General features: G+C 41.2%; 49 protein-coding genes and 6 tRNA genes (2 of these 55 only partly in view). 10 read left to right on the top strand and 45 right to left on the bottom strand.

Features of this window, described 5'->3' with window-relative positions:
* From ppiD to AAEU31_RS01610, 11 genes are all read right to left on the bottom strand, one after another.
* Nucleotides 1-1,604, bottom strand: partial view of a peptidylprolyl isomerase gene (gene ppiD / locus AAEU31_RS01660; RefSeq protein ID WP_235382029.1) — the 5' portion only. Its footprint begins 298 nt before the window's first position; only the first 1,604 of its 1,902 coding nucleotides appear in the window; the start codon lies at nucleotides 1,602-1,604; the stop codon falls past the left edge of the window.
* A gap of 197 nt (nucleotides 1,605-1,801) precedes the next feature.
* The gene (locus AAEU31_RS01655; protein ID WP_175580427.1) at nucleotides 1,802-2,092 is read right to left on the bottom strand and encodes an HU family DNA-binding protein; all 291 of its coding nucleotides are present in this window, start codon (nucleotides 2,090-2,092) and stop codon (nucleotides 1,802-1,804) included.
* Between the two features lie 196 nt (nucleotides 2,093-2,288).
* A complete protein-coding gene (gene lon / locus AAEU31_RS01650; protein WP_421966225.1) occupies nucleotides 2,289-4,649 on the bottom strand; it encodes an endopeptidase La in 2,361 nt (786 codons plus the stop codon).
* A gap of 143 nt (nucleotides 4,650-4,792) precedes the next feature.
* Entirely contained in the window at nucleotides 4,793-6,076 is a 1,284-nt protein-coding gene (gene clpX, locus AAEU31_RS01645) for an ATP-dependent protease ATP-binding subunit ClpX (protein ID WP_135923984.1), read from the bottom strand.
* A 135-nt stretch (nucleotides 6,077-6,211) separates the two neighbouring features.
* A complete protein-coding gene (gene clpP / locus AAEU31_RS01640) occupies nucleotides 6,212-6,829 on the bottom strand; it encodes an ATP-dependent Clp endopeptidase proteolytic subunit ClpP (RefSeq protein WP_135923983.1) in 618 nt (205 codons plus the stop codon).
* A 275-nt stretch (nucleotides 6,830-7,104) separates the two neighbouring features.
* A complete protein-coding gene (tig, locus tag AAEU31_RS01635) occupies nucleotides 7,105-8,409 on the bottom strand; it encodes a trigger factor (RefSeq protein ID WP_135923982.1) in 1,305 nt (434 codons plus the stop codon).
* 492 nt (nucleotides 8,410-8,901) lie between these two features.
* Nucleotides 8,902-8,978, bottom strand: a tRNA-Pro gene (locus AAEU31_RS01630).
* Nucleotides 8,979-9,020: 42 nt separating this feature from the next.
* Nucleotides 9,021-9,097 (bottom strand) — tRNA-Pro (locus AAEU31_RS01625).
* Between the two features lie 15 nt (nucleotides 9,098-9,112).
* Nucleotides 9,113-9,188, bottom strand: a tRNA-His gene (locus tag AAEU31_RS01620).
* A 23-nt stretch (nucleotides 9,189-9,211) separates the two neighbouring features.
* A tRNA-Arg gene (locus tag AAEU31_RS01615) sits at nucleotides 9,212-9,288 on the bottom strand.
* A gap of 50 nt (nucleotides 9,289-9,338) precedes the next feature.
* Nucleotides 9,339-9,415 (bottom strand) — tRNA-Pro (locus AAEU31_RS01610).
* 341 nt (nucleotides 9,416-9,756) lie between these two features.
* Here AAEU31_RS01610 and folD point away from each other — a divergent pair.
* The gene (gene folD, locus AAEU31_RS01605; protein ID WP_135923981.1) at nucleotides 9,757-10,611 is read left to right on the top strand and encodes a bifunctional methylenetetrahydrofolate dehydrogenase/methenyltetrahydrofolate cyclohydrolase FolD; all 855 of its coding nucleotides are present in this window, start codon (nucleotides 9,757-9,759) and stop codon (nucleotides 10,609-10,611) included.
* A 215-nt stretch (nucleotides 10,612-10,826) separates the two neighbouring features.
* Here folD and AAEU31_RS01600 read toward each other — a convergent pair whose 3' ends face one another.
* Together AAEU31_RS01600 and cysS are read right to left on the bottom strand one after the other, a co-directional pair.
* Nucleotides 10,827-11,711 carry a DMT family transporter gene (locus tag AAEU31_RS01600; RefSeq protein ID WP_421966224.1) on the bottom strand — a complete coding sequence of 295 codons (885 nt, stop codon included), beginning with the start codon at nucleotides 11,709-11,711 and terminating at the stop codon, nucleotides 10,827-10,829.
* Between the two features lie 135 nt (nucleotides 11,712-11,846).
* Nucleotides 11,847-13,226: a cysteine--tRNA ligase gene (gene cysS, locus AAEU31_RS01595; protein WP_135923979.1), complete on the bottom strand. Its 1,380-nt coding sequence runs from the start codon at nucleotides 13,224-13,226 to the stop codon at nucleotides 11,847-11,849.
* A gap of 177 nt (nucleotides 13,227-13,403) precedes the next feature.
* Between cysS and ppiB the strand changes: the two genes are divergently transcribed.
* Genes ppiB through AAEU31_RS01580 form a run of 3 tightly spaced genes read left to right on the top strand, consistent with a single transcriptional unit; the run spans nucleotide 13,404 to nucleotide 15,526 of the window.
* A complete protein-coding gene (ppiB, locus tag AAEU31_RS01590) occupies nucleotides 13,404-13,895 on the top strand; it encodes a peptidylprolyl isomerase B (protein ID WP_135923978.1) in 492 nt (163 codons plus the stop codon).
* Nucleotides 13,896-13,951: 56 nt separating this feature from the next.
* Nucleotides 13,952-14,683: a UDP-2,3-diacylglucosamine diphosphatase gene (locus AAEU31_RS01585; protein ID WP_421966223.1), complete on the top strand. Its 732-nt coding sequence runs from the start codon at nucleotides 13,952-13,954 to the stop codon at nucleotides 14,681-14,683.
* Nucleotides 14,684-14,740: 57 nt separating this feature from the next.
* Nucleotides 14,741-15,526, top strand: coding sequence for a substrate-binding periplasmic protein (locus tag AAEU31_RS01580; RefSeq protein WP_421966222.1), 786 nt, complete (start codon nucleotides 14,741-14,743; stop codon nucleotides 15,524-15,526).
* Here the strand turns inward: AAEU31_RS01580 and AAEU31_RS01575 are convergent, their stop codons facing one another.
* The 3 genes from AAEU31_RS01575 to miaE all read right to left on the bottom strand — a co-directional run bounded on the left by AAEU31_RS01575 (nucleotide 15,527) and on the right by miaE (nucleotide 20,679).
* Nucleotides 15,527-17,455 carry a sensor histidine kinase gene (locus AAEU31_RS01575; protein WP_421966221.1) on the bottom strand — a complete coding sequence of 643 codons (1,929 nt, stop codon included), beginning with the start codon at nucleotides 17,453-17,455 and terminating at the stop codon, nucleotides 15,527-15,529.
* Nucleotides 17,455-19,674: an EAL domain-containing response regulator gene (locus tag AAEU31_RS01570; protein WP_421966220.1), complete on the bottom strand. Its 2,220-nt coding sequence runs from the start codon at nucleotides 19,672-19,674 to the stop codon at nucleotides 17,455-17,457. The genes AAEU31_RS01575 and AAEU31_RS01570 overlap by 1 nt, the downstream gene beginning before the upstream one ends.
* 246 nt (nucleotides 19,675-19,920) lie before the next feature.
* A complete protein-coding gene (gene miaE, locus AAEU31_RS01565; protein ID WP_421966307.1) occupies nucleotides 19,921-20,679 on the bottom strand; it encodes a tRNA isopentenyl-2-thiomethyl-A-37 hydroxylase MiaE in 759 nt (252 codons plus the stop codon).
* 230 nt (nucleotides 20,680-20,909) lie between these two features.
* Between miaE and AAEU31_RS01560 the strand changes: the two genes are divergently transcribed.
* The gene (locus AAEU31_RS01560) at nucleotides 20,910-21,509 is read left to right on the top strand and encodes a Yip1 family protein (protein WP_135923973.1); all 600 of its coding nucleotides are present in this window, start codon (nucleotides 20,910-20,912) and stop codon (nucleotides 21,507-21,509) included.
* Nucleotides 21,510-21,586: 77 nt separating this feature from the next.
* On the opposite strand, the gene purF is transcribed toward AAEU31_RS01560, so the two are convergent.
* From purF to AAEU31_RS01450, 22 genes are all read right to left on the bottom strand, one after another.
* Nucleotides 21,587-23,113 carry an amidophosphoribosyltransferase gene (gene purF, locus AAEU31_RS01555; RefSeq protein WP_135923972.1) on the bottom strand — a complete coding sequence of 509 codons (1,527 nt, stop codon included), beginning with the start codon at nucleotides 23,111-23,113 and terminating at the stop codon, nucleotides 21,587-21,589.
* An 18-nt stretch (nucleotides 23,114-23,131) separates the two neighbouring features.
* Nucleotides 23,132-23,626: a CvpA family protein gene (locus AAEU31_RS01550; protein ID WP_135923971.1), complete on the bottom strand. Its 495-nt coding sequence runs from the start codon at nucleotides 23,624-23,626 to the stop codon at nucleotides 23,132-23,134.
* A 572-nt stretch (nucleotides 23,627-24,198) separates the two neighbouring features.
* Complete coding sequence (locus AAEU31_RS01545; RefSeq protein ID WP_135923970.1) at nucleotides 24,199-24,852, bottom strand: SPOR domain-containing protein; 654 nt, start codon at nucleotides 24,850-24,852, stop codon at nucleotides 24,199-24,201.
* 11 nt (nucleotides 24,853-24,863) lie between these two features.
* Nucleotides 24,864-26,129 (bottom strand): bifunctional tetrahydrofolate synthase/dihydrofolate synthase, encoded by a 1,266-nt coding sequence (gene folC / locus AAEU31_RS01540; RefSeq protein ID WP_421966219.1) that lies wholly within the window; start codon nucleotides 26,127-26,129, stop codon nucleotides 24,864-24,866.
* A 25-nt stretch (nucleotides 26,130-26,154) separates the two neighbouring features.
* Nucleotides 26,155-27,030 (bottom strand): acetyl-CoA carboxylase, carboxyltransferase subunit beta, encoded by an 876-nt coding sequence (gene accD / locus AAEU31_RS01535; protein ID WP_135923968.1) that lies wholly within the window; start codon nucleotides 27,028-27,030, stop codon nucleotides 26,155-26,157.
* A 158-nt stretch (nucleotides 27,031-27,188) separates the two neighbouring features.
* Nucleotides 27,189-27,983: a tRNA pseudouridine(38-40) synthase TruA gene (gene truA, locus AAEU31_RS01530; protein ID WP_135923967.1), complete on the bottom strand. Its 795-nt coding sequence runs from the start codon at nucleotides 27,981-27,983 to the stop codon at nucleotides 27,189-27,191.
* 102 nt (nucleotides 27,984-28,085) lie between these two features.
* Nucleotides 28,086-28,418, bottom strand: coding sequence for a Na+/H+ antiporter subunit G (locus tag AAEU31_RS01525; protein ID WP_421966306.1), 333 nt, complete (start codon nucleotides 28,416-28,418; stop codon nucleotides 28,086-28,088).
* An 8-nt stretch (nucleotides 28,419-28,426) separates the two neighbouring features.
* Nucleotides 28,427-28,696 carry a K+/H+ antiporter subunit F gene (locus AAEU31_RS01520; RefSeq protein ID WP_135923965.1) on the bottom strand — a complete coding sequence of 90 codons (270 nt, stop codon included), beginning with the start codon at nucleotides 28,694-28,696 and terminating at the stop codon, nucleotides 28,427-28,429.
* Complete coding sequence (locus AAEU31_RS01515) at nucleotides 28,690-29,226, bottom strand: Na+/H+ antiporter subunit E (RefSeq protein WP_135923964.1); 537 nt, start codon at nucleotides 29,224-29,226, stop codon at nucleotides 28,690-28,692. The genes AAEU31_RS01520 and AAEU31_RS01515 overlap by 7 nt, the downstream gene beginning before the upstream one ends.
* On the bottom strand, nucleotides 29,226-30,743 hold the full coding sequence (locus tag AAEU31_RS01510; protein ID WP_421966218.1) for a monovalent cation/H+ antiporter subunit D: 1,518 nt from the start codon (nucleotides 30,741-30,743) through the stop codon (nucleotides 29,226-29,228). Before AAEU31_RS01510 ends, AAEU31_RS01515 begins: the two co-directional genes overlap by 1 nt.
* Nucleotides 30,740-31,084: a Na+/H+ antiporter subunit C gene (locus AAEU31_RS01505; RefSeq protein ID WP_135923962.1), complete on the bottom strand. Its 345-nt coding sequence runs from the start codon at nucleotides 31,082-31,084 to the stop codon at nucleotides 30,740-30,742. The genes AAEU31_RS01510 and AAEU31_RS01505 overlap by 4 nt, the downstream gene beginning before the upstream one ends.
* The gene (locus AAEU31_RS01500) at nucleotides 31,084-33,876 is read right to left on the bottom strand and encodes a monovalent cation/H+ antiporter subunit A (RefSeq protein ID WP_295507678.1); all 2,793 of its coding nucleotides are present in this window, start codon (nucleotides 33,874-33,876) and stop codon (nucleotides 31,084-31,086) included. The genes AAEU31_RS01505 and AAEU31_RS01500 overlap by 1 nt, the downstream gene beginning before the upstream one ends.
* Before the next feature lie 212 nt (nucleotides 33,877-34,088).
* Complete coding sequence (locus AAEU31_RS01495; RefSeq protein ID WP_421966217.1) at nucleotides 34,089-35,123, bottom strand: hypothetical protein; 1,035 nt, start codon at nucleotides 35,121-35,123, stop codon at nucleotides 34,089-34,091.
* Between the two features lie 151 nt (nucleotides 35,124-35,274).
* On the bottom strand, nucleotides 35,275-36,153 hold the full coding sequence (gene nlpI, locus AAEU31_RS01490) for a lipoprotein NlpI (RefSeq protein ID WP_421966216.1): 879 nt from the start codon (nucleotides 36,151-36,153) through the stop codon (nucleotides 35,275-35,277).
* 128 nt (nucleotides 36,154-36,281) lie between these two features.
* On the bottom strand, nucleotides 36,282-38,411 hold the full coding sequence (pnp, locus tag AAEU31_RS01485; protein WP_138557813.1) for a polyribonucleotide nucleotidyltransferase: 2,130 nt from the start codon (nucleotides 38,409-38,411) through the stop codon (nucleotides 36,282-36,284).
* Nucleotides 38,412-38,654: 243 nt separating this feature from the next.
* Nucleotides 38,655-38,924: a 30S ribosomal protein S15 gene (gene rpsO, locus AAEU31_RS01480; protein WP_036969894.1), complete on the bottom strand. Its 270-nt coding sequence runs from the start codon at nucleotides 38,922-38,924 to the stop codon at nucleotides 38,655-38,657.
* A 108-nt stretch (nucleotides 38,925-39,032) separates the two neighbouring features.
* On the bottom strand, nucleotides 39,033-39,977 hold the full coding sequence (truB, locus tag AAEU31_RS01475) for a tRNA pseudouridine(55) synthase TruB (protein WP_135923957.1): 945 nt from the start codon (nucleotides 39,975-39,977) through the stop codon (nucleotides 39,033-39,035).
* Complete coding sequence (gene rbfA / locus AAEU31_RS01470; protein WP_036969898.1) at nucleotides 39,977-40,381, bottom strand: 30S ribosome-binding factor RbfA; 405 nt, start codon at nucleotides 40,379-40,381, stop codon at nucleotides 39,977-39,979. The genes truB and rbfA overlap by 1 nt, the downstream gene beginning before the upstream one ends.
* Nucleotides 40,382-40,491: 110 nt before the next feature.
* Nucleotides 40,492-43,149 carry a translation initiation factor IF-2 gene (gene infB, locus AAEU31_RS01465; RefSeq protein ID WP_421966215.1) on the bottom strand — a complete coding sequence of 886 codons (2,658 nt, stop codon included), beginning with the start codon at nucleotides 43,147-43,149 and terminating at the stop codon, nucleotides 40,492-40,494.
* Nucleotides 43,150-43,174: 25 nt separating this feature from the next.
* The gene (gene nusA / locus AAEU31_RS01460; protein ID WP_135923955.1) at nucleotides 43,175-44,674 is read right to left on the bottom strand and encodes a transcription termination factor NusA; all 1,500 of its coding nucleotides are present in this window, start codon (nucleotides 44,672-44,674) and stop codon (nucleotides 43,175-43,177) included.
* A gap of 38 nt (nucleotides 44,675-44,712) precedes the next feature.
* Entirely contained in the window at nucleotides 44,713-45,168 is a 456-nt protein-coding gene (rimP, locus tag AAEU31_RS01455) for a ribosome maturation factor RimP (protein ID WP_062569821.1), read from the bottom strand.
* A 295-nt stretch (nucleotides 45,169-45,463) separates the two neighbouring features.
* Nucleotides 45,464-45,540 (bottom strand) — tRNA-Met (locus AAEU31_RS01450).
* A 245-nt stretch (nucleotides 45,541-45,785) separates the two neighbouring features.
* Here AAEU31_RS01450 and AAEU31_RS01445 point away from each other — a divergent pair.
* Nucleotides 45,786-46,247 (top strand): globin, encoded by a 462-nt coding sequence (locus tag AAEU31_RS01445; protein WP_135923954.1) that lies wholly within the window; start codon nucleotides 45,786-45,788, stop codon nucleotides 46,245-46,247.
* On the opposite strand, the gene AAEU31_RS01440 is transcribed toward AAEU31_RS01445, so the two are convergent.
* Nucleotides 46,242-47,021: a DUF4124 domain-containing protein gene (locus AAEU31_RS01440; RefSeq protein WP_421966214.1), complete on the bottom strand. Its 780-nt coding sequence runs from the start codon at nucleotides 47,019-47,021 to the stop codon at nucleotides 46,242-46,244. The genes AAEU31_RS01445 and AAEU31_RS01440 overlap by 6 nt on opposite strands.
* A 129-nt stretch (nucleotides 47,022-47,150) precedes the next feature.
* Here AAEU31_RS01440 and AAEU31_RS01435 point away from each other — a divergent pair, with 129 nt between their 5' ends.
* Nucleotides 47,151-48,707 carry a cryptochrome/photolyase family protein gene (locus AAEU31_RS01435; protein WP_421966213.1) on the top strand — a complete coding sequence of 519 codons (1,557 nt, stop codon included), beginning with the start codon at nucleotides 47,151-47,153 and terminating at the stop codon, nucleotides 48,705-48,707.
* A 78-nt stretch (nucleotides 48,708-48,785) separates the two neighbouring features.
* Here AAEU31_RS01435 and AAEU31_RS01430 read toward each other — a convergent pair whose 3' ends face one another.
* Nucleotides 48,786-49,232, bottom strand: a complete 447-nt coding sequence (locus AAEU31_RS01430) for an Hsp20 family protein (RefSeq protein ID WP_135923951.1) — start codon at nucleotides 49,230-49,232, stop codon at nucleotides 48,786-48,788.
* A gap of 329 nt (nucleotides 49,233-49,561) precedes the next feature.
* Between AAEU31_RS01430 and AAEU31_RS01425 the strand changes: the two genes are divergently transcribed.
* From AAEU31_RS01425 to AAEU31_RS01415, 3 genes are all read left to right on the top strand, one after another.
* Entirely contained in the window at nucleotides 49,562-50,020 is a 459-nt protein-coding gene (locus tag AAEU31_RS01425; protein ID WP_421966212.1) for a TlpA family protein disulfide reductase, read from the top strand.
* 111 nt (nucleotides 50,021-50,131) lie between these two features.
* Nucleotides 50,132-50,395 (top strand): GrxA family glutaredoxin, encoded by a 264-nt coding sequence (locus AAEU31_RS01420; protein WP_054553185.1) that lies wholly within the window; start codon nucleotides 50,132-50,134, stop codon nucleotides 50,393-50,395.
* Between the two features lie 147 nt (nucleotides 50,396-50,542).
* Nucleotides 50,543-52,369 (top strand): DEAD/DEAH box helicase, encoded by a 1,827-nt coding sequence (locus AAEU31_RS01415; RefSeq protein WP_199527854.1) that lies wholly within the window; start codon nucleotides 50,543-50,545, stop codon nucleotides 52,367-52,369.
* A gap of 135 nt (nucleotides 52,370-52,504) precedes the next feature.
* Here the strand turns inward: AAEU31_RS01415 and AAEU31_RS01410 are convergent, their stop codons facing one another.
* The 5 genes from AAEU31_RS01410 to AAEU31_RS01390 form a co-directional block, all read right to left on the bottom strand.
* Entirely contained in the window at nucleotides 52,505-54,064 is a 1,560-nt protein-coding gene (locus AAEU31_RS01410; protein ID WP_135923948.1) for an AbgT family transporter, read from the bottom strand.
* 149 nt (nucleotides 54,065-54,213) lie between these two features.
* On the bottom strand, nucleotides 54,214-54,492 hold the full coding sequence (locus AAEU31_RS01405) for a YfcL family protein (protein ID WP_135923947.1): 279 nt from the start codon (nucleotides 54,490-54,492) through the stop codon (nucleotides 54,214-54,216).
* A gap of 2 nt (nucleotides 54,493-54,494) precedes the next feature.
* Nucleotides 54,495-55,637, bottom strand: a complete 1,143-nt coding sequence (locus AAEU31_RS01400) for an ATP-NAD kinase family protein (RefSeq protein ID WP_421966211.1) — start codon at nucleotides 55,635-55,637, stop codon at nucleotides 54,495-54,497.
* Nucleotides 55,627-56,196, bottom strand: coding sequence for an elongation factor P hydroxylase (locus tag AAEU31_RS01395; protein ID WP_135923945.1), 570 nt, complete (start codon nucleotides 56,194-56,196; stop codon nucleotides 55,627-55,629). Before AAEU31_RS01395 ends, AAEU31_RS01400 begins: the two co-directional genes overlap by 11 nt.
* Nucleotides 56,197-56,286: 90 nt before the next feature.
* Nucleotides 56,287-57,671: the 3' portion of an HD domain-containing phosphohydrolase gene (locus tag AAEU31_RS01390; protein WP_421966210.1), read on the bottom strand. Its footprint extends 1,792 nt past the window's final position; 1,385 of the gene's 3,177 nt are visible here — the last part of the coding sequence; its start codon lies beyond the right edge, outside the window; it ends in the stop codon at nucleotides 56,287-56,289.

Here is a 57,671-nt window from a genome sequence, read left to right as displayed (position 1 = left end):
CGCACTTCAATACCTTCGGCAGTAGCAACATCATTTAAGCTCTTACCTGCTTCGATATCTGCAAATAAACTACGTGCTTTTTCTTTAGCAAGTTCAGAGGCTTTCTGTGCAACCAGTGTTGCTTTAATTTGCTCTGATACGTCTTCAAGTGGCTTAGTCGTTGCTGGTTTATGGTCGTTTACACGAACAACAACAGCGTGCTCATCACCCACTTCAATAACCTCTGAGTTCATACGATCTTCTAACACTTCAGGAGAGAAAATTGCAGTAACAACTTGCGGGTTATTTAAAGGCTCTGGTAATGAGTTACGTGTCACAAGTTCTGTTTTCTGTACTTCAACACCGGCTGCGTCTGCAGCGTCTGTTAATGTATCAGAAATTTCAAAAGCAATTTCTCCCATTTGAGTTTGCTTTTCATAAAACGCATTCACTTTCTTAGTACGTTCAAGTTCAGCACGAAGCTCATCTTTTACGTCAGCATACGGTTTAACTTGCTGTTTTTGAATATCAGTGAGCTTGATGATGTGATAGCCGAATTCTGATTCAACAACGTCAGAAATGTCACCTTTGTTCTCAAGTGCATACGTTGCATCTTCAAAAGCTGGGTCCATCATGTCACGTTCGATCCAATCAAGATCACCGCCCATTTCAGCACTCACAACGTCATCAGAAGATGATTCAGCTAGCTCAGCAAAATCAGCACCGTTTTGCAGTTGTGCTAATAACTCTTCAGCTTTCGCTTTTGCTGCATCATCGTCTTCACTGTTATCAATTAAGATGTGTGATACACGACGCTTTTCAGGCTCAATATATTGTGCGCTGTTTTGATCGTAGTATGCTTTGATATCTTCTTCTGAAACACTTGAATCCAGCGTTAAGTTTGCAGCATTTAAATCAATATAGCTGACAGATACTTGTTCAGGCGCTAAAAATTGCGGTTGATTTAATTCATAGTAATCTGCAATTTCTTGCTCTGTTACTTCAATACCCGCTTGTAATGATTCTTTTGACACAACTAAATAGTCAATACTACGAGTTTGCTGTTGAAGCGCTACGGTATTATTTAATTCGTTTTCAAGAATAAAGTCAGTACCAGCAACTGCACCAACAAGTTGGCTGCGAGTCATGTCTTTACGTAAGTACTCTCGGAAAGCGTCTGGCTGGAAGTTCATCTGACGAATAACTTGTAAGTAACGATCGTTGCTAAATTGGCCGCCAACTTGGAAGTAAGGCATTTCTAAAATAGCTTTACGAACACTCTCATCACTTACACGAAGGCCTAACTCTGCCGCTAGTTGAGTTTGCAATTCTTGTTGTACTAAGCGGTCAATCACGCCTTGGCGAATTTGTGCCATGTAATTTGGATCAGCTGCGATTTGTGCAAAGTATTCACCAAACTGTTGCTCTAAACGATTGCGTTCATTTTGGTAAGCACGGCTGAACTCGGTTTGGCTAATTTTAACTCCATTTACTTCTGCAACGGGTTGCTCTGTGGTTTGTCCTAAATAACCACCAATCCCAGCTAAAGCAAAAGATAAAATCACCGCGCCTAAAATAATTTTGGCTGCAGGTCCCTGCGAACCTTCTCTGATTTTCTCAAGCATTTATCTATCTCTATTCTGATCAGGTACAAAATATACCAATTAGCATAATCAAGGATGATTGCTGATTGATATCAACCCTGCTCATGTAAAAAAAGCGTATCTTACCAGATACGCTTTTTCACTTGAAGTAACTGGTGATAAGTTACCTAAATTCTATTTAAGTGTCCTTAGGTATCCTCACCAACTAATCTTATTGATTAGTTTACTGCGTCTTTCAGCGCTTTACCTGCTTTGAAAGAAGGGATATTTGCCGCAGCAATCTGGATAGTCTCACCAGTTTGCGGGTTACGACCTGAACGTGCTGCACGCTCACGTACTGAGAAAGTACCAAAGCCAACAAGCGCCACTGAGTCGCCATCTTTAAGAGCGCCTGAAACAGCCTCGATGAATGAATCTAGTGCACGACCTGCAGCCGCTTTAGAAATGTCAGCGTCAGCTGCGATTTGATCGATTAATTGAGATTTATTCACAATATCATCCTCTTTCATTGTTATTATCAAGAGCGATTATTTTTTAAAAAATAACATCACTGTTTTGAAAATTTATAAGCAAATTAAATTTATGCTCAGTTTATTATATTTTTCTCAACCCTAGGCCACATAAGGCCTAGGCTTGAAAACTAGTGCTTAACTTATCATACCCTTAGTATTTGAAAAGCCCCTAAATGCACTTTTTTGCGGTTTTTTACTGGTTTTTTTCAGTTTCGACAGAAAAACTCTCAACTGGGTGCTTTAAAGCCAGTTTTAAAACGTCATCAATCCATGTAACTGGGTGAATTTCAAGGCCCTCTAATACATTGTCTGGGATCTCTTTTAAGTCACGTTCGTTAATTTTTGGAATAATAACGGTTTTAATACCACCACGATGAGCCGCTAGTAACTTTTCTTTTAAGCCACCAATCGGTAACACTTCACCACGTAGGGTGATTTCACCTGTCATAGCAACATCAGAACGTACCGGGTTACCTGTTAAGCTCGAGACTAAACCAGTTACCATTGCAATACCCGCACTTGGGCCATCTTTTGGTGTTGCTCCTTCTGGTACGTGAACATGGATATCACGTTTTTCATGGAAGTCGCTATTAATACGTAATTTTTCAGCACGATTACGAACAACCGTCATGGCCGCTTGAATCGACTCTTGCATTACATCACCAAGTGAACCGGTGAAAGTAAGTTTACCTTTACCTGGAACAGCAGCTGATTCGATAGTCAGTAAATCACCACCTACTTCAGTCCACGCTAATCCGGTTACTTGACCAATGCGGTCACCATCTTCAGCTTTCCCATAGTCAAAGCGTTGTACACCTAAAAACTCTTCTAGATTATCTTCATCGATAGTCACTTTTTTAGTGCCTTTATCTAGCAAGATATTCTTAACAGCTTTACGGCAAAGTTTAGATACTTCGCGCTCTAGGTTACGCACACCGGCTTCGCGAGTGTAGTAGCGAATAATACCAATAATTGCACTATCAGCTATTTCAACTTCACCCTCTTTTAGGCCATTACGCTTCACTTGCTTTGGAATTAAATGCTGCTTAGCAATATTCAGCTTCTCGTCTTCGGTGTAACCCGATAGACGAATAACCTCCATACGGTCTAGTAATGGGCCAGGAATGTTGAAGCTATTTGATGTTGCAACGAACATTACGTCTGATAAATCGTAATCAACTTCTAGGTAATGATCAGCAAAATGACTATTTTGCTCAGGATCAAGCACCTCAAGTAATGCTGATGCTGGGTCACCACGCATATCAGAAGACATCTTATCGATTTCATCTAATAAGAATAATGGGTTTTTCACGCCGACTTTGGTCATATTCTGGATTAACTTACCAGGCATAGAACCAATGTAAGTACGACGATGACCACGAATTTCAGCTTCATCACGAACGCCACCAAGTGCCATACGAACATATTTACGACCAGTAGAACGTGCAATTGACTGACCTAATGAGGTTTTACCCACACCAGGAGGGCCGACTAAACATAAAATTGGGCCTTTGAGTTTATTAGTACGTTGTTGTACCGCAAGATACTCAATAATGCGTTCTTTTACTTTATCTAGACCATGATGATCGCTGTCTAAAATCTTTTGTGCGCCAGCTAAGTCTTTTTTCACCTTAGAGCGTTTTTTCCAAGGCACATTGATAAGCGTATCAATGTACGAGCGCACTACGGTTGCTTCAGCCGACATAGGCGACATCATTTTTAATTTAGATAACTCTGCATTCGCTTTTTCTTGCGCTTCTTTAGGCATACCTGACTCTTCGATGCGTTTTTTAATTGCTTCGAATTCATCGGGTACATCATCAAGTTCGCCAAGCTCTTTTTGAATCGCTTTCATTTGCTCGTTGAGGTAATACTCTCGCTGCGATTTTTCCATCTGCTTTTTAACGCGAGTACGGATTTTCTTCTCAACTTGCAGTAAGTCAATTTCACCTTCCATCAGCGCCATTAGGTATTCAAGACGCTCAGTGACATCAGCTATCTCAAGTACTTTTTGCTTTTCAGGCACTTTCAGTGGCATATGAGCTGCCATAGTATCTGCAAGACGTGCGGCTTCATCAATACCTGATACAGAAGTGAGTACTTCTGGTGGAATCTTCTTATTAAGCTTTACATAGCCTTCAAATTGGCTAATTGCGCTGCGTATGAAGACATCCTGCTCTTGTTCATCAATATGGTTTGACTCAATAAACTGCGCTTCAGCTACAAAGAAATCATCATTGTCTAGAAATGTTTCTACTTTCGCGCGTTGAGTGCCTTCAACCAACACTTTAACGGTGCCATCAGGTAGTTTTAATAACTGAAGTACTGTGGCAATCGTGCCAACACGGTAGATATCGTCTTGCTGCGGATCATCAACAGAGGCGTCTTTTTGCGCCACTAGGAAAATTTGTTTGTCCTTGTCCATCGCCGCTTCTAGGCATTTTATTGATTTTTCACGACCAACAAATAGCGGGATCACCATGTGCGGGTATACCACAACATCGCGCAGTGCCAACACGGGGATTTCGACTCGATCGGTTCTCTCAAGCGTCATTATATTCTCTTCGCACTTCATTTATTTTAAAGATTACTCAAGTATATGGGGATATGTAAGGGAAAGTTCAACATATTTGTAAAAAAAGGAGCCTTTGGCTCCTTTTTTATACTTAACTGATTAAATAATAACCTATTAAAGCTTTATTCTGATGCAGCTTTGTCTTGATTACCACTTTGGTAAATTAAGATTGGGTCTGATTCACCTTTAATAACGGTTTCATCAATAACCACTTTGCTTACATCATCCATTGAAGGCAACTCATACATAGTATCAAGTAACACACCCTCAACAATTGAACGCAAGCCACGTGCACCTGTTTTACGCTCCATTGCTTTGTGAGCAATCGCACTGAGCGCATCTTCACGGAACTCAAGCTCAACATCTTCCATTGCAAATAATGCAGAGAATTGCTTAGTTAGAGCATTCTTTGGTTCGCTAAGAATTTGAATAAGTGCCGCTTCATCTAGTTCTGTCAGTGTAGCGACAACAGGAAGACGACCAATAAATTCTGGTATTAAACCGTATTTAACAAGATCTTCTGGCTCTACATCTTTAAACGTTTCGCTTAAACTACGGCTACTTGCCGATTGCTTAACTTGAGCGCCAAAACCAATACCTGTATTTTTGTGGCTACGCTGTTCGATCACTTTATCAAGGCCAGCAAATGCACCGCCACAAATAAATAGAATCTTCGATGTATCAACTTGCAAGAATTCTTGCTGCGGATGCTTACGTCCACCTTGTGGTGGTACAGAAGCAACCGTACCTTCAATCAGTTTAAGTAACGCTTGTTGCACACCTTCGCCCGATACGTCACGAGTGATCGATGGGTTATCAGACTTACGAGAAATCTTGTCAATTTCATCAATGTAAACAATACCACGCTGCGCTTTCTCAACGTCGTAGTCACATTTTTGCAGTAGCTTTTGAATGATGTTTTCAACATCTTCACCAACATAACCTGCTTCTGTTAGCGTAGTCGCATCAGCCATAGTGAAAGGTACATCGAGCAAACGAGCCATGGTTTCAGCAAGTAATGTTTTACCACTACCAGTAGGACCAATTAATAGGATGTTACTCTTACCTAGCTCAATTTCTGCATTAATACTTTGATTGCGAAGGCGTTTGTAGTGATTGTATACCGCTACCGACAGCACTTTTTTTGCATGATCTTGGCCAATAACATAATCATCTAAGTGATTACGAATTTCTTTTGGAACAGGCAATTTATCAGACGCATTATGCTTAGGCGCAATGTCTTTGATTTCTTCCCTGATGATATCATTACACAGCTCAACACATTCATCACAAATGTATACTGAAGGGCCTGCAATAAGTTTACGAACTTCATGCTGGCTTTTGCCACAAAAAGAGCAGTATAACAATTTATTACTTTTGTCGCCGTCTGTAGGAGTGTCAGACATTCAGCTACCTCATTTATTACGTTGGCAGCAGCACTGGGCTACTGCTAATTCACTATGTTTAACTATATCAAAGAATATCAGTTTTCGCATAGTAAAGGGTGATAGCTAACAATACGTTATTATTAGCTATTCAGATTACTTCGTTTCGCGGCTAGAGAATACAGAGTCAACTAGGCCGTATTCAACCGCTTCGCTTGCGGTCATAAAGTTATCACGGTCAGTATCGCGTGATACGACCTCTAATGGTTGACCTGTGTGCTCTGCCATCAAACGGTTTAACTTATCTTTAATCGATAAGATTTCGCGCGCATGAATTTCGAAGTCAGATGCTTGACCTTGGAAACCACCTAATGGTTGGTGGATCATCACGCGTGAGTTAGGTAAACAAAAACGCTTACCTTTAGCGCCACCTGATAACAAAAAAGCACCCATACTAGCTGCTTGACCCACACAAATAGTGCTTACATCAGGTTTAATGAAATTCATTGTATCGTAGATTGCCATACCAGCAGTTACAGAGCCACCTGGCGAATTGATATAAAGATAAATATCTTTTTCTGGGTTTTCTGATTCTAAAAACAGCATTTGTGCAAGAATCAGGTTTGCCATGTTATCTTCAACTTGGCCTGTTAAGAAAATAATGCGCTCTTTTAAAAGACGTGAGTAAATATCATATGAGCGCTCCCCTTTTGCTGTTTGCTCAACAACCATAGGGACTAATGCGTTTAGAGGGTCTATCATACCGCTATTCATTCTTATTTAATTCCTTATCCGCTGCGACTCATCCTTACTATAAGGAAAGCACATTAATACTAATGTTAATTAAAGTAACTGTTCAATCTTTTTAACTATATGTGAACGGTTCGGCACTATTTCAATCTTTACTGAAAAATGTTCTGAAATAACATCTAGTATTGTCGGTTTTTGTGAAACTTGCTACCACAAACTAAAATGGCCCGGGTACGCTGTAAATATACAGAGTAACACGAGCCATTTAATCGCTAGCGAGAGCTTAAGTCAATGACTTATTAAGCACCTTGCTGTGGATTCATGATGTCGTCGAATGCTTTTTCAACTTCAGTCACGTTTGCTTTAGCTAGGATAGCTTCAACTGCTTGCTCTTCCATCGCTACGTTACGCATTTGTTGCATAAGTTGATCATTTGACTTGTAGTATTCTACAACTTCAGTTGGATCTTCATATGCAGAAGCTACAGTTGCGATTAACTCTTCAACTTTAGCGTCGTCAACTTTAAGCTCGTTCGCCTTGATAACTTCACCTAGTAATAGGCCAGTCTTAACGCGAGTTACAGCTTGCTCGTGGAATAATTCAGCTGGAAGCTCAGGCATGTTTTTAGCATCGCCACCAAAACGTTGTGCAGCTTGCTGACGTAGTGCATCAATTTCTTGATCAACTAGCGCTTTAGGCACTTCGATTTCGTTGTTAGCTAAAAGACCTTTGATAGCTTGGTCTTTAACGTTAGCTTTAACCGCTTGGTCAAGCTCACGTGTCATGTTCTTTTTAACTTCTTCTTTAAGAGCGTCAACACCGCCTTCAGCTACACCGAATTTAGTTGCGAACTCATCGTTAAGCTCAGGAAGCTCTTGAGTTTCAACTTTCTTAACAGTGATTGCGAAAGAAGCAGCTTTACCTTTAAGGTTTTCAGCATGGTACTCTTCAGGGAAAGTTACTTCAGCAACAACTTCTTCGCCCGCTTTTTTACCAACGATGTTGTCTTCAAAACCTGGGATCATACGACCTTGACCAAGTTCTAGTGGGAAGTCTTCAGCTTTACCGCCTTCGAACTCTTCACCGTCGATAGAACCAACGAAGTCGATAGTTACGCGATCGTTCTCGCCTGCAGCTGCATCAACTTCAGCCCAAGAAGCGTGTTGCTTACGTAAAGTTTCTAGCATGTTAGCTAGGTCTTCGTCAGTTACAGATACTGCTGGTTTTTCAACAGCAATTTTATCTAAACCTTGGATTTCAACTTCTGGGTAAACTTCAAACGTTGCATCGAATTCTAAATCTTTACCAGCTTCTAATGCTTTAGGTGCGAAAGTTGGAGCACCCGCTGGGTTAATTTTTTCTGAAACGATTGCTTCGATGTAGTTGCGTTGCATTAATTCGCCAGCAACTTCTTGACGCACTGCTGCACCGTAACGCTTGTTGATGATAGACGCAGGTACTTTACCTGGGCGGAAACCATCGATACGCTGGGTTTTAGACAGTTGTTGTAAGCGTTTTTTAACTTCAGTCTCAACGTTCTCTGCAGGAACGGTGATGGTCAGACGGCGCTCAAGGCCTTGAGTCGTCTCAACAGAAACTTGCATGATTTACCTCAATCTTCAATTTTGGCGACTGTTCGCCTTCCTTACAAACAAGGTGATCTCCATGAGTGATAGCAAGTTTTAATGCTGAAAAATTCAACTTAAAACGGCGCATTGTAACCATGAGATACCATTGCTGCTTTGCCTCTATGGGCACTATGTTAAACAATAGACGCGGCATTATAACCTAATATTTATGATAGTCGAGTCTAGGGGGCAATTATTTGGCGTATATAGCAGCATTCAGCGTTTAAGTGCTGAAAAAACGAACGCAGTAAAATAACAAAATTAAATTAGGCTGATTTAAAGGAGGTATTTAGATATTAAGAAGTGGTCGGCGATGCAGGATTTGAACCTGCGACTGAATTGGATATACCCAAACCAATCGTTCTTTGACCATAAATCTTTAAAAGTGGTCGGCGATGCAGGATTTGAACCTGCGACTGAATTGGACATACCCAAACCAATCGTTCTTTGACCATAAATCTTTAAAAGTGGTCGGCGATGCAGGATTTGAACCTGCGACCCCTTGGACCCAAACCAAGTGCGCTACCAAACTGCGCTAATCGCCGATACAGAGAGAAGCTTTGAAAATTAAGACCACTTTAGAAAAGTGGTCGGCGATGCAGGATTTGAACCTGCGACCCCTTGGACCCAAACCAAGTGCGCTACCAAACTGCGCTAATCGCCGATATCTTAAGTAAATTGGGGTGACTGATGGGGCTCGAACCCACGACAACCGGAATCACAATCCGGGGCTCTACCAACTGAGCTACAATCACCACGGCATTTACATATTTTCAAATGGCGCACCCGGAAGGATTCGAACCTTCGACCAACGCCTTAGAAGGGCGTTGCTCTATCCAGCTGAGCTACGGGCGCATCGAAAACTTCAAAAGTTTGCCTGTAAGCACCGCTTCTTAAAGAAGAAGTGGTCGGCGATGCAGGATTTGAACCTGCGACCCCTTGGACCCAAACCAAGTGCGCTACCAAACTGCGCTAATCGCCGATGCTTACTGTTGTTTGCGAGTGACCTCGTTAACAACGGGGTGCATAATAGTGATTTGGCCGTGTTAGGTCAAACTTTTTTTTAAGAAAATAATTCAATCGGTCACTTTTAGTTCATAATGGTTAAATATTGCAAATATAAGCTAAAATTTGAACTCTTTTTTATAAAGTATCGCTTTATATACAATTGCATCTTGGCGCTATGATGCTTTTCTGCGAAAATACACAACATTAATAAATATGATCAAACAAACATGATTTGTGTATCCACGCCCCCTTTATTGGATGATCATATTTTGATGTATCAGTATCAAGTTAACTAACCCCAATGAAAGGTCACCCATGACGGCAAACATCATCGATGGTAAAGCAATAGCTAAACAAGTACGCAGTAATGTAGCTGAACGTGTTGCAGAGCGTGTAGCAAACGGTTTACGTGCACCAGGACTAGCAGTAGTGTTAGTTGGTCAAGACCCAGCAAGCCAAGTCTATGTTGGCTCTAAGCGTAAAGCATGTGAAGAAGTCGGCTTTGTATCTAAGTCTTACGATTTACCTGGCGACACCACAGAACACGACTTACTTGCTTTAATTGACCAACTTAATGAAGACAAAGAAGTAGACGGTATCTTAGTGCAACTGCCTTTACCACAAGGCCTTGATGCTGAAAAAATTCTTGAGCGTATTACTCCTCATAAAGATGTTGATGGTTTCCACCCTTACAATATTGGTCGTTTAGCACAGCGTATGCCGGCACTTCGTCCTTGTACGCCAAAGGGGATCATCACCCTACTCGACTCTACAGGTGTTCGCTATAAAGGGATGCATGCAGTCGTTGTTGGTGCTTCTAACATTGTTGGTCGTCCTATGTCGCTTGAGCTTTTACTTGCTGGCTGTACAACAACGGTATGTCACAAGTTTACACAAGATTTAGAAACACATGTTCGCCGCGCTGATTTATTAGTGGTTGCGGTTGGTAAACCTGAATTCATTCCGGGTGACTGGGTGAAAGAAGGCGCTATTGTGATTGATGTGGGTATTAACCGTCTTGAATCAGGTAAACTTGTTGGTGATGTTCAATATGATGTTGCTGAACAAAAAGCGCATTTCATTACACCTGTACCAGGTGGTGTTGGCCCGATGACTGTGGCAAGCTTAATTGAAAATACGCTTGAAGCATGTGAAAAATATCACAGCTAAGAAGAGCTAAATTATTGCAAAAGGCTGCCAATGGGCAGCCTTTTTTTTGGTTTTATACCAATCCGCTTAATTAAGTAGTCTATTTTGAGGCAATAAAACCTCGTTGATAACAAGGCAAAAATTTCGTTATTTAGTTGTTCTAAATGAGAAATTTTTAACGCAGTTAGCGACAGGTTTTATCCCTCAAAATGATTAAGTATTATTGCGGGTTGGTATTAAGAGCGTTGTAGTTTTAACTGCTTAAGCTTTAGCATCTGAGGTAGCACTGAAAATACAATCATCATAAACATCAATAGGTATTGCCAGTCTTGGTATTGTTCGTTTATGAGCAAAACAGCGCATACTATTCCCGCGATTGGGTTGGCAATGGTGCCAAATGAAAACTCAGCCACACTCATGCGCCCTAATAACCAAACATACAGAGTATAGGCAATGGCAGTATTGGGCACGATTAACCAAAATAGCGCAGAGTATTGCAGCGCTGAAATTGGCTCAAATACCACTTGGTATTGCTCTGGGTTTAGCAAACTTCCATCGATAAAAGCAGCTAGCAATAATATGCTGCCACCAATGATTAATTGCCAAGTAAGCACAACCCACCAATGTATATGCACCGACAAACTTTGTACTAAGGTGCTACCAATCACAATAGTAAGTAAGGCACCCAATAAAGCCGCCACTCCCAATACATTTAATGTGACGTAAGCTGGATCAAACAATAACCACGCCAGTACAACCAAGGCTATGGCGCAAAATGCTTGAACTCTTGCTGGACGCTGTCCTTTTACAATCCATGCATACAGCAAAGCGACAACCGGCACTGACACCATCCCCACCCCAGCAATAGCTGCAGGAAGATTCACCGCCATGATAAAAATAAACGCAAAAAACAGCGCTATATTCACAGCACCTAAAGTCAATAAACTTGGCCACTGTGAACGAGTTGGTAAACTAGGCTTAAGTAATAAAAGTAATAATCCTGCAGGCAATGCGCGCAATGCACCTAATAATAATGGCGGCCAATCTGGAGTGGCATATTTAGTCACAGCATAGGTAGTACCCCATAAAAAAGCAGGGATCATGGCAAGTAAGATATTCAATGTAAGTCCTTGTTAGTGAAAAGTAGCGTAAAAATAAAACCTCAAGTAAGGTTTAGGTCAATAGCTATGTCCAGTTAAAAACAAAAAAGGTTGCCTCTTGGCAACCTTTTCAATTTGTAATATCTCGGTGGATACTTAAGCTTTACGCCATGTTGTTTTACCCGCAGAATCTTCGAGTACAACACCGAGTGCATTAAGTGCATCACGGGCTTCATCAGCTGCTGCCCAATCTTTGCTGGCACGAGCTTCGTTACGTTTTGCAATCAAGGCTTCGATGTGTGCGACTTCGTCATCAGCTTGGCCACCTTGTAGGAAGGCTTCTGGGTCTTGTTGTGCAACGCCTAATACCTCTGCAACACTGCGAAGTACATAAGCCAACTTACCAGCTTGTTCTGCATCGCTGTCTTTAACACGGTTTAGTTCTTTCGCAAGCTCAAATAACACAGGTAGTGCTTCTGGCGTATTAAAGTCATCATCCATCGCTTTTCTGAATTTAGCCACGTATTCATTGCTGGCTAAATCACATTCGATTGGTGTTACCCCGCGCAGTGCGGTGTAAATACGCTCAAGTGACGAACGTGCTTGCTCTAAATTTTCTTGCGAATAGTTAAGCTGGCTACGGTAATGACCTGAAATTAAGAAGTAACGAACTGACTCAGCATCGTACTCTTTCAATACGTCACGCACGGTAAAGAAGTTGTTTAATGACTTAGACATCTTCTCTTTATTAACCTGTACCATACCTGTGTGGATCCACGTATTAACGTACTTGCCGTTATTTGCACAGCATGACTGAGCAATTTCGTTTTCATGGTGTGGGAATTGTAAATCTGAACCACCACCGTGAATATCAAAATGCTCACCTAAATGCTTAGAGCTCATTGCCGAACATTCGATGTGCCATCCTGGACGACCCTCACCCCATGGTGATGACCACGAAGGCTCACCTGGCTTGGCTTTTTTCCATAGCACGAAATCAAGTGGATCTTGCTTATCTTGAGCAACTTCAACGCGTGAACCTGCTTGTAGCATGGTTAAGTCTTGTTGTGATAAAGCACCGTATTGCTCAAATGTAGAGACATCAAACAATACATCACCATCAGCTGCAATGTAGGCATGGCCTTTCGCAATTAAACGTTCAACCATAGCGATGATTTCATCCATATGGTTTGTTACGGTTGGCTCAACATCAGGACGCAACATATTTAAGCTGTCGAAGTCTTCATGCATTGCTTTAGTCATGCGAGTCGTTAAATCATTGATAGACTCGCCGTTTTCGTTAGCACGTTTGATAATTTTGTCGTCAACATCGGTGATGTTACGTACATATTTTAAATCGTAGCCGATGTGACGAAGGTAACGAACAATTACGTCAAACCCTACAAATGTACGTGCATGACCGATATGGCAGTAATCATAAATGGTGATACCACACACATACATGTCGATTTTGCCATCAACAAGGGGTTTAAACTGCTCTTTTTGTCGCGTAAGTGTGTTGTAAATTTGTACCATTTATAAAATGTCCTTAACGGTGTTTCGAGATTCTCTATGTTAACACTTGCAAAGCCGCTGCTCTAGCGCTTTATCAATTGAATAAGCACTTTGTTAATCGTTTTAAACAAGCTCTTTGTTAATCAAAGACAACTACTATAAAATAGCCCCATTATTAAACCAGATATAGGAAACCTCATGGTTGTACTACACACAAACTTTGGTGACATCACCATCAAAATGCACGAAAACGATGCACCAAACACAGTTAAAAACTTCTTAGAGTATGCAAACTCTGGCTTTTACAACGGCACTATCTTTCACCGTGTAATTGATGGTTTTATGGTACAAGGCGGTGGCTTTGAGCCAGGTATGGTTCAAAAAGAAGTAAACAACCCTATCGAAAATGAAGCAAACAATGGCCTTGCGAATAAAGTAGGCACATTAGCAATGGCGCGCACGCCGGATCCACATTCAGCAACTGCGCAGTTTTTCATTAACGTTAACGACAATGACTTCTTAAACTTCAGCAGTGAAACTTCACAAGGCTGGGGCTACTGCGTGTTTGCAGAAGTTGTTGAAGGTATGGACGTGGTAAACAAAATCAAAGGTGTTGCAACTGGCAGCGCAGGTTTCCACCAAGACGTACCACTTGAAGATGTAATTATCGAAAAAGTAACGGTTAGCTAATTTAATCGTTTAGTACTTTTTTAAGCGGGCCTTTGCCCGCTTTTTTGCGAGTAACCATGAAACAAAGTTATTTTATTGCCGATCTCCACTTAACAGAAAACCGCCCAGACATCACTGCGGCATTTTTTGATTTTCTTGATAGCAAGATTATTAATGATGACGTTGATGCCTTGTATATTTTAGGTGACTTTTTTGAAGTATGGGTAGGTGATGACTATCAAACTGACCTTTCAGTGAGCGTTGCCACACGTTTAAGCCAGGTAAGTGAAAGTGGTACTAAGGTGTTTTTTATTCATGGTAACCGCGATTTCATTATGCGTGAAGGCTATGCCAAAAGCGCGAGTATGACTTTATTACCCGAACAAGTTGTTATTGATTTATACGGCACCCCAACGGTTATCCTGCATGGTGATGAAATGTGCACCCAAGATGTTGAATATCAAAAGTTTCGCAAAAAAAGCCGTGGTTGGTGGTGGCCAAAATTAATGCTTGCTATGCCGCTTTGGTATCGCAAGAAGATTGCTCGCAACGCCCGCGAAAAATCAAAACAAAGCCAAGCTGGTAAAGCATTAGAAATTCTTGATGTTACAGAAGATGCGGTATTAACCATGTTTAAAAAACATCAGGTTAAGAATATGATCCATGGTCATACCCACCGCCCTAATGTTCACTACTATAATGTTAATGGCGAGACCCATACTCGCACCGTGCTGGGTGATTGGTATGAACAAGGGTCATACCTAAGAGTAACTCCAGATAAACAAGAGCTAATTTACACTCCGCTTTAAATCATCAGTTTATTAGCTATGCTTTAGTTGTGTATCAAATAAAAACGGGCATGTTAGGTGAACCGATTTATATACTTGTGTAGCTGTTTAGTACTTAGCTTTTCGATTAATAGCCAAACCTGGCAGTTGGTCACTGAGCCTTTTCCTCCCTATTTTATTGGTGATCAGAGTAAGCCTGGTTGGTTACATGAAGTTATTGTTGCCGCATTAAAAACTCAAGGGCAAAAAGCCAGCATAGAATATACACATTGGGCTCGTGCACTGAAACTTGCTAAAAGAAATAAGCGTGTTGCGGTACTCGGCGCATTTCATAATCATGCCAGAGCAGCTGATTATTATTATTCACACCCTTTAGCCGTTGCCAATACGGTATTATTTAAACGTGCCGATACTGACATTCTCTATACGGGATCTTTATATTCGCTTGCTCCTTATACAATTAGTAAAGGGGAAGATTATGTAGTGAGTGATAGCTTTGAAAGCCATCCTCAGCTAACGATTGTTACCGCAGATAGCCTTGCTGACAGCTTACTGCTTTTACTTAATGGGCGAGTTGATCTTGTTGCTGGCAGCAAAGAAGTCGGCCAATATTGGTTAGATAATAATGAGCGTTTGCGTGCATTCAAAGAAAAGCAAGTTAGTGTGCTTAAGCCTTATTTAGCCAGCCAGTATTTACATGTAATAAGCGCCAAAAGCCATCCTCAAGCACTCCACTTTCAAAATAGCCTACGAATTGGCGTAGAAGAATTACTTGCCAGTGGTGGACTTGAGAAAATTTTACGTCACTATGAATTCAGTGATATCGAGATCAACAAAATTAAACGCTTGCTAAGTAAAATTTGACTATTTAACCACTGTCTCTTGGGCTTTCAAGGGAATAGTTATTTTAAATTGTGTGGCAATATTAGCAGGTAAATCGTGACGACTAATTAAGCTTATTCGCCCCTCTAATATCTCTGTTACCCATTGATAAACTAAGTACAGCCCAAGACCTGTATGGCCATGTTTTCTTGAGGTTGTTACAAAGGGCTCAAATAGATTGCTGCGTAATGAATCATCAATACCAACACCATTATCAGATAAAGTGATACACAAGCTATTATATTTTTCTTCGAACACCCGTAAAACTATCAATTTATTGTCTTGCTCTGTGAATGCATGTGAGATGGCATTAACAATTAAGCTCTCAATAATTTGGGAAATGACACCTGGCCGAGTAACGATCTCTCTGTTAATTTCTATATCAGTTTGCACTGTCACATTGAAGGTCTTCAATCGTGACTTTAATCCGAGTAATAAGTCTTCAATGACTTTATTTATATCACATTTTATATGGTTATCATTTGTTCTGTCGTGCGCCATTTCTTTAAAGCTTTTAACATGACAAATAGCTTTATCTAAATTTACTTTAGACAATTTTAAGTTAACATCGATCCCCTCGATACTCGTTTCTAAAAACTCTTTAGTTAGCCCCTGCTCAATTTGCTTTTGTAATTTTTGGTTTATCATTTCGGCATTAGACAGTGAAATCGCAGCCCCGCCTAGAGGAGTATTCATTTCATGGGCAACACCCGCAACCATTAAACCAAGCGATGAAAGCCTTTTTGCCTCAATCAATTCTCCCTGTAATTCGTGTTGCTGTTTTATATACCGCTGTAATTTAGTGTTAGCCGTTAGTAATTCTTGCTGCTCAATTTCCAAGTTGATTGAGGTTTGAATAATCTTGCTCTGATAACGAAAACTACGCAGTTGATAATATATTGATAAAGCAACAAGAAGTAAGCCAAAAACTAAAGCGGTTACTAAAGACTGAATATATACCGCATCAACAACCCCGTCACTGGCACTCACTAACATGAAAATATCGTTTTCAACGAGTTGGCTATTAGCGTTACCCAAGTTCATTTTTAAGAAACTAGCCGACATGCTCTTTGAAATAACGAGCTGTTTTGAACTCGCTGCGCTAATCATTGTGTTCCACAGCGCTGGGTCATTTTTTTTCAGGCTTAAATCGGGCTGCGCTAACATAAAGCCCCATTCCATTGCTTTATTAGGATGAAGTAACCAATATCCTTCACCATTAATTAATTGCACCTGAGCCTTCGCAGAACCAAGCTCCTTGATATGATTTAATGTCGACGATAAATCAAAATTAACCACAATTAACCCATCTAAAAGATAATCATCGGGCAAGGTTCGAAAGGAAGCTCTTAAGGTTGGCTGAAAAGGTGTCACTACCTCACCAAACTCAACATTTAGATCAATAGGAGAGATGTAGATATTATTATTTTTTAGCTGCATTCCCTCAGTAAAATAATATCGGTTTCGTTTATTTTGTAACTGTTGCTCAGGTACAACCTCTGCAATCCCAGCTTTGAAATTAACTCGCAGTCGCTCCTGCCCTTGTGTATCTAACCAGCGGATCTGTGAAATTGTGCCTGCAGCCAAGCCAAAATCAGTAAAATGATTTAGTACGTTATTTAAATAACGAATTTGTTCTGCTGATACCGTTGACACGTCATTGCGCTTTAAAGACTGATCTGCAACTAATAACTTTACTACTTTTCTAACATCACCGAGCTCCCGGCTAAAAATACTATGTGTCGCATGCAAAGTGTTATCTTGCAAAAGACCTACATTAGTTTTTTTTATTTGATAAAAAAGTAAAAACACAAGTAAGCTAATTGCTACACATACCCCAAGCGCAATAGCTAATTTAATAATGGACTTTTTACGCAGCGCATTTAGTTGCGAAACCGCTTTTTCTACCATTACTTTTCAGACCAGCTTTGCAGCCACTCAAGTGCATCTTCAAAAAACATTGGCTTTGCGTAGTAATATCCTTGCCCAAAGCTACAACCTAACTGTTTAAGCCATTGGTGCTCAGCTTCTGTTTCAATACCTTCAGCGGTTACTTGAAAACCAAATTTTTCAGCCAGCATCATAATCATTTCAATAATATGCTGGTTTGATCTTGATTCATTAATTTTGTCTACGAAACACCTATCTATTTTGATGATCTGTGCAGGAATTCTACTAATATGTTCAAGTGAGGAGTAGCCCGTACCAAAATCATCAATACTAATTTTCATGCCAAGTGCAGCAAATTGACACAAACGTGCATTTATTTTTTCATAATTAAAGATAGCTTGAGTCTCTGTCACTTCTAGCTCAAGTAGTTCTGGGGATATTTGATGCTCAGCTAAGCGCGCTTGAATTTCATCAAAATAACTTGCTGACAACAAATCATACGTAGATACATTAAACGCAATAGGTATGGTGAAACCTCGTTCTGCTAACTGATTTATTATTTGTAATATTTTATCAAAAATAAGCTTATCTAATTCACTTATTAGTCCAGCTGTTTCAGCAAGCTCAATAAACTCGTCAGAAGGGACAAAAGCACCACTATCTAGCTGCCAACGTGCTAGCGCCTCAAAGCCTACCACTTCATTTGTGCTTAAACTAACTTTAGGCTGTAATGCCACTTTAAGTTGTTTTTTACGAATCGCAGTGCGCAGCTCTTGCATTAATGAATAACGGCGTGTGATTGCTTCAGTGCTTTTAGCAGAATAACAAAGTAGCTCAGCCATTTGCGACTTTTCTTCACTAAGTGTTGATTCTGCAAGATTGAAAATTTGCTCGGCTGAATGCTCAGGAAACGCATCTAGTTGCATAACCAAAATGCGCACATTTAAAAACTGCTTTACCCCGTCAATTTCGAAAGATTGCTGTTTTAGCGAGTCAATTAACTGCTCATCTTTGAATACCTCGCTAGCAACCAATACTCCCAAGCTGTCATTTTTAAATAACGCTATGCGAGGATAATAGGCTTGAAGTTGTTGCTGAATATTACTTTGCATTTTTTTATGGGTTTTCTTACAAAACTCATAACCAAAACGAAATGACTTTTCATCAAACTGCAAAATTTCAAAGATAACTAAATGAGTATTTGCCAGCTCCTCTGCATTCATCATATCAATTTCACGTAACAGCCAATTTCGATTAGGCATATTCAGCGTAACATCTGTATAGGCAAGCTCTGTTAACCGGTTCATTAATGCAATGTTTGCAAAGCCAGTGCTCACATTCTCACTAAATACCTGCAATAGATAGATATTATGTTCTTCTATTTGGTTATCAGATTTAACAATTGTGATGTAGTAATTCACATCAACATTCTGCGTGGTAAAATAAAAGACACTATAGTGCGTTGAAAATACGTGCTGGCGAGTTTCAACTGCTTTTTCGATATTATCTTGCACCTCAGAGCTTAAAAATTCTGATGAAAGACTTTTGCCTTCAAGTCCTTTATAGCAACCACTGCAAGAAATAACCTCAGCTAAAGCTAATTTGCTATTTCCAACACATATCACTCCCCCACCATTCGATAATTGTAAAATTTTGCCAATTTCGTCTAAAACAGCTTGAGAAAATGAGTGAATGTTATTTTTGCTATTAATGCTTCTTGCCGCATCAAGTACCAGCTGTAGCCCTTGTTTGGCATTAGAAATTTGCGAAATATACTGATAAGTACGAAGATGACTGCTAACAATAGATTTTAGCTTTTCCGCAGTCATATCTGACTTGTTCCAGTACTCATCAATATCGAGTGTATCCATGACCTGCTGCTCAGGTGCAAAACTTGGTTGGCCTGTTAGTAGAACAATGCGCATATCATTTCTACCCAGCACATTACGGATACTGTTGACCAATCTTAAACCAGAATCATCCTCTTCCATCACAACATCTATAAATACCAACGCGATATCTTTATGCTGGGATAGAATTGACGCAGCTTCTAACGCAGAATCTGCAGTCAAAACATGTAACTCATCTCCACTGTCAAGACTGATAGCTTTAAAACTATTTAACAGTGCTTGCTGATAGTCAGCATCATCTTCAACAGTTAAAATTTTCCAAGTTGTTACTTTTTTTGGGGGGTTTACGCTTGGCTCTATAAATTTAAAAGTTGATTGCGGATCTAGCATGGCTTCTCCATTTTTTAAGCACACGATGCAAACAATTATGATTTGGGAACATCAAATATAACTAAAAAATAGTACACTAAACCAAAAAGATAAAACCAATTAACCAAATTAAGTAGGAATAAAAACTTATAAAACTACATGTTAGTGAGTATTTACACTTACAACATGCGACAGCAAGGAGTTGTAAAAAATATAGAAAAGTACACAGATCCCACCAAATTATTACAGAACTTGATGGGAAGCTGTTTATGCGGGCACACCACTGTGAAACTTAAAATCTTCATCAGGTGTTAAAATAAGATCGGCTTCTAGTTGAGCAAAGAGCTCAACACGCTCTGTGATATCAAACTCACTGATTTCTTGGGCAAGGGTTAGATAATCTTGATAATGGCGCGCTTCAGAGCGCAGGAGTGAGATATAAAAATCACCTAAGCACTTATCAACATGCGGGGCTAATTTAGCAAAGCGCTCACATGAGCGGGCTTCGATGTAAGCACCGATAATTAACTTATCAACCAAAGCATCAGGCTCGTAAGTTTTCACATGGCGCAGCATCCCTTTAGCATAACGACATGGGGTAATGCTTTTATATTCAATACCGTATTCATCCATGATCTCCAACACTTGATAGAAGTGGTGCAGCTCTTCTTTAATAAGCATGACCATTTTATCAATGAGATCTTGCCCATAAGGAGAGTTTGATTTTGGGATCATCGACTTAGTCAGCTTGTTTTTATCTGCAAGCTCTCGCCAATCACCTTCACGCTTGTAAATAAGTGTCTCAAAAGGCTTCAACCATTCAAGTAAAGCGTCGCTACTTTCTTTATCAACTGCATATTTGCGAATTAAGAACATCGCGCTTTGCGCCGCTTTTAACTCACAAATAAGGTGATCGATTAAAACTATATCTAAGTTTTCTTTTTTGGTTGCCGCAGCAATCCACTCATCAGGCGTTTCGCACTTTAAAAAAGCATGAATTGGCGCTAACAAATCAGAATAAGGCACTGAATAACTTCTCATCAAAAATCTTGGTTTGATTTTACCACATAATTAAGCCTGCATTCCATGACCCATATCAGTGCAAAGTAATTTCCTATATGCACTAAAGAGTTACATTCAATCGACTGTTTCGATTATTTCAGCTTCTTGACAAGATTTAATTACTGAACCATAACTTAATCAAAGCTGTACAAAAATAAAACAGCTACTATTCCTTTTTTACAGGGGCAACAATTATGATTTTAAACCACTTATGGGGCTTATACGCCCATCCACTCGAAGAATGGCAAACGATTGATAATCGCCATGAGAGTTTGCGCTATAGCCTATCTCATATCCTATTAATTGCATGTATCCCTTCAATTATGGGCTACTATTCGTCGGTTCACTTAGGATGGAGTATTGGTTCTGGTGAAGCTGTATTTTTAACCCATGATAGTGCATTGATGATCGCAGTAGCGATGTATTTTGCACTCATAGTAGGCGTATTTGCGCTTGCTTATCTAGCTCATTGGATGGCAGTAACATTTGGTGCTAAACCCACTTTTACACAAACGCTAGAACTTGCCGCTTATACAGCAACGCCAGTGTTTATGTCGTCATTTGCAGCATTTTTGCCAGAGCTTTGGTTTGTAGTGTGTGTTGGCTTAGTAGCACTGGCCTATTCTGTTTACCTACTTTACACAGGCGTGCCTATTCTCATGCACATTCCTGAGGAAAGAGGTTTTATTTATGCAAGCTCGGTCGTTACTTGCGGGCTTATTCTGTTAGTAATTATTTTAGCTGCAACAGCTATACTCTGGACAAACGGTATTGTTCACCCCATGTTTACTTGATTTCATTATTATTTCCTTTCTTTCCAAAACAAAAAAGGAGCTGCAAAGCTCCTTTTTTATCATCTTGAAAACAGTGACTAGTCAGCGCTATTTTCTTCTTGATTATGAAGTTCTAAACCCGCAGACATAGCATTTTCACGCGTTGATTTTGCTGAATCGTTACGTAAACGGTCAATGTGGTTTAGGTACTCTTGATCAATATCGCCGGTGATGTACTGGCCATCAAATACAGACGTTTCGAAACGAGTGATTTCAGGGTTCTCTTGGCTAACCGCCGCAATCAAGTCATCTAGCGATTGATAGATGAGACCATCCGCACCAATGCTAGCATTGATATCTTCAACTTCACGACCATGAGCAATTAACTCTGCAGCTGATGGCATGTCGATACCATATACGTTCGGGAAGCGAATCTCAGGCGCAGCTGAAGCGAAGTAAACGTTCTTTGCACCTGACTCACGAGCCATCTCAACGATTTGTGCTGACGTTGTACCACGAACAATTGAGTCATCAACAAGTAATACGTTTTTACCTTTGAACTCACGGTCAATAGCATTCAGTTTTTGACGAACTGATTTTTTACGCATCTCTTGACCAGGCATAATGAAAGTACGGCCAATGTAACGGTTTTTAACAAAACCTTGCCGGTATGGCAAGTTAAGAGCTGAGGCAATCTCAAGTGCTACATCACATGATGTTTCAGGAATTGGAATAACAACGTCGATGTCTTTGTCGGCCCATTCGCGAGCGATTTTTTCACCTAACTTAGTACCCATGTTTACACGCGTTGCATAAACAGACATACGGTCAATTGTTGAATCTGGGCGCGCAAAGTAAACAAACTCGAAGATACATGGTGAGTAAGTAGCTTTTTCTGCACACGCTTGCGAGAAAAACTGACCGTCTTCAGTAACGTAAATTGCTTCACCTGGCGCAACATCACGCACAAACTCAAAACCATCAGTTTTTAATGCAACGCTTTCAGATGCAAACATATATTCAGTGCCATTTGCAGTTTCACGCTTACCAAAAACTAATGGACGAATACCGTTAGGGTCACGAAAAGCAACAATACCGTGGCCAATGATCATTGCAATCGTTGCATAACCACCTGTCACTTTGTTATTAACTTCGGTTACCGCGGTGAAAATATCTTCTGCATCTAACTTAAGCTTATTTGACTTACTTAACTCATGCGCCACAATATTAAGTAAGATTTCAGAGTCTGATGTTGTATTAACATGACGGCGAGCTTCTGAAAATAATTGCTGCTTTAATGCTTCTGCATTTGTTAAGTTACCATTGTGCGCAAGCGCAATACCAAATGGCGAGTTAACATAGAAAGGTTGCGCCTCAGACGAGCTAGATGAACCAGCTGTCGGATAGCGTACATGGCCAATACCAATAGTGCCTTGCAGACGTTTCATATGACGGGTATGAAACACATCTTTCACTAGGCCATTGGCTTTGCGTAAGCTAAACGTGTTGTTTTCAATGGTAATGATGCCCGCTGCATCTTGACCACGGTGTTGCAAAACAGTTAAGCCGTCATATAACGCCTGATTAACAGGAGAAGTGCCGACTATGCCAACGATACCACACATTAAATTTATCCTCGCCGATTAACGGTTTACCGAATTTAAAAAGCTTGAGTTGTTTTCGAGGTACGAAAAGAACCACTCAACAACAAAGCCAAATTCTGGAATCAAAATAGAGTTGCCCCACCAATGCGTATTTGGTGCACCGGTAAAAGCATCAAGAAAGAAAAGTAACGCGCTCACGACCAACACGCCACGAAGAGCACCAAACACAATGCCAAAAACACGGTCTGTGCCAGATAAACCAGTACGCTGTACAAGTTCACCTAAAATATAGTTTAGTAAACCACCCAACAGGAGTGTCGCAAAAAATAATATGGCAATTGCGGCTGCATTTCTTAAAAGGGGTTCTGAAATACTTGTTAGGAAGGATGCTAAATATTGGTAAAACAAACTAGAGATGATAAATGCGCCAGCCCACACCGCTAAAGACATTGCTTCTTTTATAAAGCCACGTATTAAACCGATGATAGTGGATAGTGCAATAATGCCAAGTATGGCGTAATCAACCCAGATCATAAGAACCAACTAGTCGTTAATTTGGGGCGCATTCTATACCCAAACCACCTGTAGATGCAAGAATTCAGCATGAGATAAAACGTATTTAGGCAAGGCATTGATTGTAGGTAATGGTGTACCCATTATCAAAATCAATAACGCAGAATAAATACGTTTTAGCCATGCCCTTCGGGCGCTTCACAGGGCTTCCACTACTGTGTTGTGGCAACTTGAAAGGTACCTACATTCCTGTATTGCTACGCCGTGTATTGAAAGCCCTGTGATAGCGCTGAATCATGGATCTACAGGTGGTTTGGGTATAAGAACCACCTGTAGATGCAAGAATTCAGCATGAGATAAAACGTATTTAGGCAAGGCATTGATTGTAGGTAATGGTGTACCCATTAGCAAAATCAATAACGCAGAATAAATACGTTTTAGCCATGCCCTTCGGGCGCTTCACAGGGCTTCCACTACTGTGTTGTGGCAACTTGAAAGGTACCTACATTCCTGTATTGCCACGCCGTGTATTGAAAGCCCTGTGATAGCGCTGAATCATGGATATACAGGTGGTTTGGTTATCCTTTACCAGATCACTTCGTAATTTCAAACTGAGTAACTTTACCATTTAGCTTGGTTAACTGCTTTAACTCAGGAAGCTTACTCTCTAACTCTTTCTTGTTAAGTGAAGGACCTACAAAGACTTTTGTCAGTGTGCCGTTCGGGGTTTTTATCGGGCGCGTGAAAGTTTTGAAACCATTCGCTTTTAGTTTTTCTTGAAGCGATTTCACATTAGGTGCATGAGAAAAACTCCCCAATTGAATAACATACGCCATTTTGGTGAGGTTTTCTTCTGGCTTACGGGTTGGCTCAGGAGTATTAGCGACCGGCTTTGCAGGCTCTTGCACTGCAACTTTTGGCTCAGCTTTATTAATCACAGGCTCATCTGTTGATGCTTCAATCATTTTCGGGGCATCGCTAAATGATTGCTGTTCTGTTGCCGTTAACTCGGCATCATTAGCTTTAACATCTTCAACAGCAACTTCGGCGGGTTGTTCAGCTGATGCAACTTTATTGTCTATAGCTTGTTGTAAGTCAATCGTGGTGAACTCAGGGCGGTCAGGGATCGCTTTAAAGTTTTCTGCATGATGAACTTTCTCTCCGTCCAAAATATTTGGAATAAAGACAATAGCCGCTACAACCACAATGGTGGTTCCTACTAAGCGATTAATAAACCCTGCGTTCACCGATTTCCTCTCTATTCTTTAAAGTAATTGATAGCAGCAGCCACAGTTATAAATGACCCAAACACAATCAATAAGGTGCTTTTATCTAGCTTTGGTAACATTGCATCTAATGCAGCTTCAACACTCTTATAATGGGTGCTAGGCGCTGTTGATGGCGTTTCTGCTAATGCGCTGGCAAGGTTTTCGACGGTATCTCCGCGAAAACAGTCTAAACTCGCCAACGACCATTCATCAACTACATCGGCCACAGCCGACATAGCAGCCACTTTATCTTTATCTGCAAGCATAGCGACTAATGCATGAATTTTAAACCCTTGATCTTTATACACGCTTAATTTACGTGCCAAATAACGAGCCGACTCTGGGTTATGAGCTACATCAGTAAAAATAAGTGGTTGCTCACTTAGCTGCTGAAAGCGACCTTCAACCGTTAAGTTTGCTAAACAGTCTCTTACTTGTTGTTCATTTGGTAATAAATCAAGCTTACTAAGTAGAGTCAATGCTGTGGCAGCATTTTGACAAGGGATCGCAGGTTTAGCTAAACGCCAGTCATTGGCTTTGTATTGCCAATTAAAGCCTTCACTATCTTCTGTGAATTTAAAGTCGCGACCTGATAACACCATATCGGCGTTAATTTCATTACCGTAATCAGTTACTGTGTGTGGAATAGCTAAATCGCCAACGATTGCGGGCGTATTGGTACGGAATATACCTGCTTTATCGTAGCCAACTAACTCACGAGTATCACCAAGGTATTCTTTATGGTCTAAATCTATCGTAGTGATCACACAAGCATATGGGTTGACTATATTAGTAGCATCATAACGACCACCTAGACCCACTTCTAAGAGTACATAATCAACCGCATGGCGTTTAAAAATAGCTAAAGCGCCCAGTGTTCCGTATTCAAAATAAGTCAGTGGTGTGTCACCACGACCTTTTTCGAGCATATCGAAAGCATCAACATGGTATTGATCATCAAGCTCTTGACCATTAATACGCACGCGCTCGTTGTAACGAATAAGATGCGGAGAAGCATAAGTCCCGACACTAAAACCTTGTGCAAGCAGTAAGCTTTCTAAGCAACGAGCTGTCGTTCCTTTACCATTCGTACCTGCAATAAGGATTATTTTGCTTGATGTATCGAGTAAGCTGACTTGGTTTGCCACACGCTCTACGCGCTCAAGCCCCATTTCGATATTGGCTGGATGTACACTTTCTAAATAACAAAGCCAATCATCAAGGCTTGATGATTGGCTAGGAAGGATTTCTGTCATAGCGTTTAATCAGTTAAGCTGAAATTTACGCTACTCTATGCTCTTGTTCAGTAGAAGGCAAGTTCATAAATTTCGCTAAGATACGTGCAAGGGTGTCACGCATTTCACGGCGGTCAACAATCATGTCGATTGCACCATGCTCTAGCAAGAATTCACTGCGTTGGAAACCTTCTGGTAGCGTTTCACGTACTGTTTGCTCGATTACGCGAGGACCCGCAAAACCAATTAATGCTTTAGGCTCTGCAACGTTCACATCACCAAGCATTGCCAGCGATGCAGATACACCACCCATTGTTGGATCAGTTAATACTGAAATAAACGGTAAACCTTTTTCGCTCATCTTTGCAAGCGCAGCACTTGTTTTAGCCATTTGCATTAATGACATAAGGGCTTCTTGCATACGTGCACCACCCGATGCAGAAAAACAGATAAGTGGCATATCATGCTCTAAGCATTGGTCAACAGCTTCAACAAAACGTGCACCTACTACTGACGCCATTGAACCACCCATAAATGAGAATTCAAATGCAACAGCAGCAACAGGAATGCCTTTTAAACGGCCTTTCATTGCAACAAGTGCGTCTTTTTCACCACTTGCTTTTTGTGCTTGGGTGATGCGGTCAGAGTATTTTTTAGAGTCTTTAAACTTTAATACGTCTTTTGGTTCGTGTTCAGCACCAATTTCGTGACGATCAGCATCATCTAAAAAGTTTTCTAAACGTTTACGGCCACTTAAACGCATGTGATGATCACACTTAGGACATACGTTGAGTGCTTTTTCTAATTCTGCTTTGTATAAAATTGAATCACAGTCTGTACACTTAGCCCAAACCCCTTCAGGGATTTCTTTACGACCTGATGATTTAGTCGTTTTAGGTAAGATTTTTTCTAACCAACTCATTTGCAACTCTCTTAAATGCTGTTCTGTGTCGCAGTCTGTTTAATCAAGTATGCTCGATGCACTACTTCTAGTAATTAAACAGACAGATTTTTTCAATTAAAACATGAATTACCCGTAGACGATATAAAAAACTGGTCTTAGTAGTGCAGCACTTTCAGTTAACTATCTGAATCAGGTAAAAACAGAGGTCCTAATGGTGTTTTAGGAATACCAAAGTGTTCAGGGTAATCCACATCCACTAAGTAAAGACCAGCAGCCTTTGCTGTGGCACTTGCCTTAGCGCGTTCTTTTAAATCAAGTAATTCTTTTAACCAGACTGGTTCATGTTTATGCAGACCAATATCCATCAAACAGCCAGTAATATTTCGTACCATATGATGTAAAAATGCATTCGCTTTAATATCAATTATCACATAGTCACCTTGGCGTTTTACCGACAAATGGTGAATCGTACGATTTGCTGTATTCGCTTGGCAATGCAGTGCCCTAAAAGAGGTAAAGTCATGCTCACCAATTAAATACTGACAGGCTTCTTGCATTTTAGTTTCATCGAGAGGGTGATGAAAATGCGTCACCCCTTCGCTCATGATTGCACCGCGATAGGTGTAATTATAAATAACGTAACGATAGCGACGAGCTGTGGCGCTAAAACGAGCATGAAAATCTTCACTGACAGGCTCGGCAAACCGAATAGAAATATCTTTCGGTAACAGGGTATTCATGCCCATTGTGAATGCAACCATTTCACGTTCTGCATGAGTGTCAAAGTGAACCACTTGCCCTGTGCCGTGAACACCAGCATCAGTGCGGCCAGCACATACGATTTCGACTGGGTGATTACAAATCCGCGACAACGCCGTTTCTACTTCTTGCTGTACGCTATTGACATGTGATTGACGTTGCCAACCACTGTAACGGGCGCCGTTGTACTCTACTCCAAGTGCTACTCGCATAATGACCTATTTACCTACTGTGCTAAATGACGGGGCATTTTATGCGATCTGCTCGCGCAATAAAAGCACCCTTGTACTTCACCCTACTAGCACGATTAGTTTTTAATCGTCCTCGACGCTGTCTAAGCCCTTGGTACCTTCTTTAGCGCGAAGTTTGTGATGAATAGCTGACTTAATCAACATGTAACCACTGATAGGTGCAGTGATCAGTAAGAAAATTGAAATTAGGATCTCTTTAACGCTCACTCCATCATGGTGATAGCTAAAATACACCATTGCAGCGATAAGTAATGATGCCATTCCTAAAGTAGTGGCTTTAGTTGGCCCATGTAAACGCATAAAAAAGTCTGGCATTTTCACTAAACCAATCGAACCAATCAAAATAAAGCAACCACCAATTAACAGTAAGATTGATACAATCCATTCACTCATTATTTGTTACCTTATTCAATAATATCGCCGCGCAGCAAATACTTACATACTGCAACGGTACTAACAAAACCAAGCATGGCAATTAATAAAGCGGCCTCAAAATAAAGCCCGGTATCCATACTCATGCCATAAAGAATTATCAGCGCAATGGTGTTAATAAACATCGTATCTAGCGCTAATATACGGTCAGGTACCGATGGACCCACTATTAAGCGCCATAAATTTAGTAATAACGAGATGGCGATCATCGCATAGACAATTAAAAATACGGTATCTAGCATCTAAAAATCTCCTTAAGCGGTGCTTCATAGCGCTGCTTAATAGTATTAATTAACGCCTGTTCATCTGCTAAATCGAGCACATGGATCAGTAAATAGCGCTGCTCAATTTCTTCGCCCTCTTCGAGTGACTCAGGAATAGGATAAACCTCTGCACTCACAGTGCCTGGGGTTAGTGACACAGTGCTTGCCAAAATAGTGATTGGCATTTCATGACTTAAATCAAGTGGTACTTTTATAAAGCCCGGACGCAACTTTTTAGTCGGCCCGAGTATTAAAAGAGCAACTTGTAAATTGGCAGTGACAATATCGTACAACACTAAAAGTAAGTACTTAAACGCCAATCCTGGTCTAACAATAAGGGGCTGTGGATCGCGAAATGGAAAAGTGATCCACGGAATTGTTATAGCAAAAAAAGTAGCTAACAGCAGATGCCCTGGCGACACGCTATTATTGAGTAATAACCAAACAACAAAAAGTAATACACTACGAAATGGAGTCGGTAGCCAACGAAAACGAGCTTCTAAACGCATTATTGGCCTCCTTGTAATACATTCTGAATGCCTTGGTTTATATCAAACAATTGCTCAGAGGTTGCTAGCATATATTCCGATATTGGCCCTGCAAAAATAACCATTAACGGCGAGCATGCTAACAGCACAATGACCGCAGTCACTTGTAAAGGGTGTGCTTTTACGCCCTCAATTGCTTCACTATCTTTATATTTGTGATCCCAAAAAAGGCTTGTACCAGCACGCGATATCGCAACCAACAGTGCCAAGCTAGATAAAATATAAATAGGCCAAAACAACATGGCTTTTTCGCTATCTAGAGTACTCTTCAAAATCCAAATTTTACCGACAAAACCTGACAATGGTGGCATACCCACCACGGCAAGTGCCGCAATCACAAAACAAATACCTAACAAGAATGGCTGAGCAACTGCACGCCCCGCAACTAATCGGTCAGCGACCTTACCGCGCTGCTGCGCAATTAAATCAGCCAATAAAAACAGGACAGCACAAATTAAAGTTGAATGAACTAAATAGTAGAGTAACGCAGCTGTGACAGAGACATTTTGAATGGCCACCAACGCAACGAGAGTACCAACCGACACCACCACCAAGTTGGCAATCAACTTACGAAAATCTTGGCTAGCTAATACACCAATAGCGCCCATCACAATTGTCGCCAGTGCTAAGCCCCACAACCAAGGCTGTGCCATATGAGCAAGCTCACCTGCATTCTCACCAAATATAACGGTGTATACACGCAGCATGGCATAGACACCTACCTTAGTCATAATCGCAAATAATGCAGCCACCAATGGCATTGCACTTGCGTAAGTATTCGGTAGCCATAAATGTAAAGGTAAGAGCGCGCCCTTTAGTGCAAACACGACAATCAGTAACAAGCCACCTATTTTCGCAAGGTATACATCATCACCTTTTAGTAAGGGGACTTTTTGTGCTAAATCTGCGATATTTAATGTTCCTAGGACACCATATAGAATACCTAACGCGATTAAGAATACACTTGAACCAATTAGGTTTAATATCACGTACTGCAGTGCTGCTCGTGTTTTGTGTTTGTCACCGGCATGCATCAATAGCGAATAAGAGGCAATCAGTAACACCTCAAAAAATACAAATAGGTTAAACACATCACCAGTTAGAAAAGCACCATTCACACCCAGAATTAAAAAATGGACTAGTGGGTGAAAAAAGCTGCCTTTTTTGTCGTCACCTGCACAGCTATAAAGCACAATCACCGCGCCCAATAGGCTCGTTAGTAGCACCAGTAATGCAGAGAGCCTATCAGCCACAAGCACAATACCAAAAGGTGCTGACCAATCACCGATAGCATAAACCAGTGATGCAGTAGTATTAACATGAAATAGCAAATAAGCACTTATTAGCAACGTAACTATCGATAAAATAACGGAAGCTACACGACGAATATGTAAGTTTTTACCGCACGGTGGCATTAATAAAATAACGCCCGCCAACATAGGGATTAAAATGGGTAAAGAAGCTAAATGCTGAATCATTTTTGCTCCTTAGATGATTTTAATAAATGACCGTCAACATGATCATTACCCAAATCAGCACGACCACGAATAGCTAAAATAACCACAAAGGCGGTCATCGCAAAACCGATAACTATAGCGGTAAGCACAAGTGCCTGCGGTAATGGATCCGCATACTCACTAGCACTGCCTAGTACTGCAGCTTTATTAATCGTTAAGCGACCTGACGAGAATAAAAATAGGTTAACCGCGTACGATAACATGGTTAAACCAAGCACAACCGGAAAGGTACGTGCTCTTAATATTAAGAAAATCCCGCATGCAACCAGCACGCCCACGCATGATGCGTACAATACTTCCATTAAATATTTACCTCTCGCTTGGGTGTATCGGCAGTCAATTTACCTAAACTTGCCAAAATCATCAGCGTTGCACCTACAACAGTTAAATACACACCTAAATCAAATACGATAGCACTGGCAAGTTCTGTTTTGCCGACTAACGGAATATCAAAATAATCAAACCACGTTGTTAAGAACGGACGGTCAAAGAACCAACTACCCACACCTGTGAACAACGCAATGGCAATACCTGATGCAATGATTTTGCGATAATTCACATCAAATCTGTCTGCAATCCAGTGTGAACCATTTGCCATATATTGCAAAATAAACGCAATCGCTGTTACTAGACCTGCAATAAAACCACCACCCGGTAAATTGTGACCTCGTAAGAAAATATAAGCAGACACCAATAATGCCAGTGGTAATAGACTTTGCGAAATACTCGACAGTAAGATTGGATAACGCTCTCTAGCCCATGGGCGCCCTTCGCTATCACTTGCCGGCATAAACAATGGCAGATTAATAAGTAATTTATAAATACCTAATGCGGCAATACCCAGTACGGTTATTTCACCAAGGGTATCAAAGCCCCTGAAGTCAACTAAAATCACGTTTACAACGTTAGTACCGCCACCGCCAGTTTTAGCATTGGCAATAAAGAAATCAGAAATTGATTCAAGCGGTCTGGTCAACAGCGCGTAGCAGATACTGGCCACAACAACCCCAACAGCAGAGGAAATCCCTAAGTCACGCAAGACACGCAATGAACTAGATTCTTTAGGGGTACGCTGCGGTAAAAAGAATAATGCGAGCATCAGTAGCATCACAGTGACAACTTCAACTGTTAACTGAGTCAGTGCTAAGTCTGGCGCAGAGAATCGAGTGAAAGCTACAGATACCATCAGGCCTACAATTGAAATCATAATCAAAGATATCATTCGCGAACGATGCCAAATAACAGTGACAAGCGCACCGATAATTAACAGACCCGCGCCAATGGCGTTATGAAAATCAATAGGTGTTAATTCACTTGTGCCCGCGAGTTGTTGCATCTCAAACAATGGCCAACCAGCACACATCAGAACAACCACAATCATTACAAAAGCGTATCGTTGCAATGAACCATTTTCAATACGGTTAACTTTAGCTTGTGACCACTTGATCACAGAATACAGGCCTCGTTCAAAGCCTTTTTTAGCATTTAATGTCGGTAATGAAGCTTGGAAATGGAACAGGTGCTTACGTTGCACATAGATAAGCACACCGCAGCAAGTCGCAATAAAGCTCATTAATAAAGGTAAATTAAAGCCATGCCATACCGAGAGCTTATAATCTGGAGCTGCATCACCAAGTACCGCATACGAAGCAGACGCTAAAATATCGCTCACAGCAAAGTGAGGGAACATACCCACTAATAAACATAACACCACTAAAATTTCGATTGGCACACGCATGTAACGTGGTGGTTCGTGTGGCTGTTTAGGTAAATCAATCGGGTCACCATTAAAGAACACGTCATGAATAAAACGTGCAGAATAAGCGACCGATAAGGCACCAGCTATAGTTGCTAAAACCGGAATGAGCCACGACATCGAACCTAGTACTTGCTGATGCAAGGTTTCAGCAAAGAACATTTCTTTCGATAAGAAACCATTTAACAATGGCACACCAGCCATCGCAGCCGCAGCAACCATTGCAAGCGTGGCAGTATAAGGCATAAAGCGCCACATACCGTTTAGTTTGCGCATGTCACGAGTACCCGTTTCATGATCAATAATACCGGTTGCCATAAACAATGAGGCTTTAAACGTTGCATGGTTAATAATATGGAAAATCGCTGCAACCGTGGCAAGTTCAGTATCTAAACCAAGTAATAACGTGATAAGACCCAAATGACTGATGGTTGAATAAGCAAGTAAACCTTTTAAGTCATGCTTGAATAATGCGATATAAGCGCCAACCAATAAAGTAGCAAGACCAGTCATAGCAACCAAGATAAACCACGTATCAGTGCCTGCTAATGCTGGGTAGAAACGGGCAAGCAAAAAGATACCAGCTTTAACCATGGTAGCTGAATGTAGATAGGCACTGACAGGTGTAGGTGCAGCCATTGCATGCGGCAACCAAAAATGAAACGGGAATTGCGCCGATTTAGTAAACGCCCCCAAAAGCACCAATACTAACGCTACTTCGTAGAGCGCATGAGATTGAATTAGTGCTTTACTCGCTAAGATAACATCCAGATCATAACTACCAACGATGTCACCAATCAATAATAAGCCTGCCAATAGCGCAAGACCGCCCGCCCCTGTAATGGCAAGCGCCATGCGTGCCCCCTTACGGGCTTCAGATTTATGCCACCAATAGCTAATAAGCAAAAAGGAACTAATACTGGTAAGCTCCCAGAATAGCCAAAGCTGGATAACATTATTCGACATTACTATTCCGACCATCGCGGTCATAAATAGCATTAAGTAGCAATAAAGCTTAGGCAGGGAGTCGTTATTACTTAAATAATAACGCGCATAGAAAATCACTAAGGTACCAATACCTAAGATCATGTATAAAAAGAGTAAGGTTAAACCATCAAGTCTAAAAGACACTTGCATGTTTAATAACGGGATCCACTCTGCGCTGTAGCGAATCATTTCACCAGAAAATACCGCAGGTGTGTACGAGAATACTATTCCAAGGGCAAGCAAAGGCGCTAGCATAGTCAAAGCGGTACTTTGATTACGCGTTAGTTTTGAGGTGCAGGATGAAATAACACTGCCGATTAAGGATAACAGGGGTATCCAGAGCAAAGTCATAATTAAGAGCCTTTTAGTGTCATAAGAATATCAATACTGCTGCTAGTTATAATTAGTTGCGTACTGTTCATTTGGATGGTTAAAAGTTGGCTTCAAAAAAAGCTTACAATGCGTATAGTTATACTGATCAGGGGCTATTTTGTCTATAGCAGCCACACCTATTCGCACAAGTTTTAACCACTTCACATACTAAAATAGCAATAAATTGACGATTAGTCAGAAAAACTATGTTTAGTTGAAGCCATTGTAATTGAAGGTTTTAAGCCCAAAAAAGCAAAGTAATCTAAAAATCGAACAGGCTTTGTTAAGGGCTGGTTAATTTGCTTTCGCCAAAGTTGTCGATACTGTTCAGACAGCCCCATTAACTGATACTGCATAATTGACCAATCAGGGCTTGGCTTATAGGCCAAATTATTATTACAAGCGATACTCTTTTGCCAGCCTACTGGAGGTTTAAGCTGACGCGCTATAAATAAATTTGGTGCAACATGACCCTGCTGCTGACATAGCCACTGCTGCTTTTGAGTTGGCAATGTGTATTCATCTTCAAAGCCATTAAAATGCATCAACTCATGTAAAAACACAGCATAAGGCTGTGTTGAATTAATATGCATTATTCCGCCACGCACGTTAGCACTGCCCTGTTCAGACATCATAACAATAAAATCAAATCCAGCGGGCCACGTGTAATCTTCTGCCTGATACCAATCACACTGCAGCACATTATCACTGCTGTTACATTGAAATTGGTCTGCTACATAAACAACTTCGCTAAAACAAAAACTGTTGAGCGAAGGTTCTGGCTTTGACTCGTAACGTTGCTTAAACAACTTCAGCGTAGCAATTCCATCAGCGTGATCAGTCATCATCAGCACATTAAAATGGCACTGTGGCTGTGCTTTCAATTCATTTAGCGATAACACAAATTGATGTTGTTCAGCATATTGAGGACTTATATTTGCTGTTGCCATGCTTTGTCGTAAATACCAAGATTGTTTGGCATTGCCATTTGGTAATTGGCCGCTACGCCACAGCATAGAAATAGCCTGCCATTGTTGATCCGCTGCCAGATGATCAGCTAAGCGTTGTTGCTGTAAAGGACTGAAGCTATCAAACCGAGTTTGCCACCATAATTGCGCAGCAGAGTAATCACCCTTTTGTAAAAATCGCATGGCAAGTTGATAGGTTGCATTAACATTTTTAAGTTCAGCAAGCCTTCGTAATTGCAGGGTTGAAAGTGTGTCCAATTGCGTGTTGAGGGCATTAGGCGCTAGGTGATAAATAGCAACGGCTTGGGAAGGTCTCTTCTGAGCGTAAAAAACGTAACTCGGAGAAAACAATGATACTGAGCTTGAAACACAGCCCAAGCTCAGTAAAGTAATAACCAGCAAATAAACACTAGCTCGCGTCTTCACCAGCCATTAACTCAAGTTCTAAGCGAGCGTATTTATATTCAACAAACTCATGCACATTGGTGGCAAGGGCAAGTCTAAAGTAATCAGCAGCCAAGTAATTATCACCTGCCGCTTGATGCATCTTAGCGAGGTAAAAATAGGCTTCACATAAGCGGTGTGCATACTCTTGTTCAGAGGTAACCCCTTCGATGATACCAGACAAGAATTCAAACTCACTGACATCGCCTAGATACAGTGCAAGTAACTGGTAACCCCATTGAGACTCGTCAACACCTTGTGCATTTGCTTTTAAGTCAATTAAGGCCTGTGCTTTATCGGCTTCTGATTGTGCTAAGTAAAGCCAAAGTACACGGTATGGGTCGCTTGGTGAGCGATTTAAAAACTGTCGCAAATCATCTTGAGCAAGTAACGGGCGATCAGCATAGTAGAGCGCAATCCCTCTGTTTAAATAAGCATATTCATGCTGCTCATTTAATTCTAGTGCTGAATCAAAAAACTCATAAGCTTGTTCATACTGTTGCATGAGTGTGTGGTGAATACCTAAAAAGTTATACACCTCAGCTAAATCAGGTTTAAGCTTAATCGCACGGTTAAAATCGATACGTGCCAGTGTCGACATGCCTAAGCTGTCAAATAATACACCGCGGTCATAATAAAGTTTGGCTTGTTGTTCTGCACTCAAATCTGCACGATTTAAAAGTTCAGAGTAGCGCGCAATCGTAATTTCATTGCGGAAATCAGGCAGTAGCGGCGCAGTAAATGGAACATTAACAATCGGAACTGACTCAGGTTGTGAGGTTGTTTGACACGCACTTAAAGAAAAAATAGCCACTGCGGTCAATGCTAAGTGTTTAAAAATCATTAAATTCCTTAATACCTGAATTTTCTGTAGACAAAATCGAAGCTAATAGGTTTCATTAAAGCATAAAAAAAGGGGCTAAACAGCCCCTTTTTCTTATAACCAGCAAATAACTGGCTACTCAATCATCATTAAGCGTCTTTTGGCTCTTCAGCTTTTTCTTCAGCAGCTGGTTCCATTGCTTCTTTGATGCTTAAACGTACACGACCTTGGCGATCAACTTCAAGAACTTTAACTTTAACTTCTTGGCCTTCGCTTAGGTGGTCTGTTACGTTGTTAACACGCTCAGTGCTGATTTGTGAAATGTGCACTAGACCGTCTTTACCTGGAAGGATATTAACGAACGCACCAAAATCAACGATACGTACAACTTTACCAGTGTAGATTGCACCTACTTCTAGTTCAGCAGTTAATTGCTCAATACGCTTAATAGCTTCGTTTGCACTCATGCCATCAGTTGCAGCGATCTTGATTGTACCGTCATCTTCGATTTCAATCGTTGTGCCAGTTTCTTCAGTAAGTTGACGGATAGTTGCGCCACCTTTACCGATAACTTCAGCGATTTTCTTCGCAGGGATTTGCATTGTGTAGATGCGTGGTGCGAACTGAGATAACTCTTCAGAAGGAGCAGAAATCGCTTCGTCCATAACACCTAAGATGTGTAAACGTGCAGCTTTCGCTTGTTTAAGCGCGATTTGCATGATTTCTTTAGTGATACCTTCGATCTTGATATCCATTTGTAGTGCTGTGATACCGTTTGAAGTACCCGCTACTTTAAAGTCCATATCACCTAAGTGATCTTCATCACCTAAGATGTCAGAAAGAACAACGAAATCGTCGCCTTCTTTAACTAGACCCATCGCAATACCAGCAACAGATGCTTTGATTGGTACACCAGCGTTCATAAGTGCTAGTGATGTACCACATACTGATGCCATAGACGATGAACCGTTTGATTCAGTGATTTCTGAAACAACACGGATTGAATATGGGAAGTCAGCTAATGTTGGTAATACCGCAGCAATACCACGCTTAGCTAGGTTACCGTGACCGATTTCACGACGCTTAGGAGAACCTACAAAACCTGTTTCACCTACGCAGAACGGAGGGAAGTTATAGTGAAGCATGAAGTGATGCTTGTTAGTACCAGTTAAGTCGTCGATTAACTGTGAATCACGCTCAGTACCAAGTGTTGCAGTCACAAGTGCTTGCGTCTCACCACGAGTGAAGATTGCAGAACCGTGAGTACGTGGTAAAACACCCGTCATTACGTCTAGTGCACGAACCATGTCTGGTTCACGACCATCGATACGCTTTTCACCAGCGATGATACGGCCACGAACGATTTCTTTTTCTAACGAACCGAATAGTTTGCCAACTTCTTGTGTATCTAGCTCTTCGCCTTCAGCAAGTTCCGCTGTTAATTTAGCAACAACTTCTTCTTTTGCAACACCAAGTGCTTCTTTACGCGCTACTTTGTCAGTGATGCGGTAAGCTTCACCTACTTTTTCAGCAGCGATTGCAGAGATTTTCTCAGCAAGAGTTACGTTTTTCTCTGGTGCAGTCCAATCCCAAGCTGGTTTACCAGCTTCTGCTTTGAACTCGTTAATTGCGTTGATGATAGCTTGAGATTGCTCATGACCATAAACAACCGCACCTAACATGACGTCTTCAGATAGTGTTTCAGCTTCTGATTCAACCATAAGTACTGCGTTATCAGTACCTGCAACAACTAGGTCTAATTGGCTTTCTTCAAGCTCAGCTAGGGTTGGGTTAAGTACGTATTCACCGTTGATGAAACCAACACGTGCTGCACCGATAGGACCATTAAATGGAATACCAGAGATAGCAAGTGCTGCTGAAGTACCAATCATAGCAACCATGTCAGGTTGGATTTCTGGGTTAACAGAAACAACAGTCGCGATTACTTGTACTTCGTTTACGAAACCGTCTGGGAAAAGTGGACGAATCGGACGGTCGATTAGACGAGCGATAAGTGTTTCGCCATCGTTTGGACGACCTTCACGCTTAAGGAAACCACCAGGGATACGACCCGCAGCGTACATACGCTCTTGGTAGTTAACTGTTAGTGGGAAGAAGTCTTGACCTGGTTGTGCATCACGCTTACCAACAACAGTAACTAATACTGAAGTGTCGCCAATGCTTGCTAGTACTGCGCCGTCAGCTTGACGAGCGATAGCACCTGTTTCTAGAGTCACAGTGTGTTGACCTAGTTGAAATTCTTTAATAATTGCTTGCACTTAAAAATGTCCTTTAAATGTAAAAGCAACTCAGAGCAGTGCTCCGAATTGGTAAAAAATAGTCCATCAAAGTACCAATTACAGTACTTAATTAAACTTAAGAAAAATTAATTAAGTACTACAATTGGCAATGATGTTTTTTCAATCACTTAGCAGATTTGCCTACTAAGATGTGCGCTAGTATACCTTTCATAAGCGCACAAAAAAAGGGGCTATATAGCCCCTTTTCTCGTAATCTAGTTCTTAGCGACGTAGGCCAAGCTCTTGGATTAACGCAGTGTAACGTGCAATGTCTTTACCTTTAAGGTAATCAAGCAGTTTACGGCGTTGGCTTACTTTGCGTAAAAGACCACGACGTGAGTGGAAGTCGTGCTTGTGATCAGCAAAGTGACCTTGAAGCTTGTTGATATCGAAAGTTAGAAGTGCAACTTGTACTTCAGGTGAACCAGTGTCGCCTTCAGCGCGTGCAAATTTAGCGATGATTTCAACTTTTTCTTGATTGCTTAGTGACATAGTAACTCCAAAAATTAATTTAAATTGTGTTTTAGCCGATCACTAATTCAGCCAAAACGATTGAGCGGGCGTATTCTACCAGCTTTAGTAATAACTACAAGGTAATCTTTACTCAGGCAATTGATTTGATAAACCGCGCTTTGATTTTAGGTGCCCATCTTTATGGCGCTCACCAGTGCCGATAAACACGCCATCAGCCATAACTTTTACCACGCCATCAGGCACAGGTTTACCAATTACCACCGTTTGACCATGGCTAAACGCCACGCCCTGCTCTTGTGTAATTTCAATCACAGGTAAATCAACCAGTGCGGTATCCATTGGCAAAAGTAGCTCATCTAGGTAGCTTGAAGGTGCCACATCATCTGCTTTTGCTTGCTGTAGCTTTTCTTCAAGTTGCTCAAGAGTGACCATTTTCTCACTAGGATAATGGCCCACAGCACTGCGATGTAACATGATAACATGCGCACCACAGCCTAGCTTTTCACCTAAGTCGTCAACAATTGTACGAATATAGGTACCTTTAGACACATGCGCCGTCATTTGTACTTCGTTGTTCGCTTCGTCAAACTCATCAAGCGTTAAACTAAATACATTAATTTTTCGACACTTGCGCGGCACTTCAATGCCCTCTCGCGCATATTTATACAAAGGCTGACCTTGGTATTTAAGCGCTGAATACATTGAAGGATATTGATCCGACTCACCTATAAAACTGGCAATTTGCTCAGCTAATTGCTCACGCGTAACTGATACTTCACGCGTCTCAACGATTTCACCATCTGAATCAGAGGTGGTAGTTCGCTCGCCAAGTTTTGCGCGTACAACATAAGTTTTGTCTGTATCAAGCAAAAACTGGGTAAACTTAGTCGCTTCACCAAAACAAATTGGCAGCATACCCGTCGCGAGCGGATCAAGCGCACCTGTATGGCCTGCTTTTTGTGCAAAGTAAATACCCTTTGCCTGCTGCAATGCTTTGTTTGATGAAATACCTTGCGGCTTATTAAGTAATAAAATGCCGTCAATAGCACGACCTTTACTGCGTCTAGCCATTAGTCTTTAGTGCCTTCTTCGCTATCATCTTCGTTTACATGCTTGGCATTATCTTCACGAATAACTGAGTCAACCAAGTTTGAAATACGCATACCTTCCATTAGCGAGTTGTCGATTACAAATCGTAACTCAGGCATGATGCGCGCACGAATGCGTTTACCTAATAAAGAACGAATATAACCCGTTGCTTCATTTAAGATTTTAGCGCTTTGCTTGGCTTTATCTTCATCATCAGTATTAAACACTGTGATAAATACTTTTGCATAAGATAAGTCGCGAGATACCTCAACCGCAGACACTGTCACCATGCCTAAGCGTGGATCTTTGATTTCGCGTTGAAGAATAACAGCAATCTCTTTTTGAATTTGCTGAGCAACACGATCAGTGCGAGAAAATTCTCTCATTTCATTTCACTCTAAAATAATAACTTATTGATGTTAAACAATAAGTTAATTTAATTACGAATACACAAATGGGGGCTAGGCCCCCATTTAAAATAGTGACTTAAACGAAATTAAAGTGAACGTTGTACTTCAACCGTCTCGAATACCTCGATTTGGTCGCCAACTTTAACATCGTTGTAGTTCTTAACGCCGATACCACATTCCATACCGTTACGTACTTCTTGTACGTCATCTTTAAATCGACGTAGTGACTCAAGTTCACCTTCATAGATAACCACGTTATCACGAAGTACACGGATAGGCGCGCTACGCTTAACGATACCTTCAGTAACCATACAACCTGCGATTGCACCAATCTTAGGTGACTTGAACACGTCACGAACTTCAGCAAGACCAATGATCTCTTGCTTAAATTCTGGAGCAAGCATACCTGACATCGCTTGTTTAACTTCTTCAATCAGGCTGTAGATTACGCTGTAGTAACGTAAGTCTAGGTTTTCTGACTCAATCACTTTACGAGCTGAAGCATCAGCACGTACGTTAAAGCCAACAACGATTGCGTTAGATGCCGCAGCAAGCGTTGCATCAGTTTCAGTGATACCACCTACACCTGAACCAACAATCTTCACTTTAACTTCATCAGTAGAAAGCTTAGTTAGTGAATCAGCAATCGCTTCAATCGAACCTTGTACGTCAGCTTTAAGTACGATGTTAACTTCTGAAACATCGCCTTCCGTCATGTTAGTAAACATGTTTTCAAGCTTCGCTTTTTGTTGACGAGCAAGCTTCACTTCACGGAATTTACCTTGACGATAAAGTGCTACTTCACGCGCTTTACGCTCATCTTTAACAACAGTAGCTTCATCACCTGCAGCAGGGATACCAGATAGACCTAAAATCTCAACTGGGATAGATGGACCTGCAGACTTGATGTCTTTACCGTTCTCATCTTTCATCGCACGTACACGGCCATATTCAAGACCACAAAGTACGATATCACCTTGGTTAAGCGTACCAGACTGAACTAGGATTGACGCAACTGGACCACGGCCTTTATCAAGACGTGATTCAATTACAACACCTGCCGCCATGCCTTCTGCTGGTGCAGTAAGTTCTAAGATCTCAGCTTGCATTAATACAGCTTCAAGTAAGTCATCGATACCTAAACCAGTTTTTGCAGAGATGTGTACAAATTGCGTATCACCGCCCCACTCTTCAGGGATAACGTCTAACTGAGCTAACTCGTTCTTAACGCGATCTGGGTCGATACCTTCTTTGTCCATCTTGTTAACTGCGATGATTAAAGGAACGCCTGCAGCACGGGCGTGCTGAACCGCTTCTTTAGTTTGTGGCATTACACCATCATCCGCAGCAACTACTAGAATTACGATATCTGTTGCTTTCGCACCACGAGCACGCATTGATGTAAACGCGGCGTGGCCCGGAGTATCTAAGAACGTGATCATGTGACCATTTGTTTCAACGTGGTATGCACCAATGTGCTGCGTAATACCACCGGCTTCGCCAGAAGCTACTTTTGCTGAACGAATGTAATCAAGTGTTGACGTTTTACCGTGGTCAACGTGACCCATTACTGTCACAACCGGTGCACGAGGAATGGCTTTACCTTCTTCGCTACGGTCGTTTAGTACTTTCTCTTCTAATTCGTTTTCTTTAACGATGATAACCTTGTGGCCCATTTCTTCAGCAACTAGTTGTGCTGTTTCTTGGTCGATCACTTGGTTGATGGTAACCATGTCACCCATCTTCATCATTGTTTTAACAACTTCAGCACCTTTAACCGCCATACGTGATGCAAGCTCTGCAACAGTGATTGTTTCACTGATACGAACTTCGTTTTTCACGTCAGCCGTTGGTTTTTGGAAACCATGTTGTAAAGACGTTGGTGCTTTAAGCTTGCCTTTTTTGCCTTTAGGACCAACAGGCATTTTCTCTTTTTGAGGTCCTTTTTTCTTTTTCTTACGACGAGCGCTTTGCTCTTCACGTGCATCAGACTCATCTTCTGCTTCACGTGCGTAAGTTGAAGTTGTAAGGTGGTGATCAGCGTTTTCTTCACGCTGCTTACGCTCTTCTTCTTCCTTTTTCCAGCGAGCTTCATTTTCTTCAGCTAGCTTTCTTGCCTCTTCTGCTTGACGTTTCGCTTCTTCTTCAGCTTTTCTCAATGCGGCCTCTTCTGCTTCTTTTTGCAGACGCTCAGCTTCGGCGCGATCTTTTTCAGACTTAGCACTTTGCTCTGGGGTCATCTGCTTCTGTTTCGCTTTACGCTCAGCTTCAGCTTTGCGTTTAGCCTCTTCTTTGGCTTTACGGTCAGCTTCTTCTTTCGCTTTACGTTCTGCCTCTTGTTTCGCTTTAAGCTCCTCAGCTTCTTGCTGGGCTTTAAGCTCTGCTGCCTTACGGGCAGCTTCTTCTGCAGCTAAACGCTCTTCTTCTTGCTGTTGCTCAATGGCGCTTTTCTTAACATAAGTACGAGTTTTACGTACTTCAACTTGGACAGACTTTGCTTTACCTGTTGAGCCAGTCACGCTAAGCGTGCTTTTGCTTTTACGTTGCAAAGTCATGCGGGCTGGGCCTTCAGAACCCGTACCGCCATGCTGCTTGCTCAAGTGGTCAAGTAACGTCGACTTTTCAGACTCAGTTACCATATCACCTGCTTTTTTAGAAATACCGGCTTGCTCAAGCTGCTGTAGTAGTTTATCAACAGTTGTACCAATATCTCCGGCTAGTTTTTCAACATTTACTTCTGCCATAGTGTGTAATACCTCCGTTAATAAATTACTCTTCTGCGAACCAACAAATGTTACGCGCAGCCATAATTAGCTTGCCAGCTTCTTCTTCTGAAAGTTCAGTGATATCCACTAACTCATCAATACCTTGCTCTGCTAAATCTTCTAGTGTTACTACACCTTTACTTGCCATAACAAATGCAAGGTGACGCTCAAGACCTTCAAGTGCAAGTAAGTCCTCTGCAGGTTCTGCACCTTCAAGGCTTTCTTCTGTCTTAAGCGCTTTTGTTGTTAACGCGTCTTTTGCACGTGAACGTAAGATATCAACTGTTTCTTCATCTAAACCGTCGATTTCTAAGAATTCTGATGCTGGAACGTAAGCAACTTCTTCAAGTGTTGAGAAACCTTCGTTGATAAGTAATGTTGCAAACTCATCATCAATATCTAGGTACTCAGTGAATAAGTTGATTAGTTTATCAGACTCAGCTTCATTCTTTTCACGCATTTCATCAACTGTCATTACGTTTAATTCCCAGCCAGTTAATTGGCTAGCAAGACGTACGTTCTGACCGTTACGACCGATTGCTTGCGCTAGGTTATCTGCTTCTACAGCGATATCCATTGAATGCGTGTCTTCGTCCATTACGATTGACGCAACTTCTGCTGGTGCCATCGCATTAATAACGAATTGAGCTGGGTTGTCATCGTAAAGAACGATATCAACACGCTCACCGCCAAGCTCTGTAGAAACAGCTTGTACACGTGCACCACGCATACCAACACACGCACCCACAGGGTCAATACGTTTGTCGTTTGATTTAACAGCGATCTTTGCACGAGAACCAGGATCACGCGCCGCGGCACGTAATTCAATCATTTCTTCGCCAATCTCTGGCACCTCAATGCGGAATAACTCCATTAGCATCTCAGGCTTAGAACGTGTAACGAACAATTGTGCTCCACGTGCTTCTGGTTTTACTTCGTAAAGTAAACCACGAATACGGTCACCCGGACGGAAGTTTTCACGCGGTAGCATGTCGTCACGGTAAATAACCGCTTCAGCATTGTTACCTAGGTCAAGGATAATAGCGTCACGTGTTGCTTTTTTTACAACACCTGTTACTAATTCACCTTGTTGATCTTTATATTCTTCAACAACAAGTGCGCGCTCAGCTTCACGTACTTTTTGCACGATAACTTGCTTCGCCATTTGCGTTGTAATACGGTCAAATTTAATTGATTCGATTTGCTCTTCAACGTAATCACCAAGTTGTAAAGACGGGTCTTCAACTTGTGCTGCTTCTAATGTGATTTCGCTGTAAGGATGTTCTAATGAACCATCTTCAAGAACTTCTGCAATTTTCCAACGACGGAATGTATCGTAATTACCTGTTTTACGATCAATTGCTACGCGAACATCAATTTCGCCATCGTGTTTTTTCTTTGTAGCAGTCGCTAATGCGAACTCTAACGCTTCAAAAATCTTTTCTTTTGGAACCGCTTTCTCATTGGAGACGGCTTCAGCAACCAATAATATTTCTTTTGCCATGGGTTATGCCTCGCTTGCCCTATTCCTTCGCACTCGAATTAAAACTTTGCGATGATGTTCGCACGTTCGATATTACTAAGCATAATCATATGCTCAGTGCCATCTGCCGAAAGTGTGATCATATCACTGCTAACTGATACTAAGTCGCCTTTAAAGTTACGACGACCATCTTGTGGAAGCTTAGTACGCACGCGTACTTCTTCTCCTTGCGCCTTCTCGTAATGATCTTGTTTGAATAATGGACGATCAACACCAGGAGACGACACTTCCAAATCATATTCATTTGTAATTGGATCTTCGACATCCAAAATTGCGCTAACTTGACGACTTACGTCGGCACAATTGTCAACCGTAATCCCTGCATCGTGATCAATATAAACACGTAATGTAGAGTGGCGACCAGCTTGCACAAACTCAAGACCATGTAACTCAAAGCCTAACATTTCTACGGCTGGTGAGAGCATGGTTACTAAATCTTGCTCAAGTTTTGTCACGAAAATCCTCCATACAAACAAAAAAAGGGCATAAAGCCCTGAAATACTGAGTTTAATGATGATTAAAACACATCATGCTAGACCAGATACAACAACGCCCCGAACCAAGCGGGGCGTCACACCTAAAGCATAAAACTGTGTGGCCTAGGGCCAAGCTTGGTTGCGAGTCAAATATCTGACTAAATTAAACTAGATAGCCTAAACGCAAAACGCGCATTACCCAGAATGCGCGACTTCATACAGTAAATTAATTACTGAGCACACTAAGCACATTTAAAATGCCTTAGTATGTAGTTGGTTGCGGGAGCCGGATTTGAACCGACGACCTTCGGGTTATGAGCCCGACGAGCTACCAGGCTGCTCCATCCCGCGCCAATCGATATTAAAGTAAATTACTTAATATCATCTAATCGAGTATTAACACCTCAATTCAATGGCGGCCATTATAAGCATGTAGCGCTCAATTAGCAACCTTCCAGCATGAATTAGTTAGACTATTTTTTACCTAAAAATTTTATGACAGCATTGTCATAAAATTTATTGTTTTATTAAATCTGGTCTATATTAAGTCATATAATAAGAACAACCTATAGCCAAGACTATATAAGTGAGCTGCGATGAGTTTATCCACTGCACAAAAAAGGCTTTTACAGCAAAACATTAAACATTTAAAACCTAATTTCCATCAATTTACTTTACAGTTCCACACACTGGCCAATAAGCATAGTTTACACATGACCCTGCCCAGTCAAGAAAGTATTAATAGGCGTAGTTATCTGCTTTTTTGTGCTTTGAATAAAGTTGTCATGCACTTAGATGATTTGAAACAAGTAACACCTTTCATAGAATACTTAGCCAACAACCTCAGTTTTTTAAACGTAACAAGTCAAGATATAGATAATTTAACGAATGCTTTTATGAAAACCGTTGAATCAATGCAAGAACCTATGAGTGAACAACTTAAAGATGCGTGGCAATTAGCAACTCGCCTTTTTGCAAATATCGTTAAGTGCTATTTGTTTTCATACAGCAATGTCATACCACTGCAAGATAATTTCGCAGTAAGACGAACCTCATAATTTAACCAGCTCATTACTCAATCTGTCTAATTGGCGTTGTTCTACTGCAATTAGAGTATTGTACTTTTTAGTTACTGCACTCATTTTGGCGGACAACGCATAATCTTTATTCACAGTACTAAGATTAATTGCCTGTTTATCAGCTTGCTGTTGTAATTTGGCTATCTGTTGATTCAATTCATCGTAATAGCTGTCTATCTTGTTCTTGTGTTCAGTCATTTTTCGCTTGATCTGTTCACTACGAATATAGCTATCAATCTCGGTGTTTTCAGTCTTTGATAGCGTTGACTCTAAGCTAGCTTGCTCTGCATTTAACCTATCAATATTACGTTGTTCATTATCGATTAATAAATTATAACGCTCTGAAACAGCAGTCATTTGTTCAGCTACTGCGGCTGCCTTTTTTGCTCCAAATGAAGAGCGAAAGTACTCATCTGCCTGATTATTCAATGCAGCTATTTCACTATTTAATCGCGCGGTAAAGGTATCTATCTTATCGAAATGCTCAGCCTTTTTCACAGCGATTTGTTTCAAACGAATATATCTATCAAGCTCATCATTTTGCTTAGCAAGTGCGACAGGTTTAGGTACTGAGTTAGGGTTAGTTTGAAGCTGATGGTCTTCGATAACTATCAGCTTTGCATCAACACCACATGGTTGCTGACTAAATTCAACAGTACCATCATGCTCGCACTTGTAAATGGCCGCATTTGCAATTGAACTTGCCAACACCCCTGTGATGGCAATTACTAATTGAATGACATTATTATTCATATTTCACCTTCCGTAGTGGTGCACATCAATTAAATGGTAACACCCTAATAGCTATTCATACTCTATAATAGATCGATATTCAGGTTTACGTCGTAAAGAATAATTTACCTCAGACTGGGTATACACAGCGTGCAATTTTCTACCATCCGATTTATTTTTGGCGACCAGCTAAACGCCAACCACAGCTGGTACAAAGAGCAAGATCAACAACATATACTATATGTTGTTGCCGAATTAAAACAAGAAACAAACTATGTGAAGCACCATATCCAAAAGGTAGCTGCATTTTTCGCAGCCATGGAAAACTTTGCTAAGGCGCTTGATAAAGTCGGGTTAAATTGCCTACACCTTACGCTTGATGATACAAAAGATGACAGCACCTTGTGTGAATTATTGACCCGACTGGCCAAACACTATCAATGCAGCACTATTGAATATCAATACCCTGATGAGTTCAGACTAAGAAAACAAATGTCAGAATTTGCTGAGCAAAGTGATTTAGACGTCAAAAGCTATGATACAGAGCACTTTCTACTGCCGTTTGAAGATATAATTACGCACTTTAAAAAAGATAAACACGTCAAAATGGAATTTTTCTATCGTGCAATGCGAAAGCGCTTTAATATTCTCATAGACGACGATAACCAACCTTGCGGTGGGCAATGGAATTTTGACCAGCAAAACAGAAATAAGTTAAAACAAAACGACCTTGATAAAATCCCAGCTCCATTATGTTTTAGCCATGACGTGAGCCACATCTTAAAACGTATCGAAAAACATAAAGTAAATACCTTCGGCGAATGCGGAAAAACTTTGCTGTGGCCAACTACACGTAATGATGCCAAACAACTGCTGCGTTTTTTTTGTGAAAACCTGCTGCCCCATTTTGGCCAATTTCAAGACGCAATGACCTGCAATTCACAGCATCAATGGTCTTTGTATCATAGCCGCTTGTCATTTGCTCTTAACACCAAGATGCTACATCCGATGCAAGTCATTAAACAAGTGTTAGACACCTACGAGCAACATACTGATGATATAGATATTGCGCAAGTTGAAGGATTCATTAGACAAATCCTCGGCTGGCGCGAGTATGTAAGAGGGATTTACTGGCAGAATATGCCTCAATACAGTGAAAAAAATCACTTAAATGCACAGCGTTCCCTGCCAGAGTATTTTTGGCATGGTAAAACAAACATGAATTGTATGCAGCATGCCATCAAACAAAGCCTTGAAACAGCTTATGCCCATCACATACAACGCTTAATGGTCACTGGGAATTTTTGCTTATTGACCGCAATCGAGCCAACTGAAGTTGATGCATGGTATCTAGGTATTTACATCGATGCTATTGAATGGGTTGAAATGCCCAATACTCGGGGAATGAGTCAGTTTGCTGATGGTGGGTTAATTGCCACTAAACCCTATGCTGCTAGTGGCAATTACATTAATAAAATGAGTGATTACTGCAAACACTGCAGCTACAAAGTAAAAGAGAAAACCACTGACGATGCGTGTCCATTTAACAGTTTATATTGGCACTTTATGTTAGAGCATGAGGAACAGTTATCGCAAAACCCTCGGATCGGTATGATCTATAAAAACTGGTATAAACAAGATGAAGCTCTTCAGCAAGCGACGCTTGAGCGAGCCAACTGGTGTTTAAATAATTTAGAAAAGCTGTAATAAAAAAGCCGCCTCAATTGAGGCGGCTTATTACTAACAAATAACTAGGGAAACAATGCTTTGTTGATAAGTATAAAATTACTTATTCTCGAGTAATTTACCATTACCAATTTCGATTTTACGTGGTTTCAGAGCTTCTGGAATTTCACGTTGTAAATCGATACTTAGTAAGCCGTTTTCAAGGTCAGCGCCTAGTACTTTAACGTGGTCGCCTAATTGGAACTTACGTTCAAAGTTACGCTCTGCAATGCCTTGATGAATGAACTTACGCTCTGCATTGTCTTCTTTGTCAGCTTTTGTGCCACTGACTTTTAATGTGTTGTTTTCTGACTCGATGGTCAATTCACTTTCACTAAAACCGGCAACAGCCATAGTGATACGATATTTGTCTTTATCGAGTGCTTCGATGTTATACGGAGGAAAACTTGGCTGCTTGTCTGTACGAGCTGCCGCATCCATTAATGATGCTAAATGATCGAAGCCGATGAATGAACGATAAAGTGGTGATAAGTCTACTGTACGCATAATTATATCCTCATATTTAAGCGATATTTTGTTAGTGCTCTTCTATTGAACCAGCGCTAACAAAGTTAAATTAATATTATATATTTCAATTACTTTAGTTTGTTTGGGACCCATCAGGCGTCCTCACTAAACTATTTATGGGCGGGTAAATTCTTTTCAAGATTTTTAGCAAAAAAAATTGCAATTTTTTTAAAATAAATGAAAGTTAAGTGCTCTCAAACTGGTCTGAATAAGTTGATTTTAAAGGGCTAACCACGTACAAAATAACAATGAAAAAAAATCCAACTTTTTTAAAAAAATTTTTAAGTGTGCTAAAAAATGTCGTGTTAATGGCAGTCATTGTGTATGCCGTGACCACATTTCAGCAGCGAAATTTACTCTCAACTGATAAAACCCCTGCCCCCTATTTTAATTTGGCCACGTTAAAAGACCCGACAGAGCGGATGACCATTGCACAATTACAAGGAAAGCAAACAGTGGTGTATTTCTTTGCGCCATGGTGCTCAATTTGCCGCTACAGTATGCCAAATTTAGAAACTGCCTATCAGCAAGGTAAGTTAAATGCGATAGCGATTGCCCTCGATTATAAGAATATTACTGAAGTAAAACAGTTTACTGATTCACTCGAATTAACCATGCCTGTGTTACTTGGCAGTAAAAGTACAGGCCAAGATTATAAAATCAGTGCCTACCCAACTTATTATGTTATTGATGAGCAGTTGGCTATCACTGCGCATTCTATGGGTTACTCAACAGAACTTGGCCTCAGAATACGCACACTTGATTAGCTCAATCACATTTGCTGAGAAAAAATAGAACAATACAATCGATTTTATGCACTGTTTTTATTCATTTAATTCGTTAAGATGATAACCAGATAAACCATCGAGGAGAGCGATATGTTAACTGTAATTTTTGGCCGTGAAGGCTGCCCATACTGTGTACGTGCAAAAGACGTTGCTGAAAAACTAGCTAATGAGCGTGATGATTTTAAATACCGCTATATCGATATCATCAAAGAGGGGATCAGCAAAGCAGATTTAGAGCAGTCTGCTGGCAAACCTTGCCCAACCGTACCACAGATTTTTATTGACCAAGCCCACATTGGTGGCTTCACTGAGTTCGAAGCATACGCTAAAGAAAATTTAGGGTTATATCAATAAATTGTAAACGTGGTTGATTTTTACAAATTTAAATTGATTAAATTATGACCAACATCAACCACATACAAATTAGTTGTAATTTATACAAGCAATTGCCTTGTATTTCCTATACAATGCGCGCCTCTTTAAATTCGTTGAGGCGTATTAATGTCAGAACCAGTCACGTTTGAATCTCTAAATCTTTCTCCTGCAATCCTTAAAGCAGTTGAAGAGTTGGGTTACAAGACTCCATCTGAAATCCAAGCTCAATGTATACCGTTATTGCTAGAAAGAAAGGACGTACTGGGACTAGCGCAAACGGGTACAGGTAAAACAGCAGCATTTGCACTGCCGTTACTAAATAATATTGACCCGTCTGTGAAGCAGCCACAGATCCTTGTTTTAACGCCTACGCGTGAACTTGCGATCCAAGTAGCTGAGGCATTCGAACAATATGCTAAGCATACTCGTGGTGTGGAAGTTTTAGCCCTATATGGTGGCCAAAGCTACAGCATCCAACTAAGTGCACTTCGTCGTGGCGCGCAAATTATTGTTGCAACGCCGGGCCGCTTAATTGACCACATTAACCGTGGCACAATCAAGTTTGAGAGCTTACAAGCCCTTGTTCTTGATGAAGCAGACGAAATGTTACGCATGGGCTTCATTGATGATGTAGAAAGCATCATGGAGAAAACGCCACGTGAAAAGCAAACATGTCTTTTCTCTGCGACCATGCCTAAGCAAATCCAAAATATTAGCAGCAAGTACATGAATGAGCCTGAGCAAGTTCATATTTCTGCTCGTAACTCAACTGTATCAACAGTTGAGCAAGTATTTTGGAATGCACATGTGCACAAAAACAAAGCAATCGTTCGCTTCTTAGAAGCTGAAGAATACGATGGTGCAATTGTTTTCGTACGTACGCGTAACGACACGGTACAGTTAGCTGAATTACTTGAGCGCGAAGGTTTCTCTGCGGCACCACTTAATGGTGACATGAACCAACAAGCACGTGAACGTACAGTAGACCGTTTGAAAAACGGCCTAGTTGATATCGTTATTGCAACAGACGTTGCTGCACGTGGTCTTGATGTAGACCGTTTAAGCTTAGTTATCAACTACGATATCCCGCAAGACTCTGAAGCCTACGTTCACCGTATCGGCCGTACAGGTCGTGCAGGTCGTACAGGTAAAGCGATTCTTTTCGTAAAACACAACGAGCGTTATTTACTTAAAAATATCATTCGTCATACGAAATCAGAGATCGCGCAAGTTGATTTGCCAACTGCAAAAGTCGTTGAAGAAAAGCGTATTAAAGCACTTCAAGACAAGTTAACAATTGCGCTTGAAAACAAAGACATTACGTTCTTTAATCAAGTAGCTGCTAACATGGCTGAAAAACTTGAGTTAAGTACTGAAGACTTAGCAGGTGCGTTACTTTGTTTAGCGCAGCAACAATCACCAATCAAGGTTGAAGAAGTTAAAGTTCAACCGCGTGGCGAACGCAGCGAACGTGGCGACCGTCGTCGCAACGAACGTGGTGATCGTGGTGGTGAGCGTTCTGCACGCGAGCGTAAACCTCGTGAACCGCGCGAGCCGCGTGAGCGCAACAGCCGCAGCATGGGTCCTATGGATACTTACCGTATCGAAGTAGGTCGCGAGCACGGTGTACAAGTTAAAAACATTGTTGGTGCGATTGCTAACGAAGCTGATATCTCAAGCAAGTTTATTGGTGATATTCGCTTACACGACAGCCACAGCACAGTACAGTTACCACAGAACATGCCAAAAGATGTGCTTGATCACTTCCAAAAGGTATTTATCTGTAAACGTCCGATGAATATGACGCTAACACAAGATCAAGGTCCTGCTGCTCCTCGCGCAGAACGCCCAAGTGGTGACCGTGGTGATAAAAAGCGTAACTTCAAAGACCGTGGTGAAAAACGTGGTGGCCCTCGTAAAGAGCGTCGTCCAGTGAGCTTCACAGCTAACTAATGTAAGCTGTAAGCAATAAAAAAACCTTGTCATGCGAGTGACAAGGTTTTTTTGTGTCTAAAGTAAAGCTGTCAGCTACCAGACCGCAGTTTTTAAAGCCTCAAGCTGGATTGCTGAGGCTTTACAACTTAATCATTATGAACCGATGGCTGGATATGCGTAGCTTGATTGTAGACCTAGTGGGATACCTAAGCCCCAGTACGCGAGTAAGAAGATGCTCCAACCTATTAAAAAGGCGATTGAATACGGTAACATCATCGCGATTAATGTGCCGATACCTGTGCCTTTAACATACTTCTGACAGTACACTACAACCAGTGGGAAGTATGGCATCAGTGGCGTGATGATATTCGAGCTTGAGTCACCTACACGATACGCAGCTTGCGTTAAATCAGGTGAAATGCCCAGTTGCATCAACATTGGAACAAAGATTGGCCCTAACAGCGCCCATTTTGCTGAGCTTGAGCCAACAAATAGGTTCACGAATGCCGTTAAGAAGATAATACCTACCACAGTGACTGAGCTTGGCAGTGCCATTGCTTTTAGTAGCTCTGCACCTTCAATCGCAAGTAATGCGCCAAGGTTTGATTTACTAAATGCGGCAATAAATAACGCACAGAAGAACGCCATAACAATATAGTAAGCCATACCGCTCATGGCTTTACTCATGGCATCTATCATATCTTTAGAACTTTTGAAGGTACCCACTGCAAAACCGTAGACGGCACCTGGGATCCAAAACAGCAAGAAAATAAGCGGTACAATTGATTGCATTAACGGTGAGCGGAAGTTAGTTAATGAGCCATCGCTGCTTCGCATTGCTGAATCGGCTGGGGCCGAAACAAACCAAAGTAAAGCAAGGCCTGCAATCATCACTGTGCTTGCAATATAAAACGCTCGTTTTTCATCACTGCGCGCTTCATCAAAGGCAGGTAAATCTTGTGTGTCACCATCAAGTGGCGTGTTTTGTAAGCGCGGCTCGATGATTTTATCTGTGATATACCAGCCTAATAAGATAATAAATAGGCTCGAAGCCGAGGTAAAAAACCAGTTATTAAGCGGGTTTATTGCCATATCAGGATTAATAATTTGCGCCGCACTTTGGGTAAAGCTTTGTAGTAACGGGTCAATGCCTGATGGAATAAAGTTTGCGCTAAAGCCACCACTTACCCCTGCAAAGGCTGCAGCAATACCGGCAAGCGGGTGACGACCCATCGCATAGAAAATAACCCCAGCCAATGGGATAACTAATACATAACCGGCATCAGTGGCGGTATGACTGACAATCGCCACTAAAATAATAGAAGGCGTTAAAAGCTGTTTTGGCGTTACTTTTAACATTAATTTGAGGCCAGTGTTGATGAAGCCTGAATGCTCAGCAACCCCGACACCTAACATAGCAACCAGTACCACACCAAGCGGGGCGAAGCTGGTAAATGTTTTCACCATCGACGATAAGAAGGTGGCTAATGAATCACCCGCAAGTAAGTTATTTACAACTATGGCTTCGCCTGTGCGTGGGTCTATAGCGTCAAATGTGGTGCCCGAAAAGAGCCAAGATAAAAACCAAATTAATAGCATAGCGACTAAGAAGATAATCGCCGGATCGGGCAGTTTATTACCCACCCTTTCAATCGTATTTAGAAAACGTGCTATCGCACCGCTTTGTGCTTGCACATCATTATTGTTATTCATTTTCAAATTCCCTAGAAAAAATTCTCGTTAACCTTAACGTATCTAAGTAATAAGGTAAATTTTAAGTTAATAGCTTTACTGATAAAGCTAAGGTCTAGCTGTAAAAAAAGCGACACAGGTCGCTTTATAAATTTGGTTTAGATACTAAGCTAAGCTGCTAGCGCTTTAACTTCATCCCACAGACGCACAACAAGCTCTTTATCTTCTTCGTTTAGCTCACCATTGCGGTAAGCTTTAACTAAGCTTGATTCTACTTGATTGTTAAGTTCCTCAATTGACAAGTTTAATTCTTCTACTTGTGCATAACCTACCGCTAAGTCAAAGTGACCACGTAAATAGCCACCCGCAAACAGTTCGTCGTCAGTCGCTTTATCAACTAAATCATCAAAATATTGCTGCGCTGCATCAATATAACTTACTAAACTCATTGTTACTTCTCCTCTGGGTGCAGCCCATCTTGATGACCCACTGCATACATAATATGGTCATTAAAACCGGTGGTTACGCGTATATAACCACTTAATTCATCGTCTAACTCACTATCGCCGGTATCGGCAATCAGCGGTCGGCCATTTAAGGCCTGTAATTTAGTTTTAGTCGCCACTACAATAATATTGTCACGACCAATAGCACGAATAAGTGCAGGGCTTAATTGCTGATTTCCTCTGCCGAATATATGGCCTTGGCCACCAATTAAGGTAATCACTAATTTAGTCGCTTTACCTTCGGTAAGCTCAAGTAATTGCTGAGCCGTTAAATCCTGTGCAACGAGTTCTTGATCAGCCACTAAATCAACACCTAACAAGGTATTCTCAAGGCCCATTTCTTCCATTATTGCAGCCACGGTTGAACCACTGCCCATCACATATAAACAGTCTTCATCCATTTCACTAACAACATAGACCGCAATATCAGCAAGGACTAATTCATCCGTTTCTTTGCCGCCATTTTTAACTGCTTGCACATATCGCACTTCACTAGGTACTTGCATTTCACCATAGCGCTTAGCTTTTACCGTGCCTTCGCGAAATGCTTCTTCGTCGATATCCATCACATCGGCATCACCAAGGCTTACAAGCTCACCTTTTACTAGCATTTCGACAACGCGACCTGCTGCCTTTGGAGTAATCGCATAAACACCAGAGTGTATTTTACAGCCAGCAGGAATACCCAACACAGGTGTGCTATCACCAACTGCGTGACAAATGTTGCGAGCAGTGCCGTCACCACCAGCAAATAAAATAAGATCGACACCTTGCTCGACCAATAGCTTGGCTGCCTGCTCTGTGTCATCAGGGGTAGTGATTTCATTTGTTTGGTAAATGACGTGAGTATTAAAACCAAGCTGGCTTGCCGTTTGCTCACCCATTTCACCGTTTACAGTGTAAATGGTTAACTCATCTTGATGTGCAAGCAGAACCTCAAGTGCCGCTCGGGTGCGTAAGTTTGCTTTTGGCTCTGCGCCAAGTTGCATTGCCTTTGCTGCGGTATCTGCCCCATCACTGCCCTTGAGTGCGACACTGCCACCTAAGCCGGCAACCGGATTAACAATCAAACCTAATTTAAACTGCATCAGCTAAAACTCCTGGGTTGCTATGAAAATCGCGCTGCCACGTAAACTGTGCAGCGGATAATGGCCATGGGGTGTTATAAAAATCGCTCAATGCTTTAAGTAACGCCTCTGTGCGCTGATTAAAGCCAGACGCTAATAGATCCAATACTTGCTGATGAACCCGCGCCTGAAAATCAAACCGGCAGGTTTGCTCGCCATTAAGATTATCAACCGATACATTAAAATCGAAACCCGCTGCTGTACTGAGCGCCCACTCAATGGCTTGCGGTTTTACTTCAACCGCTTCAAATTCAGCTTGCTGGTGTTTATCACGGCCATCTGGGCAATACCAATAACCATAATCTTCTTTTAACCGACGTGCCTCTCCTGCCACCAGCCAATGGGCAATCTCATGCAAGGCGCTGGCATAGAAACCGTGGGCAAATACAATTTGATGATAAGGCGTTTGCTCATCAGCAGGCAGGTAAATAGGTTCATCATCACCTTTTATCAAACGTGTATTATGACTTTGATAAAAGGTGTTTTCAAAAATAGTGATTAAGTCAGCAATCTGATGCATACGGCTTGAATTCGTCTCGTTAAAAGCGTCACTAAAAACGAGGCGAATTGTACGGACTTTTCAGCCTAAAGTAAAAGCAACCGCCCTCAGTTACAGGTATTTTGCGATATCAACATCATCAATTTGCTCTGGGTTTAAATAGCGCTTTGCATACTCAAGGTAAATACCTGACGTTAAGAACAATTTGAATACATCTTCATCAACATGCTGATCGGCCACCATCTTGGCTAAAATATCAATGGCAACACTCAGCGGTTTGGCTTTTTTGTAGGGTCTGTCGGCTGCGGTCAATGCTTCAAATATATCAGCAAGCACCAACACGCGTTCAGGTATCGATAAATCATCCGCAGACAACTTACGCGGATACCCCGTGCCTTTTAAAGTTTCGTGGTGAGTCGAGGCATAACGTGGCACACGGGTTAATTCTTCAGGAAACGGAACATTATCGAGCATACGTATAGTACTAATAATATGCTCATTAATTTTAAATCGGTCTTCGTTTGTTAAAGTACCGCGCTGAACCTGTAAGTTATATAACTCTCCTAAGTTATATTTATACTCTGGAATATCTACTTTTATCCCTAACCGTTCATCATAGTGAATGGGTTTATCGTGGGCAATCAAATGCTCAGGCTTATCAGAAAGTAGCTTTTCAGTTACAGGGAGTTGCTCATCATTGCTATGAACTCGCAGCTCTTCGACTGGTGAAAGGCCTATTTTATCGTCAAAATAGCGCTGCCAAGTAATATTGCTGAGCGTTTCTAAACGCTCAAGGCTAGCTTCATCCATAAACTCGCCCCCGACATTACAGGTAGCGATAAACGAAAAGTCACTCCGCAGCTCTGCTTGGCGTTTAGTAAGTTCAGTCTCAAGCTCTGGCTGCTTTTCGGGTGTGGCTTGCAATGCTTTTAGATAAGCGATTTCTGCATCTCGCCAAAGTACTTCAAAACGTGTACGCACTTCGTGTATACGGTTGTATATTGTTTCTAACTTAGTGCCTTTATCTACGATATGCTCTGGCGTGGTAATTTTACCGCAGTCATGTAGCCACGCTGCGAGACTAAATTCTCTTAGCTCGTCTTTATTTTTAAACGCAAACTCTTTAAAAGCATGTTCATTTGAGTTTGAAGCTGCTTTGGCTAACATAATGCCAAGCTCTGGTACCCGTTCGCAGTGCCCTGCTGTATAGGGAGACTTATCATCGATAGCCTGTGCGATAAGCTCAATAAATGACTCCATTAAGGCCTTTTGCTTTTGCTCATGTTGCTGAATCGATTGACTCATTTGCACCATAGAGCGAGATAGGTTGTTAATTTCTTTAATACTGCTTTTTAGCGTAGAAACTTGGTCAAATTGACGCCGTTTAATCTTTAAGTTTTCGCCCTCTAAGGTCTTAATTGGTGCAACGATAGGTGAGGCAAAAAACCACGACACCGGTAAAACCATAATTAAGCATGCCGCAGTGATTAAAATTG

Origin of the sequence: Pseudoalteromonas thalassia (genome assembly GCF_049257215.1) — a bacterium.
GTDB lineage: Bacteria > Pseudomonadota > Gammaproteobacteria > Enterobacterales > Alteromonadaceae > Pseudoalteromonas > Pseudoalteromonas lipolytica_C.
Note: the sequence above shows the minus strand (reverse complement) of the source record. Positions and strands in the feature narration are given on the sequence as shown.

Coding starts and splice junctions, on each gene's coding strand:
- AAEU31_RS01655 (WP_175580427.1), bottom strand. CDS start 2,092: ATGAAAGAGGATGATATTGTGAATAAATCTCAATTAATCGATCAAATC.
- lon (WP_421966225.1), bottom strand. CDS start 4,649: ATGACGCTTGAGAGAACCGATCGAGTCGAAATCCCCGTGTTGGCACTG.
- clpX (WP_135923984.1), bottom strand. CDS start 6,076: ATGTCTGACACTCCTACAGACGGCGACAAAAGTAATAAATTGTTATAC.
- clpP (WP_135923983.1), bottom strand. CDS start 6,829: ATGAATAGCGGTATGATAGACCCTCTAAACGCATTAGTCCCTATGGTT.
- tig (WP_135923982.1), bottom strand. CDS start 8,409: ATGCAAGTTTCTGTTGAGACGACTCAAGGCCTTGAGCGCCGTCTGACC.
- folD (WP_135923981.1), top strand. CDS start 9,757: ATGACGGCAAACATCATCGATGGTAAAGCAATAGCTAAACAAGTACGC.
- cysS (WP_135923979.1), bottom strand. CDS start 13,226: ATGGTACAAATTTACAACACACTTACGCGACAAAAAGAGCAGTTTAAA.
- ppiB (WP_135923978.1), top strand. CDS start 13,404: ATGGTTGTACTACACACAAACTTTGGTGACATCACCATCAAAATGCAC.
- AAEU31_RS01585 (WP_421966223.1), top strand. CDS start 13,952: ATGAAACAAAGTTATTTTATTGCCGATCTCCACTTAACAGAAAACCGC.
- AAEU31_RS01575 (WP_421966221.1), bottom strand. CDS start 17,455: ATGGTAGAAAAAGCGGTTTCGCAACTAAATGCGCTGCGTAAAAAGTCC.
- AAEU31_RS01570 (WP_421966220.1), bottom strand. CDS start 19,674: ATGCTAGATCCGCAATCAACTTTTAAATTTATAGAGCCAAGCGTAAAC.
- AAEU31_RS01560 (WP_135923973.1), top strand. CDS start 20,910: ATGATTTTAAACCACTTATGGGGCTTATACGCCCATCCACTCGAAGAA.
- purF (WP_135923972.1), bottom strand. CDS start 23,113: ATGTGTGGTATCGTTGGCATAGTCGGCACTTCTCCTGTTAATCAGGCG.
- AAEU31_RS01550 (WP_135923971.1), bottom strand. CDS start 23,626: ATGATCTGGGTTGATTACGCCATACTTGGCATTATTGCACTATCCACT.
- folC (WP_421966219.1), bottom strand. CDS start 26,129: ATGACAGAAATCCTTCCTAGCCAATCATCAAGCCTTGATGATTGGCTT.
- accD (WP_135923968.1), bottom strand. CDS start 27,030: ATGAGTTGGTTAGAAAAAATCTTACCTAAAACGACTAAATCATCAGGT.
- truA (WP_135923967.1), bottom strand. CDS start 27,983: ATGCGAGTAGCACTTGGAGTAGAGTACAACGGCGCCCGTTACAGTGGT.
- AAEU31_RS01520 (WP_135923965.1), bottom strand. CDS start 28,696: ATGCTAGATACCGTATTTTTAATTGTCTATGCGATGATCGCCATCTCG.
- AAEU31_RS01515 (WP_135923964.1), bottom strand. CDS start 29,226: ATGCGTTTAGAAGCTCGTTTTCGTTGGCTACCGACTCCATTTCGTAGT.
- AAEU31_RS01510 (WP_421966218.1), bottom strand. CDS start 30,743: ATGATTCAGCATTTAGCTTCTTTACCCATTTTAATCCCTATGTTGGCG.
- AAEU31_RS01505 (WP_135923962.1), bottom strand. CDS start 31,084: ATGGAAGTATTGTACGCATCATGCGTGGGCGTGCTGGTTGCATGCGGG.
- AAEU31_RS01500 (WP_295507678.1), bottom strand. CDS start 33,876: ATGACTTTGCTCTGGATACCCCTGTTATCCTTAATCGGCAGTGTTATT.
- nlpI (WP_421966216.1), bottom strand. CDS start 36,153: ATGATTTTTAAACACTTAGCATTGACCGCAGTGGCTATTTTTTCTTTA.
- rpsO (WP_036969894.1), bottom strand. CDS start 38,924: ATGTCACTAAGCAATCAAGAAAAAGTTGAAATCATCGCTAAATTTGCA.
- truB (WP_135923957.1), bottom strand. CDS start 39,977: ATGGCTAGACGCAGTAAAGGTCGTGCTATTGACGGCATTTTATTACTT.
- rbfA (WP_036969898.1), bottom strand. CDS start 40,381: ATGAGAGAATTTTCTCGCACTGATCGTGTTGCTCAGCAAATTCAAAAA.
- infB (WP_421966215.1), bottom strand. CDS start 43,149: ATGGCAGAAGTAAATGTTGAAAAACTAGCCGGAGATATTGGTACAACT.
- nusA (WP_135923955.1), bottom strand. CDS start 44,674: ATGGCAAAAGAAATATTATTGGTTGCTGAAGCCGTCTCCAATGAGAAA.
- AAEU31_RS01445 (WP_135923954.1), top strand. CDS start 45,786: ATGAGTTTATCCACTGCACAAAAAAGGCTTTTACAGCAAAACATTAAA.
- AAEU31_RS01440 (WP_421966214.1), bottom strand. CDS start 47,021: ATGAATAATAATGTCATTCAATTAGTAATTGCCATCACAGGGGTGTTG.
- AAEU31_RS01430 (WP_135923951.1), bottom strand. CDS start 49,232: ATGCGTACAGTAGACTTATCACCACTTTATCGTTCATTCATCGGCTTC.
- AAEU31_RS01425 (WP_421966212.1), top strand. CDS start 49,562: ATGGCAGTCATTGTGTATGCCGTGACCACATTTCAGCAGCGAAATTTA.
- AAEU31_RS01420 (WP_054553185.1), top strand. CDS start 50,132: ATGTTAACTGTAATTTTTGGCCGTGAAGGCTGCCCATACTGTGTACGT.
- AAEU31_RS01415 (WP_199527854.1), top strand. CDS start 50,543: ATGTCAGAACCAGTCACGTTTGAATCTCTAAATCTTTCTCCTGCAATC.
- AAEU31_RS01410 (WP_135923948.1), bottom strand. CDS start 54,064: ATGAATAACAATAATGATGTGCAAGCACAAAGCGGTGCGATAGCACGT.
- AAEU31_RS01405 (WP_135923947.1), bottom strand. CDS start 54,492: ATGAGTTTAGTAAGTTATATTGATGCAGCGCAGCAATATTTTGATGAT.
- AAEU31_RS01400 (WP_421966211.1), bottom strand. CDS start 55,637: ATGCAGTTTAAATTAGGTTTGATTGTTAATCCGGTTGCCGGCTTAGGT.
- AAEU31_RS01395 (WP_135923945.1), bottom strand. CDS start 56,196: ATGCATCAGATTGCTGACTTAATCACTATTTTTGAAAACACCTTTTAT.